This is a genomic window from Polaromonas sp. P1_E3, from assembly GCF_056405935.1.
Genome location: NZ_JBFUBD010000005.1, coordinates 1 through 56,662, shown reverse-complemented (window position 1 = coordinate 56,662; position 56,662 = coordinate 1). Strand labels below are relative to the sequence as shown.

The 56,662-nt window shown below is 63.3% G+C and carries 48 protein-coding genes (1 of these 48 cut by a window edge); 16 read left to right on the top strand and 32 right to left on the bottom strand.

Annotated elements, in window-relative coordinates:
• Positions 1-1,116: the 3' portion of an AAA family ATPase gene (locus tag AC1D0Z_RS02285; RefSeq protein ID WP_477656622.1), read on the top strand. It extends 27 nt beyond the left edge of the window; 1,116 of the gene's 1,143 nt are visible here — the last part of the coding sequence; its start codon lies off the left edge, out of view; the stop codon is at positions 1,114-1,116.
• A 32-nt stretch (positions 1,117-1,148) separates the two neighbouring features.
• On the opposite strand, the gene AC1D0Z_RS02280 is transcribed toward AC1D0Z_RS02285, so the two are convergent.
• Both AC1D0Z_RS02280 and AC1D0Z_RS02275 read right to left on the bottom strand, forming a co-directional pair.
• Positions 1,149-2,573 carry a hypothetical protein gene (locus AC1D0Z_RS02280; RefSeq protein WP_477656621.1) on the bottom strand — a complete coding sequence of 475 codons (1,425 nt, stop codon included), beginning with the start codon at positions 2,571-2,573 and terminating at the stop codon, positions 1,149-1,151.
• Positions 2,573-3,856: an SPFH domain-containing protein gene (locus tag AC1D0Z_RS02275; protein WP_477656620.1), complete on the bottom strand. Its 1,284-nt coding sequence runs from the start codon at positions 3,854-3,856 to the stop codon at positions 2,573-2,575. Before AC1D0Z_RS02275 ends, AC1D0Z_RS02280 begins: the two co-directional genes overlap by 1 nt.
• A 208-nt stretch (positions 3,857-4,064) precedes the next feature.
• Between AC1D0Z_RS02275 and AC1D0Z_RS02270 the strand changes: the two genes are divergently transcribed.
• From AC1D0Z_RS02270 to AC1D0Z_RS02255, 4 genes are all read left to right on the top strand, one after another.
• The gene (locus AC1D0Z_RS02270; RefSeq protein ID WP_477656619.1) at positions 4,065-4,790 is read left to right on the top strand and encodes a response regulator transcription factor; all 726 of its coding nucleotides are present in this window, start codon (positions 4,065-4,067) and stop codon (positions 4,788-4,790) included.
• Complete coding sequence (locus AC1D0Z_RS02265; protein WP_477656618.1) at positions 4,787-6,916, top strand: sensor histidine kinase; 2,130 nt, start codon at positions 4,787-4,789, stop codon at positions 6,914-6,916. Before AC1D0Z_RS02270 ends, AC1D0Z_RS02265 begins: the two co-directional genes overlap by 4 nt.
• A 188-nt stretch (positions 6,917-7,104) precedes the next feature.
• The gene (locus AC1D0Z_RS02260; RefSeq protein WP_477656617.1) at positions 7,105-7,563 is read left to right on the top strand and encodes an Lrp/AsnC family transcriptional regulator; all 459 of its coding nucleotides are present in this window, start codon (positions 7,105-7,107) and stop codon (positions 7,561-7,563) included.
• 129 nt (positions 7,564-7,692) lie between these two features.
• On the top strand, positions 7,693-9,033 hold the full coding sequence (locus tag AC1D0Z_RS02255) for a PQQ-dependent sugar dehydrogenase (RefSeq protein ID WP_477656616.1): 1,341 nt from the start codon (positions 7,693-7,695) through the stop codon (positions 9,031-9,033).
• A 109-nt stretch (positions 9,034-9,142) separates the two neighbouring features.
• Here AC1D0Z_RS02255 and AC1D0Z_RS02250 read toward each other — a convergent pair whose 3' ends face one another.
• The gene (locus AC1D0Z_RS02250) at positions 9,143-10,288 is read right to left on the bottom strand and encodes a hypothetical protein (RefSeq protein WP_477656615.1); all 1,146 of its coding nucleotides are present in this window, start codon (positions 10,286-10,288) and stop codon (positions 9,143-9,145) included.
• A 76-nt stretch (positions 10,289-10,364) separates the two neighbouring features.
• Positions 10,365-11,033: a histidine phosphatase family protein gene (locus AC1D0Z_RS02245; protein WP_477656614.1), complete on the bottom strand. Its 669-nt coding sequence runs from the start codon at positions 11,031-11,033 to the stop codon at positions 10,365-10,367.
• Positions 11,034-11,169: 136 nt separating this feature from the next.
• Here AC1D0Z_RS02245 and AC1D0Z_RS02240 point away from each other — a divergent pair, with 136 nt between their 5' ends.
• On the top strand, positions 11,170-11,994 hold the full coding sequence (locus AC1D0Z_RS02240; protein ID WP_477656613.1) for a cupin-like domain-containing protein: 825 nt from the start codon (positions 11,170-11,172) through the stop codon (positions 11,992-11,994).
• Positions 11,995-12,816, top strand: a complete 822-nt coding sequence (locus AC1D0Z_RS02235) for a hypothetical protein (protein ID WP_477656612.1) — start codon at positions 11,995-11,997, stop codon at positions 12,814-12,816.
• 69 nt (positions 12,817-12,885) lie between these two features.
• Here AC1D0Z_RS02235 and AC1D0Z_RS02230 read toward each other — a convergent pair whose 3' ends face one another.
• From AC1D0Z_RS02230 to AC1D0Z_RS02165, 14 genes are all read right to left on the bottom strand, one after another.
• Positions 12,886-13,893 (bottom strand): threonine dehydratase, encoded by a 1,008-nt coding sequence (locus AC1D0Z_RS02230; RefSeq protein WP_477656611.1) that lies wholly within the window; start codon positions 13,891-13,893, stop codon positions 12,886-12,888.
• A gap of 115 nt (positions 13,894-14,008) precedes the next feature.
• The gene (locus AC1D0Z_RS02225; protein ID WP_477656610.1) at positions 14,009-14,647 is read right to left on the bottom strand and encodes a LysE family translocator; all 639 of its coding nucleotides are present in this window, start codon (positions 14,645-14,647) and stop codon (positions 14,009-14,011) included.
• A 267-nt stretch (positions 14,648-14,914) separates the two neighbouring features.
• Positions 14,915-15,628: a VOC family protein gene (locus AC1D0Z_RS02220; protein WP_477656609.1), complete on the bottom strand. Its 714-nt coding sequence runs from the start codon at positions 15,626-15,628 to the stop codon at positions 14,915-14,917.
• Between the two features lie 9 nt (positions 15,629-15,637).
• Entirely contained in the window at positions 15,638-16,552 is a 915-nt protein-coding gene (locus AC1D0Z_RS02215; RefSeq protein WP_477656608.1) for a PhzF family phenazine biosynthesis protein, read from the bottom strand.
• Positions 16,553-16,585: 33 nt separating this feature from the next.
• On the bottom strand, positions 16,586-17,206 hold the full coding sequence (locus AC1D0Z_RS02210) for a glutathione S-transferase family protein (RefSeq protein ID WP_477656607.1): 621 nt from the start codon (positions 17,204-17,206) through the stop codon (positions 16,586-16,588).
• Positions 17,207-17,209: 3 nt separating this feature from the next.
• Positions 17,210-17,848: a LysE family translocator gene (locus AC1D0Z_RS02205; protein ID WP_477656606.1), complete on the bottom strand. Its 639-nt coding sequence runs from the start codon at positions 17,846-17,848 to the stop codon at positions 17,210-17,212.
• Positions 17,845-19,038, bottom strand: a complete 1,194-nt coding sequence (locus tag AC1D0Z_RS02200) for an aminotransferase-like domain-containing protein (RefSeq protein WP_477656605.1) — start codon at positions 19,036-19,038, stop codon at positions 17,845-17,847. The genes AC1D0Z_RS02205 and AC1D0Z_RS02200 overlap by 4 nt, the downstream gene beginning before the upstream one ends.
• A gap of 108 nt (positions 19,039-19,146) precedes the next feature.
• Entirely contained in the window at positions 19,147-19,608 is a 462-nt protein-coding gene (locus AC1D0Z_RS02195) for a DUF6196 family protein (protein WP_477656604.1), read from the bottom strand.
• Positions 19,609-19,627: 19 nt separating this feature from the next.
• Positions 19,628-20,275, bottom strand: a complete 648-nt coding sequence (locus AC1D0Z_RS02190; protein ID WP_477656603.1) for a DJ-1/PfpI family protein — start codon at positions 20,273-20,275, stop codon at positions 19,628-19,630.
• 99 nt (positions 20,276-20,374) lie between these two features.
• Positions 20,375-20,704: a DHCW motif cupin fold protein gene (locus AC1D0Z_RS02185; protein ID WP_477656602.1), complete on the bottom strand. Its 330-nt coding sequence runs from the start codon at positions 20,702-20,704 to the stop codon at positions 20,375-20,377.
• A gap of 4 nt (positions 20,705-20,708) precedes the next feature.
• Positions 20,709-21,170: a RidA family protein gene (locus AC1D0Z_RS02180; RefSeq protein WP_477656601.1), complete on the bottom strand. Its 462-nt coding sequence runs from the start codon at positions 21,168-21,170 to the stop codon at positions 20,709-20,711.
• A gap of 67 nt (positions 21,171-21,237) precedes the next feature.
• Positions 21,238-21,570 (bottom strand): antibiotic biosynthesis monooxygenase family protein, encoded by a 333-nt coding sequence (locus AC1D0Z_RS02175; RefSeq protein WP_477656600.1) that lies wholly within the window; start codon positions 21,568-21,570, stop codon positions 21,238-21,240.
• Positions 21,570-22,526 carry a DMT family transporter gene (locus AC1D0Z_RS02170; RefSeq protein ID WP_477656599.1) on the bottom strand — a complete coding sequence of 319 codons (957 nt, stop codon included), beginning with the start codon at positions 22,524-22,526 and terminating at the stop codon, positions 21,570-21,572. The genes AC1D0Z_RS02175 and AC1D0Z_RS02170 overlap by 1 nt, the downstream gene beginning before the upstream one ends.
• Positions 22,523-23,134 carry a LysE family translocator gene (locus AC1D0Z_RS02165; protein ID WP_477656598.1) on the bottom strand — a complete coding sequence of 204 codons (612 nt, stop codon included), beginning with the start codon at positions 23,132-23,134 and terminating at the stop codon, positions 22,523-22,525. The genes AC1D0Z_RS02170 and AC1D0Z_RS02165 overlap by 4 nt, the downstream gene beginning before the upstream one ends.
• Before the next feature lie 122 nt (positions 23,135-23,256).
• Between AC1D0Z_RS02165 and AC1D0Z_RS02160 the strand changes: the two genes are divergently transcribed.
• The 5 genes from AC1D0Z_RS02160 (at position 23,257) to AC1D0Z_RS02140 (ending at position 37,515) form a co-directional block, all read left to right on the top strand.
• Positions 23,257-24,747: an aminotransferase-like domain-containing protein gene (locus tag AC1D0Z_RS02160; RefSeq protein ID WP_477656597.1), complete on the top strand. Its 1,491-nt coding sequence runs from the start codon at positions 23,257-23,259 to the stop codon at positions 24,745-24,747.
• A 595-nt stretch (positions 24,748-25,342) separates the two neighbouring features.
• Positions 25,343-25,843 (top strand): hypothetical protein, encoded by a 501-nt coding sequence (locus tag AC1D0Z_RS02155; RefSeq protein WP_477656596.1) that lies wholly within the window; start codon positions 25,343-25,345, stop codon positions 25,841-25,843.
• A gap of 118 nt (positions 25,844-25,961) precedes the next feature.
• The gene (locus AC1D0Z_RS02150; RefSeq protein ID WP_477656595.1) at positions 25,962-28,604 is read left to right on the top strand and encodes a beta strand repeat-containing protein; all 2,643 of its coding nucleotides are present in this window, start codon (positions 25,962-25,964) and stop codon (positions 28,602-28,604) included.
• Between the two features lie 113 nt (positions 28,605-28,717).
• On the top strand, positions 28,718-34,759 hold the full coding sequence (locus tag AC1D0Z_RS02145; RefSeq protein ID WP_477656594.1) for an SdrD B-like domain-containing protein: 6,042 nt from the start codon (positions 28,718-28,720) through the stop codon (positions 34,757-34,759).
• A gap of 71 nt (positions 34,760-34,830) precedes the next feature.
• The gene (locus AC1D0Z_RS02140) at positions 34,831-37,515 is read left to right on the top strand and encodes an SdrD B-like domain-containing protein (protein WP_477656593.1); all 2,685 of its coding nucleotides are present in this window, start codon (positions 34,831-34,833) and stop codon (positions 37,513-37,515) included.
• 237 nt (positions 37,516-37,752) lie between these two features.
• Here the strand turns inward: AC1D0Z_RS02140 and fusA are convergent, their stop codons facing one another.
• From fusA to AC1D0Z_RS02125, 3 genes are all read right to left on the bottom strand, one after another.
• Positions 37,753-39,861 carry an elongation factor G gene (gene fusA / locus AC1D0Z_RS02135; protein WP_477656592.1) on the bottom strand — a complete coding sequence of 703 codons (2,109 nt, stop codon included), beginning with the start codon at positions 39,859-39,861 and terminating at the stop codon, positions 37,753-37,755.
• Between the two features lie 127 nt (positions 39,862-39,988).
• Positions 39,989-40,693 carry a glutathione S-transferase family protein gene (locus tag AC1D0Z_RS02130; protein WP_477656591.1) on the bottom strand — a complete coding sequence of 235 codons (705 nt, stop codon included), beginning with the start codon at positions 40,691-40,693 and terminating at the stop codon, positions 39,989-39,991.
• A 33-nt stretch (positions 40,694-40,726) separates the two neighbouring features.
• Positions 40,727-41,311 (bottom strand): methylated-DNA--[protein]-cysteine S-methyltransferase, encoded by a 585-nt coding sequence (locus AC1D0Z_RS02125; protein WP_477656590.1) that lies wholly within the window; start codon positions 41,309-41,311, stop codon positions 40,727-40,729.
• A 307-nt stretch (positions 41,312-41,618) separates the two neighbouring features.
• Between AC1D0Z_RS02125 and AC1D0Z_RS02120 the strand changes: the two genes are divergently transcribed.
• On the top strand, positions 41,619-42,182 hold the full coding sequence (locus AC1D0Z_RS02120) for a bactofilin family protein (RefSeq protein ID WP_477656589.1): 564 nt from the start codon (positions 41,619-41,621) through the stop codon (positions 42,180-42,182).
• 114 nt (positions 42,183-42,296) lie between these two features.
• On the opposite strand, the gene AC1D0Z_RS02115 is transcribed toward AC1D0Z_RS02120, so the two are convergent.
• The 7 genes from AC1D0Z_RS02115 to purU all read right to left on the bottom strand — a co-directional run bounded on the left by AC1D0Z_RS02115 (position 42,297) and on the right by purU (position 49,383).
• Entirely contained in the window at positions 42,297-43,022 is a 726-nt protein-coding gene (locus tag AC1D0Z_RS02115; protein WP_477656588.1) for an LrgB family protein, read from the bottom strand.
• Positions 43,015-43,386 carry a CidA/LrgA family protein gene (locus AC1D0Z_RS02110; protein ID WP_477656587.1) on the bottom strand — a complete coding sequence of 124 codons (372 nt, stop codon included), beginning with the start codon at positions 43,384-43,386 and terminating at the stop codon, positions 43,015-43,017. The genes AC1D0Z_RS02115 and AC1D0Z_RS02110 overlap by 8 nt, the downstream gene beginning before the upstream one ends.
• A 93-nt stretch (positions 43,387-43,479) precedes the next feature.
• Positions 43,480-44,760, bottom strand: coding sequence for a serine hydrolase domain-containing protein (locus tag AC1D0Z_RS02105; RefSeq protein ID WP_477656586.1), 1,281 nt, complete (start codon positions 44,758-44,760; stop codon positions 43,480-43,482).
• Between the two features lie 60 nt (positions 44,761-44,820).
• On the bottom strand, positions 44,821-46,323 hold the full coding sequence (locus AC1D0Z_RS02100) for an FAD-linked oxidase C-terminal domain-containing protein (protein WP_477656585.1): 1,503 nt from the start codon (positions 46,321-46,323) through the stop codon (positions 44,821-44,823).
• Between the two features lie 104 nt (positions 46,324-46,427).
• Complete coding sequence (locus AC1D0Z_RS02095; protein ID WP_477656584.1) at positions 46,428-47,213, bottom strand: carbonic anhydrase family protein; 786 nt, start codon at positions 47,211-47,213, stop codon at positions 46,428-46,430.
• A 279-nt stretch (positions 47,214-47,492) separates the two neighbouring features.
• Complete coding sequence (locus AC1D0Z_RS02090; RefSeq protein ID WP_477656583.1) at positions 47,493-48,392, bottom strand: LysR substrate-binding domain-containing protein; 900 nt, start codon at positions 48,390-48,392, stop codon at positions 47,493-47,495.
• A gap of 142 nt (positions 48,393-48,534) precedes the next feature.
• Positions 48,535-49,383 carry a formyltetrahydrofolate deformylase gene (gene purU, locus AC1D0Z_RS02085; protein WP_477656582.1) on the bottom strand — a complete coding sequence of 283 codons (849 nt, stop codon included), beginning with the start codon at positions 49,381-49,383 and terminating at the stop codon, positions 48,535-48,537.
• 139 nt (positions 49,384-49,522) lie between these two features.
• Between purU and aptA the strand changes: the two genes are divergently transcribed.
• Positions 49,523-50,863, top strand: coding sequence for an omega-aminotransferase AptA (gene aptA / locus AC1D0Z_RS02080; protein ID WP_477656581.1), 1,341 nt, complete (start codon positions 49,523-49,525; stop codon positions 50,861-50,863).
• Positions 50,864-51,097: 234 nt separating this feature from the next.
• Here the strand turns inward: aptA and AC1D0Z_RS02075 are convergent, their stop codons facing one another.
• Positions 51,098-51,961 (bottom strand): ChaN family lipoprotein, encoded by an 864-nt coding sequence (locus AC1D0Z_RS02075; RefSeq protein ID WP_477656580.1) that lies wholly within the window; start codon positions 51,959-51,961, stop codon positions 51,098-51,100.
• 67 nt (positions 51,962-52,028) lie between these two features.
• On the opposite strand from AC1D0Z_RS02075, the gene AC1D0Z_RS02070 reads away from it, so the two are divergent.
• Positions 52,029-53,126: an AbrB family transcriptional regulator gene (locus AC1D0Z_RS02070; RefSeq protein WP_477656645.1), complete on the top strand. Its 1,098-nt coding sequence runs from the start codon at positions 52,029-52,031 to the stop codon at positions 53,124-53,126.
• 162 nt (positions 53,127-53,288) lie between these two features.
• On the opposite strand, the gene AC1D0Z_RS02065 is transcribed toward AC1D0Z_RS02070, so the two are convergent.
• The 3 genes from AC1D0Z_RS02065 to AC1D0Z_RS02055 form a co-directional block, all read right to left on the bottom strand.
• A complete protein-coding gene (locus AC1D0Z_RS02065) occupies positions 53,289-53,570 on the bottom strand; it encodes a BTH_I0359 family protein (protein WP_477656579.1) in 282 nt (93 codons plus the stop codon).
• A 154-nt stretch (positions 53,571-53,724) separates the two neighbouring features.
• Positions 53,725-54,372, bottom strand: a complete 648-nt coding sequence (locus AC1D0Z_RS02060; RefSeq protein WP_477656578.1) for a DUF3108 domain-containing protein — start codon at positions 54,370-54,372, stop codon at positions 53,725-53,727.
• Between the two features lie 428 nt (positions 54,373-54,800).
• Positions 54,801-55,652 carry an IclR family transcriptional regulator gene (locus AC1D0Z_RS02055; RefSeq protein ID WP_477656577.1) on the bottom strand — a complete coding sequence of 284 codons (852 nt, stop codon included), beginning with the start codon at positions 55,650-55,652 and terminating at the stop codon, positions 54,801-54,803.
• 129 nt (positions 55,653-55,781) lie between these two features.
• Here AC1D0Z_RS02055 and AC1D0Z_RS02050 point away from each other — a divergent pair.
• Positions 55,782-56,662, top strand: an 881-nt coding sequence (locus AC1D0Z_RS02050) for a fumarylacetoacetate hydrolase family protein (protein ID WP_477656576.1), incomplete at its 3' end; no start/stop codon positions are given.

Sequence of the window (56,662 nt, the reverse complement as noted above, 5' to 3'; positions counted from 1 at the left end):
TGTCCGCAGGGCGACGGGAAGACCTACGACTGGGCTGAGTGCTGCGACGTATTCCCCCGGTTGCGCAGGCTGGAAACCACGCCGCAGAGCAGCCGTTACCACGCAGAAGGCAATGTGGGCATCCATACCCGCATGGTGCTGGACTGCCTGCTGGACTCCGCGCACTATCGCAGCGCTGATGCGGGCAGGCGTGAAGTGCTGTTTTTGTCGGCGCTGTTGCACGACCTGTGCAAGCCGGAGACCACGGTCACCGATCCAGTCACCGGCGATATCGGGCAACCTGGGCATTCCAGGCGGGGTGCCGTAGATGTGCGCGCCCTGCTGTGGGAGGCCGGGTTCCCCTTCGACGCTCGCGAAGCCGTTTGCCGCATCATCGCCGCCCACCAGGTGCCGTTTTACGCCTTTGATTCCCGGCGCGGGGAAGCTCCCGAGTTCATTGCGCGGAAATTGTCCTGGGGTGTTTGCCTGGCAGACCTGATCTGCGTGGCGCGTGCCGACATGCAGGGACGTATCTGCGTGGACCAGCAGGCCCGGCTCGACGACATCGATCTGTTCGAAGAACTTGCCCGTGAGGACGGATGCCTGGACCAGCCCCGGCAGGTGGCCTCAGCGCACACCAGGCTGCACTACGCGCGCGGTGCCCAGATCCACCTCGACAGCGCGCTTTTCCAGCCGGCAGGATCGTCCGTGACGGTGTTGAGCGGCTTGCCGGCATCCGGAAAAGACACCTGGGTCCGGGCCCATGCGCCCGGGCTCGACGTGGTGTCCTTTGACGACGCGAAGCAGGCATTGGGGTTGAAGCACGGCGAGAACGATGGCATGGCGGCGCATTGGGCGATAGACAAAGCCAAGGGTCTGCTGAGGCAGAAAAAGCCGTTTGTGTGGAACGCTACCCACCTGAGCGAGCAAATGCGCAGCAAGACACTGGACCTCCTCTATGCCTATGAAGCGGAGGTTCGGCTGGTTTACCTGGAAGCGCCCGTGCAGGCCGTCTTCTCGCGCAACCAGAAAAGGGACTCCACGCTGTCGAACACGGCCTTGTCGCGCATGCTGCACCGCTGGGAAATTCCCCTTCCTTGGGAGGCGCATACCGTGACTTATCAGGTGGAGTCTTGACCGAGCCCTGAGGGGCGCCTGGTCGGCCTGCTTCACCGCAAGCTGACCGTCTGTTTCTTCCAGCCCGCGTCCTGCCATTTGCCGAAGGCCGCCAGCAGCGACGGGTCACCGGCCTGTTTCTCGGCCGTCAGGCTGTCCATGCGCGCCACCTCGAAGCTGCGGCGCAGGCGCCCGGCAATGCGAGTCTCGCGGGCCAGCAGCATGTGAGGTGTGCCGCGCACCCAGCCGGCAAATTCCACATAGCCCAACTCGGGGCCATTGCTGGAGGGCGGCAGCACCTCAATCGTCCATTGCCCGGATTTCTTGCGAAACACCCACAGCTCGCGCCAGGCGTCCAGCGGCTGCACCGCGAGCGCCAGGGCTTGACCATCCGGATGGGCGCTGGCGGACGCGGTCCACACGATGCCGTAGGTGCAGCGCCTGGCCACGGCCTCCTTGCCGGGTTTGCCGTCGCCCTTGTTCTCATACAGCGCCACGCAGGTTTCGCCGGCCTGGCCTGTCTCCGTGGCTAGCGTCAGTTTGGCGAAGCGGGGAAGCGCGGTTTCAGCGCCCCATCGCGAGGCGCCCACGCGAATCGCCGCGTCGTTGTAGTCCTGCCTGTCGTTGTCTGTCAGCTCCAGCTTGTTCACCGCCGCGAGTTCTGCAAGCGCACGCTGGGCCGCCGCCGTGGGCGCTTCGGCCCGGCGCGCCTGCTCGAACGCCAGGCTGGCGTGGACGCCGGCACGGCGCAGGCGCAAACGGTTTTTGCTGACTTCAGGCAACTGGGCGAACTGAGCGGCGCTGACCTTGTCCAGCACTTCGGCGCGCCACTGGTCTTGCGTGAAGCGGTCCTGCGGGTGCAGGTCGGGGCTCATGCAGTCGGGGCGGGTCACGGCCAGCGCGGCGCGTGCGCGTTGCTCGGCGTCGGATGGCAGCGCCAGCACACGGCGAAAGGCCTCACCGTTGTAGCAAAGCTGCATGCTTCCGTTCTGCTCATAACCCTTGAAGTTCACGCCATAAAAGCTGGCCACTTCCATGTGTGCAGAGATCACGTCACTCGTGGCCTTGCCGTGCTTCATGGAGGCGCGGCGCGCCAGGCGTTCGGCCATGGTGCCCAACGCATCAAAGGCTTCCGCGCCGATGGCGTCTGCCGGCGCGGCCTTAAGGTAAGCGGCCGTGTAGGCAATGCCCAGGGCTTCAGCGCCCGGGCTTTCGCGCAGGAAGCGCACCACCGAGAGGAGCTGCGGCGCGTCCTCGGCCTGCAGCGAGACCGTGCGCACCTGGCTCACGTGGATGAAGCCCGCACGTTCGCGCCTGTGGTCGTAGACCTGCAGGTAGTCCATCCGCTGGCCGCGAATTTCCAGCGCATCACCCTGCCACAGGGCCGCCTGCTGCGCGGCCGAATCGCGCGGTGCGGCGCGCAGGGTGGCCTGGTCCTGCGTCACGATGGCGAGGGTCAGAAGTGCGGTGGTGATCATTATTCGGCCTCTTCTTTGTCGTTGTTGTCTTGCGTGCCGGCGCCGCGCGGCGCTTGCGCCACGGTGGGGCCGGCCTTGGGCGCACCGCCCAGCAGGCCCGCGCCCACAAAGCCGCCGCTGGTGGAGGGCGGGGCGATGATCACGGTGATCTTGTCGCTGAGCTTGTCGGCCATGGTTTTCTGGATCAGCAGCGGATGCCGCGTGATCAGCACCCCTTCGCGCGCCATCTGCTCGCTGTTGATCTTGCCCACGCGGTCCAGCCGGTAGGCTTCGGCATCCGCCAGTTTCTGGCGCGAGTCGGCTTCACCCGAGGCCTCGATGCGCCGCGCCTGGGCGCTGCCTTCGGCTGTGCGGATGCGCGACTGCTTGTCGGCCTCGGCTTCCAGCTGGCGCTGCTCGATCTGCTTTTGTTTGAAGGGCAGGACATGTTTCATGGCTTCTTCCTGGGCCTTGGCGGCAATCACCTGCTCACTGGCGGCAGCCTGCGCATTGGTTTCGCGGCGTACTTTTTCGGCCATCGCATCCAGCTCGGTTTCCTTCACGCGTTTTTCTTTCAGAGCCAACGTGTAGCGCATTTTTTCCGTGGCCAGTTCTTCGGCCAACAGCTTGTCCATGCCCTGGCGGTAGTCGGCCGGCAAGTCGACCTTGCCCATCTGCACCGTGCGCAGCAAGATGCCGTCGGCTGCGAGCTTGGGCTTCAGTTCAGCTTCGATGAGCTGCTGGATCTCGGCTCGCTTGCTTGAGAAGATCTCCCGCACGGTGTAGCGGGTGAAAGTTTTGTAGATCACGCCTTGCACGGCAGGCTGCACGATCTGGCCCGCGATGTCGTCTGGCAGGTTTTTCGACAGTGCGTTGACCCTGGCCGGGTCCAGCGCATAACGTACTGTGAGGTCCACGCCCAGGGACATGCCTTCGATCGACTGGAAGGGCGAGGGGCCATCGGCCCGGCTGCTGCCTTCGGGACGGTAGACCTGATCGCGCAGCGAGAAGGTACGGACTTCGTGCAGGCCGGGCAGGAGCAGCAGCGAGCCTTCGCGGAACTCGTCGACGCCGCCGGTCAGCTGGTTGGTGCGAATCGCCACGTCGCCGCGCGCCACCGACTCCATGGGGGGGTGCGCCCACAGCAGGTAGCCGGCTGCGCCCGCCGCGGCGGTGGCGATCATCAAGCCGCTGGCGCTGGCGGCGCGCTGGACGCCTGTGGCAGCAATACGGCGGGTGCCGCGCACTCCTCTGGAAAAGATGGCGCGGATGCGCAGGGCAATGCGGGTGAAACGTAAATTCATGATGGGCTCCTCCGTTGGGTTTGGCGAGAGGCGCGGGTTGCACTTTCTCTGGCCTCCATTGTTCGAGTCGGGCCCGGAGCATTCAATGCGCCTGCGCGGTGTCTTTGCGCGGTTTGGCAGCAGCAACCCTCCGCCAACGGAAGAAACACTCACACGGGCTGGCGCAGGCCACACCCATAATGGCGGCAACCCTTTCTGCCGAGGCCCCATGACCAAAATTGCCGTGATCGAAGACGACCTGCCCATGAGCAACCAGCTCAAGGGCTGGATTGAATCGGCCCGTCCGGGCATCCAGGTCGACCAGTGGTTCAACCGCGACGATGCCGAAGCGGCAGTTGCCCGCGAAGGCTACGACGCGGTGGTGCTGGACATCGAACTGGGACGTGAACGCCACGCCGGCGTGGCCATCATCAACGCCATCAACAAGCAGCGGCAGGGCACGCCGGTGCTGGTGGTCTCCGCCATGCCGGCCGCCATCTACCGCAGCATCATGAAAGCCCTGGACGCCTGGGACTACCTGCAGAAAACCACCTTCGAGGAAGCCGACTTCATCGAGACCTTCCTGGACATCCTGCGGACCGCCAACGCCAAACCCGCAGGCAAGGCGCCAGCCGTCGACAGCCAGGAACTGCAGCTGGATCCGCTGCGCCAGAACACCGCCATCTGGCGCGGCCAGCGCGTGAACCTGCCGCTGACGGCGCAGCGCATCCTGGCGGCGTTGCATGCCCGCCGCGGCGAGGTCGTGAGCTATGACGACCTCTACCAGGTGGTCAAAAGCGGGCGCAACCGCGACAACATTCGCAAGCACGTCAGCACGATCCGCGACGCGTTCAAGGAAATCGATGCGGCCTTTGACGGCATTGAAAACGTCCCGATGCGTGGCTTTCGCTGGGCCGAGGCACCGGAGCCCCCGCGCGGCAAAGGCAAGGTGTGAAGCTGCCCACCCGCCTGGATGTCGAGCGCCTGTTGCCGGCGCGCGTGCCCTTCGGCCTGCGCGCATTTTTTCGCGGCGCTTTTTTGCTGCTGGCATTGGCCACCGTCGCCCTGGCCATCGCTGTGTTGCAAGACGAAAAGGAGCGCAGCTACCGGAATTACCAGGACGGCTTTCGCAAGAACCAGGCGCAGATCGCCGCCAAACTGCGCCATCCGACGGGACAACTGGTGCTGCTCAACCCCACGGCCTACGAGCGTGAGGTGACGCCGCTGCGCCCGCTGGTGTTGCCTTTTTCGGCCCTTGATTTCGACGATCGCAACAAGGCCCAGCAGGCAGTCGAGATGGCCGGCTGCCTGGTGCAATATCCCGACGCGGCCTCGATGTGCGTGGCCGTCGGCAATAACCCCTTTGCTGGCGGTTTTCTCTATGCCGTCGGCAGCTTCAACAGCGGACCCTTGGTGTCCCACACTTCGGGCACGCTGGACTTGAGCCTGGCGCATCGCGCCCGCATCACGGTCGACATGCGCGGGCAGCGCTACCGCTGGATAGCGCCCTTCCAGGCCATGCAGGCCGTGGAAGAGGGCCGTAGCGCCATACCTTTTGCCAACACCCGAGGGCGGCTGGTGGGCTTTGTCGACGAGGGCCCGATCACGCCGGCCAGCCGGCCCGTGCGCGATTTTCGCGGCTGGCTGTGGCAGGACAGCCGCTGCGTGGATGGCACGCTGGGCACGGATCCGGAGTGCGCGCGGCGCGCCTTTGTCAGCGTGCGCCTGCCGGTAGAGCTGTTTCGCGAGGCGCTGTTCTCCAAAGGGCCGGCGGGCATCGTCTGGCCGCCGGCCGACCTGGATCAGATCAAGGTCCAGGTGGAAATGCTGGCCCCCGGCGATGGCAAGGCTTTATTTGACAGCAACAGCCAGGGCGCCACAGCACCTTTTTCGTGGTCCGAACTGACCCCTTTGCTGCTGCCCGGCGAGAAATTGCGCATCCGTAAGCTGGGCGCCGCGGGCGCCAGCACGGACGTCGTATCGCTGTCCGGCATGGAGACGACGGAGCGGTCGTCTCCCCTGATTGCCTGGCTGATCCGCCGCCTGCAAGTGGAAGGTTACGACGCACCTGTCACGAGCGCCGACATCATCAGCACACCGCTCGGGCGTTATGAACTCTCGCTGACCGGTGACATTCGCAGCGTCAACAAGGCCCTCACGGCCGTGGCCACCCGTGTGTCGTGGTTTGTAGGCGGCATGCTGCTGGCCATCTTTGTGACCTGGCTGGCCATTGAGCTGCGCATCATCCGCCGCATCACCGAACTCACCCGCCGCGCCGCCACCGTGTCCAAGGGCGTGCGCGCCAGCGACAGCCTGGCAACGGTTGACCTGGCCGACCTGCGCGGCGGCGACGAGCTGGGTGTGCTGGCTGGAGGCCTGCAGGACCTGCTGCAGCGCGTGAACGAAGACGTGCGCCGCGAACAGATCCGTGTGGCCCAGGAAAAAGACACCTGGCACGCCGTAGGCCATGAAATCATGTCGCCCCTGCAATCGCTGATGGTGCTGCACGGCAGCGCCGACGACCCGGCGCATCGTTACATCAGCCGCATGCAGCAAGCCGTGCGCGTGCTGTACGGTAGCGCGTCCCCCAGCGAAGCCTTTGAATCCACCGCGCTCAATGTGCAGACACTGGATGCCAATGAATTCCTGAGCCATGTGGCGCGCAACGCCGCGGCGGCCGGCATTCCCGATGTGGCCTTTGATCCGCTGGCCCATCCGGTCAGGGTGCGTGCCGACGAGTATTCATTGGAAGACGTGGTCTCGCATGTGCTGCGCAATGCTGATCGCTACCGTTTGCCCGGAAGCCTGATCCGCGTCACGCTGTCGCAGCATGCGCACGAAGGCACCGCGCCTGAGGCGCTCATCACTATCAGCAATCAGGGCCCGCAAATCGAGGCCGGCATCGTGGACAAAATTTTCGAATACGGCGTGTCTGACCAGCCCGACGCGGGCGCAACAGGCCAGCGCGGGCAGGGCCTGTTTGTCGCCAAAACCTATATGGCCAAGATGGGTGGCACCATCACCGCGCATAACCGGGACAGCGGCGTTTGCCTGGAGTTGCGGCTCCAGTGCGCGACCTGAAAAAATCAAAGCCCCCAGCAAGCGGTAACTCACTGGGGGCTTTGTCTTGCCAGGCGGACCGGTAAGTTCGCTGCCATGGAGGAAAGTATCTCCGGGATGGGGCCGAATAATTTCCCTGATTTGCCGCTGAATCTGAGAAAAACAGATAAAAAATCTCTAAAACTCAAGTTTTCAGATAAATTATCTGGATGGACATTTTAGACCGGAAAATCCTTCAGGTTTTGCAGGCCGATGCGCGCACCAGCCTGCAAGACATCGGGCAGGCCGTAGGCCTGAGCCCTTCGCCCTGCTGGGGCCGCATCAAGAAGATGGAGGAGGCCGGCGTGATCGAGGGCTACACGGTGCGGCTCAATGCGCAGGCGCTGGGCCTGGGCGACACGGTGATGGTGCAGGTCACACTCGACAGCCACTCTGACAACACGCTGGAGAAATTCGGCGAAACGCTGGCGGCGATTCCCGAGGTGGTCGAGGCTTATCTGGTGTCCGGCGAGTACGACTACCTTTTGCGCATTGCGGTGCACGACACCAAGGACTACGAGCGCCTGTTGCGCGAGCGGCTCTACAAGATCAAGGGCATACGCCACAGCAAATCCAGCTTTGTGCTGCGCACCCTCAAAAAGGCTGACCTGCCCCTGCTGCCGGGCTGAACAGGAAGGCCGGCGCTGACAACGGCCGGCGCGGCCGACTGACAGCTGCGCCGGCCTCGCTCCCCCACACTGACGAAGGCCCGCGCTTTGCGGGCGCCGGCACTGCCGGCATTTTTTTCAGGGGGTTCCATGCGATCAACAACCTGCCAACGTACCTTGCGTGTTTCAGCGTTGTGCGCGGTGCTGGCCTGCACACTGGCCGCGTGCGGCGACACGGCCCTGTTGCCGCCGGAGGCCGGTATGGGAGCCAATCCAACCCTGCCCAAACCCAACAAGACCTTGTTCCCGACGGTGAACATCGCGCCGGCCAAAGGCTGGCCCGAAGGTGTCATGCCCACGCCGGCCGCCGGACTGGGCGTCACGCCATTGGCCAGCGGGCTGGAGCATCCGCGCTGGGTGCATGTACTGCCCAACGGCGACGTGCTGGTCGCCGAAAGCAATGCGCCGCCCAAGCCCGAAGACGGCAAGGGCATCAAGGGCTGGGCCATGAAACTCGTGATGGGGCGTGCCGGCGCCGGCGTGCCGAGCGCCAACCGCATCACCTTGCTGCGCGATGCGGACGGCGACGGCAGGGCTGAAGTCCGCACGGTATTTCTGGACAAGCTGAACTCGCCCTTTGGCATGGCACTGGTAGGCAATGATTTTTACGTGGCCAATACCGATGCCGTGGTGCGCTTTCCCTACCAGCCGGGGCAGACCCGCATCACAGCCGAACCCGTCAAGGTGGTGGACCTGCCCGCCGGCCCCATCAACCACCACTGGACCAAAAACATCATTGCCAGCCCGGATGGCAGCAAGCTGTATGTCACTGTCGGCTCCAACAGCAATGTCGGGGAGCGCGGCATGGAAGCCGAAACCGGCCGAGCCGCCATCTGGGAAGTCGACCCAAAAACCGGCAGCCACCGGGTATTTGCCTCAGGCTTGCGCAACCCCAACGGTATGGGCTGGGCGCCTGGCAGCGGCGCGCTCTGGACGGTGGTGAACGAGCGCGACGAGATCGGCAGTGACCTGGTACCCGATTACCTGACATCGGTGCGCGATGGCGCGTTTTACGGCTGGCCCTACAGCTATTACGGCCAGAACGTGGACGAGCGCATGAAGCCACCGCGTCCGGACCTGGTGGCGCAGGCTGCTTCGCCAGACTACGCGCTGGGCTCCCATGTCGCGCCGCTGGGCATGGTGTTTTCTGAAGGCAACGCACTGCCGGCGTCACTGGCCACGGGGGCCTTCATCGGTGAGCACGGTTCCTGGAACCGCATCCCGCACAGCGGGTACAAGGTGGTGTTTGTGCCGTTTCGCCAGGGCTTGCCGGCCGGGTTGCCGGTGGATGTCCTGACGGGTTTCCTGAGCGCTGAAGGGCATGCGTACGGCCGGCCGGTGGGTGTTGCCATGGACAGGCGCGGCGCGCTGCTGGTGGCTGACGATGTGGGCAACGCGGTCTGGCGCGTCAGCAGCAGCCAGCCGCAATAAAGGCTCCTGATTCCCGACGCGATGGATTGAGGAGAAAAGTGGCTGTAGCCCTTGTGGAGTGGGCGCAAGCAGCTATTGATTTTGTAGCGGTGACGCTATTAATATCGCGTCAATCAGCCGGCAGCACCATGTCGGCGGTGCCCGGGCAGACCCAGCGGGGATGTTCCCGCGAGGTGTCTATGCAACCCCCCGATGCATACACGCCCTTGGGCTCGCGCATGCGCAGCATCAGGTCCAGGATCCGCGCAGTCTCGGCCGGGTCGGCGCTGGAGGCCTTGACCCCGGCCTCCACGATGCTTTCGTTGATGCGCAACTCGCCCGCCTCGTCGGTGTAGGTGGCATGCCGCCAGTGGAACAGTTCCAGGCATTTGGCCGTCAGCGTGTAGGGTTGCTCGCGTTTCCAGAAGTTGGTGAACAAGCCGTTGCCGATGTAGAACACCCACGAACCCTCATAACCCGAAACATCCGAGGAATGTTCATCGGGGTTGCGAAACCACAGGCGGTCGCCGGGCACGTAGTACTTCGGCGGCAGCGGCTGGTCCATCGTGCCGTACTCGCGCAGGAACACGTCGTGGAATTTGCCCGACATGATGGCGCGGCGCTCCCAGCGCTGCTGCAGCGCGGCCAGCAAGGCCGGGTTGCAGTTTTCGAGTTCCTGGGCGATGGCCAGCAGGATCACGTATTCGGTCGCGCGGTAGCAGGAAAAGGAATACAGCTTGCCCGAGGCCTCGGGCTGGGTGGCTTTTTCCAGGGCGGGGATCAGCGCGTGGCCGGGTCTGACGGTAAAACCCGCGTCTTCCGAGTAGGTCCAGCAGTCCTCCGGCCGGTTGACTTCGGTCGTGTGGAATTCCAGGGCCGTCTTGCGCGCGGCCAGCACGATATTGCGGCGTATGCGCACGGCCGATACCAGCTCCGCATGGCTGGGAAACTCAAAAGCGACCGGGCTGAGCAGCATGGCCAGAAGAATCTCGCGCTCAAGGTCGTCGCTGCTGTTCAGCGTGTCCAGCTGTAGCCGCTGCGCCAGACCCAGGGTGTCCAGGCCGGGCGCCCATTGCGCGGCAAGGCCGTCCGGCAGGCAAAAGCTTCTTGCGGCGGCACCGCCGGGGGAAATTTCTTTGGTTTCGACCGCGTCCTGCAGCCCGAGCCTCTCCAGCTGCACCAGGAAGCTGTAGGTGGCTGCTGCCAGTGCGCCCGCAGTTTCACCGTGAAAATGAATTCCGACAGGACGAAGGCTGGGCATCAGGGCGGCGGTCATGCTGCCGCAAAGTATCTTTGCTTGTGCCCAATCCGGCAATGGCGGAAAAACCACGAAGCCGGCTGCAGGGCGCCCGTCAGGCGTAAGTGACCCAGCTTGCGTGTTCGGGCGCATCCAGGTGCGGCAGGGTGTTGTAGGTCACCAGCATGTGCCGCTTGGGGGTAAAGGCGAATTCGGTGAGTGAGCAGTTGCGTATGCGCAAGTTGAGCTCTATCGTGGTTTCAGGGCTGGTGCCCAGTACATGGCCCACGGCGGTCGAGATGGGCCCGCCGCTGGAAACCAGCAACACATTGCCGGTATAGCTGCCGCGAATGTGGTCCAGTACAGAGGTGACGCCCCCCACGAACTCGGTGTAGCCCGGCATGCCCTTGGGGCTTACCACGCCGGCCATCCACTGCGCCAGGCCGTCGCGCAGCAGGCGGAAGTGACTGCGGTATTCCTCCGGTGTCGCCGGCTTTTCGAGCTTGTGCGGGTAAATGGCGCCAATCACGGCATGGCTGTCGTATTCGTTCAGGCCGGGCCGCTGCTCGGCCTGCATGGGAGCGCCCATACCCTCGCAAATCCCCGCAAAGGTATTCACCTGGCGCTGCAGCGTTCCGGTGAAGGCTGCGTCGAATGTGATGCCCTTGTACTTGAAGTATTCCCCCAGGCGCACGCTTTGCTGGCGCCCCATGGGGCTGAGCACGTCGTAGTCGTCTTCGCCAAACGAGGCCTGGCCGTGGCGCACGAGGTAGAGGGTTCCCATGGGCAAATTGTGACGAATCGCAGACTGCGTGCCAGTCGCACGCGCGACCGGCGAAACAATAACCCACCTGGAAACGGCTTGTCACGCAATTGCAATGTGCATGCCCCATGCTTGCATGGTCACGCCATGAATGCCAATGATTCCAGACATCGACAACCGCCTTCTCACGCCTGTTGATGAATGTCATGGCCCGCGCATCGTGACCCGGAATGCGCAGGCTCCCTGCGTGATGCGTGGCGCCGCCTCGCAGTGGCCCGCCACACATCGCTGGACATTCGACTTCCTCGCAAGACAGGGCGCAGACCGCCCCGTGAAACTTGTTGTCGGCAATCGGGAGCTGGATGAAACAGGATTCACCCAGTCGACCTTTAGCCAATACGTTGGAGGTCTGGCGTCGAGCGGGCCGATCCCGGAAAGCGGCGCCAAGGCCGCGTATCTGAAAGAGTTCGATCTTCTCAATGAATTTCCCGAACTTCGAAAAGATGTGGATACGCGCGCGTTGCTTCCGCCACACCAGTACCTCGCCAGCAGCGCATGGATTGGACCGCAAGGCGCCCACACTGGCCTGCACCATGACTTGCTGGACAACCTGGCTGTCCTGCTCCGCGGTGCCAAACGGTTTTATCTGGCGCGGCCCGGTATTGTTGAGTCACAAAGCGCCCTGTCTTCAAAGTACGACCGATGGGCGCGACTGGCGGATATCGGGATCCAGGATCTTGCCCGCGCCAGGTTGCCGGAAAAATCCCTTTTTGTGGCCGACCTTCACCCAGGTGACGCCATCCATGTTCCGAAGGGCTGGTGGCACGAAGTCGTCAATCTGAAAAGCAGCATCTTCCTCAGCGGGTTCTTTGGACCGGTGCCGCATGTCGTGGGCCTGTGGCTTCTGACAGGCGTGCGCCAGTGCATCCACGAGGCCATGCCCCGGGATGGCAGGCGATGCACTTGCCACCCGGCCGCCTGAATGAGCCTGCGCCGCGTCAACTCCATACAAAAGGAACCCGTTTTGACCAGAGCCTTGGCATACCCAAAACGCCGCTTCACGACCCGCTTCCTGCGAGTGGGCGACATCCCCGCATTGCTGGATCTCGAGCGCAGGCAATGGACGGCCGATCAGGCGGCCAATAGTGCGGACTTCCGCTTGAGAATCGAGGCGCATCCCGACCTTTGCGGTGGCGCATTCTGCACCCGGACCGGCGAACTGCTTGCCTCCGTCTTTACCAAGCCCACGCACGATGCGGAGTGGACCGCGCCAGGCAGCTGGGCGCAAAGTGCGAACCTGGACAGCCGGTTCGCGGGGGAATCTTCGCAACGGGGACGGACGCGATGCATGTTCGGCATCAGCCTCACCAGCGTGGAGCCCCGCGCCGCTGCGCAGCTTGTGGCGTTTTACTACCTTTATCTGCTCAAACGCGGGTACAGCGAGATATTCCTGGGTTCACCCATGCCCGGACTCAAACGTTACCTGCAGCGTCACCCGGATGTGCCTGTTGAAACCTACGCACGGACTACAAGGTCAGGGCTGCCCATTGATCCCCAGTTGCGTTATTACCATGGCAAGGGCATGAAGACGATCGTTGCCATCCGCGAGAACTACTTCCCGCACGAGGATTCCTGTGATTACGGCGCCATACTGAAAGCGCGTGTGCCGTTCCGCCGTCTTGCCCCGCTGTTCAGGCTGGTTCCGGTTCCCGTGTTGCGAACGGTGGCAGCGCTGGCGCCACGGTTCGCGCTGCCAGCGGACGAGGCGTGCGCCAAGCCAGATGCATCTTCCGGGACCGCCTGAAAAAGACCTGCGCTGAACGCTTGGCTCGGTGCCTGACCTCCCCGAGCGGGCAGGAAATTGACAGCCAGGTCAGGACTGAGATCCCGACAGGACATCGGCAAATACGGTCCGGTCCACATTGCCGCCGCACAGCGTGGTGCCGACCACCAGGCCCTTGAGTTGCCTGCGCTCCTGCATGGCCGCCGCAAAGCTGGCCGCACCGGCGCCTTCAGCTGCATTGTGGGTGTCGGTGTAGAGGTCGCGCATGGCCTGGGCGACTTCGTCGTCACTGACCTTCACGATCCGCTCCAGGTGCGGCAGCAGAACAGCCAGCGCTGCCGGGTCGGCGACGCGGCAGGCCATGCCATCGGCCAGTCGCGTGGTGACGGGCGCTTCCACCACCCGGCCGGCGGCCAGCGAGTCGGCATAGGTGGTGGCGTGGGTGCTGACCACGCCCACGATGCGCAGCTTGCGGCCCAGGGCAAGCTTGGCCGCAATGGCCGAGCAGGCGCCCGAGCCCTGGCCGATGGGTACATAGACGACATCAAGCTGCGGCACTGCCAGCATGAACTCCCACCAATAGGTGCTGACGCCGCGCAGCAGGTCCCTGTGAAAACTGGGCACCATGTGGGCATTGCGCTCGCCAGCCAGCCTGGTGGCGAATTCGCGGCTTTCCTGGAAGTCTTCCCCTTGTTCGATCAGCGTCACGCCGAGCGCGCGCATGGCGGCGTTTTTCTCCACCGAGTTGCCGTGTGGAACCACGATGGTGCAGGGCACGCCGTGCGCACGGGCAGCCCAGCCAATGCTCTGGCCGTGATTGCCGCGCGTGGCGCTGATGACTTCTTGCGGCATTTCGCCGCGCTGTTTCAGCCCGTCAAAGTAAGTGAGCCCGCCGCGCAACTTGAATGCGCCCACCGGTGTGTGGTTCTCGTGCTTGATCCAGCAGTCGGTGCCCAGCCGTTGGCTGGAGAGGCCCCAGCGGTATTGCGGCGTGGCCTGGAATTCGCGGTAGACGACGCGCGCGGCGTCTTCTATCTCCTGCAGCGATGGCAGCATGTTGTTCTCCAGACCAAGGGGGTGGTCGAGTACGGCGCTCATTGGCTGGCCTCCGCTCTGCGAGCTGCGGTATTCGCCTTGGGAACGGCCCGGCGGCTCATGGGGGTGACCTCCGCTCTGCGAGCTGCGGTATTCGCCTTGGGAACGGCCCGGCGGCTCATGCAGCCACCCGCTTTTCAGCCAGCAGGCGCAGCGCCAGGAGGCCCAGCACCGTTCCCATCACATAGCGCTGCACGCGCATCCAGCTGATGTTGCGGTTCAGGAAACCGGCAATCGCAGCGGCAAAGCAGATCAACACAGTGTTCACGCCGGTGCTGACGCTGATCTGCACCGCGCCCAGCGTCAGGCTTTGCAGCAGCAGGTCACCGCGCTCGGGGTGCAGGAACTGCGGGAAGAACGAGAGGTAAAACATCGCCACCTTGGGATTGAGCAGATTGGTCATGAAGCCCATGAGGAAGAGCGTGCGCGGCGGGTCGTGCGGGAGCTCGCGCGTTTCAAAAGGAGCGAGGCCGCCTGGCTTGACGGCCTGCCAGGCCATCCAGAGCAGGTAAGCCGCGCCGGCGATCTTGATCGCGTCAAATGCCAGCGGTACGGCCAGCAGCAGCGCCGTCAGACCGAAAGATGCAGCCAGCAGGTGCACCACAAAACCCAGCGCCACGCCGCCCAGCGACACCAGGCCGGCGCTGCGGCCCTGGCACAGCGTGCGTGAGATGCAGTAGATCATGTTGGGCCCGGGTGTGAGCACGAGCACCAATGCGGCGAGGGCAAACCAGGCGAGTTCGGTGGACGTCAACATATAGGTCCTATGAATACTATTTTTGCAAATGCGAATGGGGTGAAAACGGCGCCAATCAAGGCGCGCGACGACGCCCAGACCGGGTGTCTGGGCTAGGAGCGCAACGCCGAGTGGCGCCGTTTTCACCCCATTCCCTCCGGGTTGCGATCAAAAAGGCCTTGCGCGGCGTTGCAAAGCCTTGACGGGGTTCACCCCGCCTGCGTTTTGCGCCTTGCTCAAGGCCTTTTTGACTCGCAACGCATCTTGCAAAAATAGTATTCATAGGACCTATGCTCCTTTGGATTCCAGGGTGACGAGGCCGCGCGGCGTTTGCAGCGTGGCGATGAGATTGGGCGGGCCTTGCGAGAGGCCTACGCCGGCCAGCCCTATGGCCTCGTAGCCGCCGCGCAATGCGTCGGGGCGCGGGTGGCTGGCGTGCAGCGATTGCAGCGTGACGCCTGAGGGCTGCATGCCATCGGCCGGATGCACGTCGCCCCACTGGATCAGCGTGGGCAACGCACCGTAAAACAGCCTCTGGCCATCTTCACGCACGGTAATTTTCCAGCTGAGCTGGCCTTGCGGCGTCATGCGCGAGACGTCCAGCGCCTCACCGCGGTCCAGCCCCAGGCGGGAAAGCGCGCGCACCGCCGCGCTCACACGGGGCGTCGAGGCAACAAAGTGCGCGAGCTGCGGGCCGGTCTTGCTCAGCCGCAACTGCAACTCATGATCATCCAGGTCAAACCAGCGCCTGGCCGGTGCCGTACGCGGGGTTGGCTTGTCCGGGTTGATTGCAATGATTTCGAAATAGGCGCGTGGAAAGGCCGGCGAGGCCACTGTGAAGAGCCGGTTGTGCGTGCCCATCAGCGGATGCTCGCCGCCCGGCCCGGGCGTGATGCCCAGCACGCGTTCGCACCACAGCACGCCTTCGGCGAGGCTGGCCGCCACCACCACGAGGTGGTCGACCTGCGAGGCCAGCGGTATGGATGCGGCGGTGGTTTCCATGATGAGCCTTTAGAGCGTCACGCTTCCGTCTATGCAGGTTACCGATTCGCCGCCCACCCAGACCTGGCCGGCCGCATCGCGCTCGATATGCACCTGGCCGGCGCGATCAAGGCAAACACCTTGCGACGCGGTGTAGCGTTCGGGCGCATGGCCTTCGGCAATCAGCCACTGGGCCAGGCTGGCATTGAGGCTGCCCGTGACAGGGTCTTCATCGACGCCGATGGGGGCGGCGAATGCACGCACTTCGAAATCCGGGGCCGCTTCAGGCGCGGAAGCTGCAAAAGCTTTTGCCTCGCGGTTGGCGCGTGCGATCAGCGGCGCCGTGTCCTCATGCGGGTAGCGCGCCACCACGCCGACTTTGGTGCCCAGTTTCATGAGCGCCTTGTGGTCGGGCGTCAGTTGCAGCACGGTTTCGGGCGTGTCGAGCAGCAGGCCCAGCCACAGGGGGCCGTTGTCCAGGCATTGGGCGGCCAGGATACTCGTCGCTTTAATCCCCAGTGCGCCGGCAACCTGGGCCAGCAACGCGGGGCTGGGCGCGGAGCGCTTGAGGGCCGGCGCGGCAAAAGCGAGGCGCTTTGTGCCAGTCTCGCGGCGAATCTTCACCAGGCCTACTTTGCACTCCTGCACGATAAAGTCTTTGCTGCGCGGTTGCCCACCGTTCTCCAGCCAGCTGTGGCAACTGCCCAGCGTGGGGTGGCCGGCAAAAGGCAGTTCGCCGCCGGGCGTGAAGATGCGGACGCTGTAATCAGCCGTGGCGTCTGTGGGCGGCAGCAGGAAAGTCGTTTCGGAAAGGTTGGTCCATTTGGCAAAGCGCTGCATGGCGGCGTCGTCCAGGCCGCTGCCGTCGATGACCACGGCCAGGGGGTTGCCGAAGTAAGGGGTGGGTGTGAAGACGTCGACTTGCTTGAATGCGCGCTGCTTCATGGGGTTCTCGGTTTTTCAGGGTGGTTTGAAGATTTATGACAAGGGCAGGTCCAGCACGCCGCGCGTGGCGGGACGTGCCAGGATGGTCTGGTACCAGCGATCCAGGTGCGGCCGCACGGCACGGGGCTGTGGCAGGCCGAACCAGCGGTGCATTTCGCAGGCCAGCGGGATGTCTGCGATGCCGAAGCGTTCGCCCCCGATGAAAGCCCGGGTGGCCAGATGGGCATCCAGCAGGGACAGCAGTGGCTCTGTGGCGGCCACCGACTGCGCGATTAGCACCTCATCGCGTTGCGCCGCCGGGGTTCGGATCCACTGGATGAATGCGCTGCGCCCGGCCGGGTTGAAGGTGGTCTGCTGCCAGTCCATCCATTGCTCGGCGGCGAAACGTTCCGGCAGCCCGGCGGGATAAAAGTCCCCATGCGAATGCCTGGCACACAGGTAGCGCACGATGACGTTGGATTCCCATATCCTGGTATCGCCGTCTTCCAGCAGCGGCACCAGTGCGTTGGGGTTCTTTCGCCGGTACTCGGCCTCCCTGACGATGCCGAACTGGCCGCCGGCGTCGGTGCGCTGCAGGGTTAGACCCAGTTCTTGCGCGACCCACACCACCTTGCGAACATTGATGGAACTGATGCGTCCCCAGAGATGAAGCATGGATCAGATTCCTTTGGATGGCCGGTCGAGTAAAAGCAGCCGCAGTGCGAGCCCCGCCATGGCAAAGGCCAGCAAGCCGCGCTGGAATTTTGCCGCGCCGGGGTGTGCCTGCAACCGGCGCCCAATTTGCCCGCTGAAGGCGCCCAGCAGGGTGTTGAACACCAGCGCCATCGCAGACAAGATGACCCCCAGCAGCAGCAACTGCAGCGTGACATGGCCTTGCGCCGGGTCGACAAACTGCGGCAGAAACACCATGAAGAACAGCAGTGCTTTCGGATTCACAAGATTGTTCAGCAACGCCATGCGCACGATGCGCCCAAAGCCCGCAGAGGGGCTTTGCGCCTGGCTGGGTGCACCGGCCGGCCGCAAGGCCTGCCGTGCGAGCCACAGCAAATACAGCGCACCGGCATAGCGAAGCAGGTCGAAGGAGGGCGGCCAGGCCGCCACCAGTGCTGTCACGCCGGTGGCGGCGCACAGTGTATGGATCAGGTCTGCCGCCGAGATGCCCAGGGCCGCCGCAAAGCCGCCCCGCGTGCCATGCGCCACGCCATGCGACAGCACAAAGGCCATGTTGGGGCCCGGCGACATGAAAAGCGCCAGCACCGCCAACAGGAACAGCGACAACGTGCCGGTCTCCATCATGCGGCGCGCAGTTTTTCGGGAACGCCCGCGGGCAATTGCTCACGGATGGCCGCCGCCAGTGCGGCGATGCCGATATTGATCTGCTCCGCACTGGAGGTGACGAAGGACAGTCGCAGGGTGCGGGCGTCGGCATGGTCTGCATAAAAAGCCCAGCCTGGCACAAAGGCCACGTTGCGCTCAACCGCCTTGGGCAGCAGGTCGATGGCGTTCATGCCCTCAGGCAGGCGCACCCACAAAAACATGCCGCCGGCCGGCGTGTTCCAGCTCACGCCCTCGGGCATGTCGCGTTGCATCGCGGCCAGCATCGCGTCACGCTGCGATTTGTAGAGCGCGCGTATGGTCGGCACATGGCGGTCCAGGAAATTGTTTTTCATGGTCTCGACCACCATGCGCTGGTTGAAGCCGGGCGTGTGCAGGTCGGCTGCCTGCTTGGCCTGCAGCAGCTTGGGATAAAGCGATTTGGGCGCGACCATGAAGCCCAGCCGCAAGCCGGGTGCCAGGATTTTGGAAAAGGAACCCATGTAGACGCAGCCCTCCGGGTTGCGCGCCGTGAGCGGCAGCGGCGGCGGCGTGTCAAACCACAGGTCGCCATAAGGGTTGTCCTCAACAATGGGCAGGCCCAGGCGCGCGGCTTCGGCGCTCAGTGCGGCGCGGCGTGCCTCGGTCATGGTGCGGCCGGTCGGGTTCTGGAAATTGGGCAGCACGTAAAAGAAACGCGCACCGGCGGCTTTGCGGGTCAGGTCGGCGATGTCCACGCCTTCGTCATCGCTGGCGACCCCGATCACTTCGGGCTCCATCGGTGTGAAGGCCTGCAGCGCACCGAGGTAGGTAGGCGTTTCCACCAGCACGCGGCTGCCGGCGTCGATCAGGATTTTGGCGATCAGGTCCAGGCCCTGCTGCGAGCCGGTGGTGATCAGAACCTGCGCCGGGTCGACCTTCCAGGGCAGCATGGCGGCGACCATCTCGCGCAGCGGTGCGTAGCCTTCACTGGCTGCGTACTGCAGCGCCGCATGGCCGTCTTCGCGCAGCACCTTGTCGCAGGCTTCACGGAAGGCGGCAACCGGAAAGGTCTTGGGAGACGGCAGGCCGCCGGCAAAGCTGATGATGCCGGGCTTTTCGGTGACCTTGAGGATCTCGCGGATCACCGAGGGGTTCATTTTTTTGGCGCGCTGCGCTTGGGTCCATTCCATTTCACTCTCCTGATGGGCTGTCAAAGACAAGCCTGGTCACAAAAACTTCTGCAAGTCATTAGCTAAAGCGCTGCCGGTGGCGGCCGGCGGCAGGATAAATCAACGCGTTCATTCTGCACCCCTTCCCCGCGCCTGCATGGCGTGAATCAGGCTGACGGCCTGTGGCGCAATGCTTCCCGGAATTCCCCAGTAGTCAAAGACGCCGCCGTCGGCCGCGTGATGCCCGCAGACGACAAACACCCCCGTTCCCAGCTGCTGCTTGAACTCGCTGGCGAGCCAGCCTACAAAGCCGCTGTTGGGAATATCGGGCGCGAAATGCAGGCACACCACGGCATAGCGGTCTTCGGCTTGTGCTGACGCAGGTGCGGGCACCAGCGCGCTCCAGACTGCATGGTCACGTACCAAAGCGAGCGCTTCGATGGCGGGGTGTGCCAGCAGATGTGCAGGAAACTGCGCCAGGGGGAATTCGGCAAATGTGTAATCGCCCGGCAGCACATCCACGCGCGCGTGCGCCATCACGCGCAAAAGCCGTTTGCGTGTTTGTTCGGGGGTTTCCGGCGTCACGTCCATCAGTTTGGCTCCGCTATCGTCACGACGACGCGCTGGAGGCCTCCGGCATCATTTGCTGCTCTTGCAAATTCGCTTGCAGGTGCGCAAGCCCCCGTGAGACGTATTCTTCTTTTTCCCCGACCGGGGCAAAGTAGTGCAGCACCTCGCGGGCTTCGTCAATGCCTTTCAGCCGGGCAATCAGCCATGCGGAAATGTATTGGGCGGACATGCAGCCGCCCGCGGTTGCCAGGTTGCCCCTCGCGAAGAAGGCCTGGTTCAGGATGCTTACCCCGGCCGCCTGCACCCAGGGCTTGCTGGTCAGGTCCGTGCAAGCCGGCATCTGGCCGATGAGCCCCAGTTTGGCGAGCAAAAAGGTGCCGGAACACTGCGCCGCGATGAGCTGCCTTTGCGGATTGAGCTGCAGCTGGCTGAGGATGGATGTGTCGTTGGCAACTTCACGCGTCCTCATTCCGCTGCCTATCAGTACTGCGTCGGCCTGGTTGGCTTCTTTCAGGGTGATATGCGCATCGATGGTGAGACCGTTCATGGACGTCACCCGCTGGGTGGGGCTGGCAATGCTGACTTTCCAGCCGGCGTCGCCCCGCAGCGAAATGCGGCTCAGCATGCCGTAAGCAATGAGGGAGTCCAGCTCGTTGAAGCCGTCAAACGTGAGAATGGCGATATGCATGAAGTTGTCCTGAGGCGATTTGAAAGCGCTACTTCACTAAAAAAAAGACGTTGCGGTGAATCGCTTTGCCGGTATGGGGTAGAGACAGCCCGTGCCGGGTCAGTCCACGATAAACAGCTTGGCTCCCGAAGGCGAGGTCGAACGATGGGCTTCGGCGCCATCGGCCACCTGGTAGCTCATGCCAGGCAGCAACACGTGCACGCTGCCGTTGTCCAGCTCCGTATGCAGCTCGCCTTCCAGGCAAAGCAGGATGTGGCCTTTGCTGCACCAGTGGTCCGACACATAGCCGGGCGTGTACTCGACCATGCGCACGCGCACATCGCCAAATTTGCGGGTGCGCCAGAAGGCCTTGCCTTCCAGGGCGGAATGCTCGGTGCGGTCCACGTTCGACCAGTCGGTGGTACCAAAGGGGATTTCATTCATTTGCATGCCGTTACTCCGTGACCGATACGATGGCTTCGATTTCCACCGCAAAACCGCGTGGCAGGGAGCCCACACCGACTGCGGAGCGCGCATGGCGGCCAGCCTCGCCGAATACCTGCACCAGCAGGTCAGAGCAGCCGTTGATGACTTCGGTATGTCCCATGAAATCGGGTGTTGCGTTGACCATGCCCAGCAGCTTGACCACACGGCGCACGCGCGAGAGTTCGCCCAAGGCGGCTTTCATGGTTGCAATCAGGTTCAGTCCGACTTCGTGGGCATGGTTGCGGGCTTCCTGCGCGCTGATCTCGCGCCCGACCTTGGGCACAGCAGCCAGGTCCTGCCGCAGTGGCGAGCCCTTGCCCGACAGGTACAGCGTGGAGCCGTCGAGCACCCAGGCATCGAAGTTACCGCGCGGCACGCTCACCGGCGGAAGAATCAGGCCGAGTTGCTGCAGGCGTTGTTCAGGGCTCATCGATGCTTCCTTGTTATGGATGATTTGATGTTTTTTTGAAGAGCAGGAAAAAAGGCGGCGGCCGGCCTCAAGCCCGTTTTCGCTGGTTCGGCGTGATGTGCGCAATGGTGCCGTCGCCATAGGAACGCAACACCTGCGAGATAACGATATGAAAACCTTTGTACCACTGCGTGTACTGGCGTTTGGCTTCCAGGTGCTTGGGGTGTGCTGAAAAAACGCGCAGCGACTCTTCGGTTTCCCAAAAGTAAGTGGCATTGGTCAACACGCCATCCGGCGAACGCCAGGACTCCGCGCCCAGGTAGCCCGGCGTGGCGCGAGCGGCTTCTTCGATCAGCGCGTCCAGCGTGTGGAACCGCTCGTCGTAGGTGCCGGGTTCAAAGATAAAAGCAGCTGAATACATCACAACTTTCTGGTGTTGAGCAGAGGGCCCGCTTCGGCCGCTCGCACGCGGGCGCCTGACTGCACCGGCATTTTTTTTCCGATGAAAACAGTGGCAATCACAGCCAGCCCAAAGCCGACAGTGACCGCGTCCAGGTGTTCGCCAAGCAGCGGCACAGAAAACAGCATGGACAAAAACGGCTGCACCAACTGCACCTGGCTGACACGTACCGTGCCGCCCAGCGCCAGCCCGCGGTACCAGGCGAAAAATCCCAGCCAGGCCGAGAACACCGCCACATAGGCAAAGCCGGCCCAGGCGCTGGCTTTGAGGGGTGCCTCGGGCCAGGTGAGAAGAGACAGCGGCAAAGTCAAGGGCAGCGAGATTACCAAGGCCCAGCAGATCACGTGCTCGGCCCGCATGTGCTGGGACAGCCGCGCACCGTAGGCGTAACCGACGGCCGCGCACAAACAGGCGGCCAGCAACAAAAGGTCAGCAAAATGGATGGACAGCCCACCTGCGCTGTTTGAGCGCAGCATGGCAAACAGAACCACCAGCGCGCTGCCCAGCGCCGCACACAGCCAGAAGCCGGCCGACGGACGCTGGCGGTGCAGCAGCGCGCCCACCGCCGCGGTGGCCAGGGGCAGCACGCCGAGAATGACGCTTGCGTGCACGGCTTCCACGTAGCGCATGGCTATCGAGGTGAAGAGCGGAAACCCAAACACCACGCCGCCCGCGGTGATGGCCAAGGGCAGCCAGTCCGCCCGCTGCGGCAGCGGCGCACGGCTGAGCAGCAGGAATGCGGCCGACAACGCGGCCGCCACCGTGGCCCGCCCAAGGGCGATGAAAACGCCCGACATCTGGGGTGCATCCGGCGTGCCCACGGCCAGGCGTGTCATGGGCAGCGTGACCGCAAAAATCACGATGCCCAGCAAGCCGAGCCATAGCCCTTTGTTTATGTCTGCGGATGCGGGTGTCATATAAAAAGCATCCAGATGGCAGTGGCCACGAGTACCAGTGCCATGGCTCGGTTGAACCACCGGAGCCGTTGCCCGCTGCCGGCCGGGCCGGTCAGCCACTCGCGCAGCAATGACCCGGCGAGCGCGTAAGTGAGGTTGCTGACAAACGCGTAGACCAGCATCACCGGCAATACGATGGCAAGGCGCGTGCCCGGAGCCTCTCGGCCCGCAATCCAGCCGCTCACGATGGCGAGCGCCAGCATCCACGCCTTGATGTTGACAAACTGCAATGCGGCGCCTTGCCAGAAAGTGACGTTCAGGCGCGCCGCGTCCGCTTCGCTCATTTGGCGCGACTGGGAAATCTTCCAGGCCAGCCACAGCAGGTATGCCACACCGATGATCTTCACGGCCCAGCTCAGCAAGGGCACGGCGAGAACCAGTGCGCCCAGGCCCAGGGCACACACCAGGAGCAATACGCCCCAGCCGACCGGCACCGCGCAGACAAAAGGCAGTGCGCGTTTCAACCCGTGGTTGGCGCCCAGCGCGGTTGATAGCGTCGTGTTGGGCCCCGGCGAAAAGCTCATTGCTGTTGCCAGCACCAGTAAGGCGGTAAATTCTTGCCAGTTCATGTTTTCAACTTTATAGTTGAAAGCAATACACCACCAGTACAGTTGTTGGTACAAATCTCCAAACTGTATTGGTTAAATTGTCAGCACACATGCCGCCTGCAGGGCGTGCCAAGGCCACCCCCATGTTGATGAAAACCGCTTCACAGTCCCTCACCGAACAGTTGTCGGCGCGGTTTGCCGAACGCATCCGCAGCCGCTTGCTGGCGCCCGGGGCGCGCCTGCCTTCCGTGCGGCTTTGCGCAGAGCAGCAGGGCGTCAGTGCCTCCACCGTGGTGGCGGCCTACGACCAGTTGCTGGCTCAAGGCCTGGTGGTGGCTCGCAAGAATCGCGGTTTTTTTGTCCGTGATGCGTCGCTCAATGCCGCGCTGGCGCAAGTTCCAAAAGCGCCGGCAGCTATAAAAAATATAGCAACTGCAAAAACGGGAATGGCCGCGGATCTCGCGCCCCTAGGCACCTGGAGCACTGCGACCTGGATGGCCACGCGTCAGGCACCGGTCGATGCGACGGCGCTGATCCGCGGCATGTTCCACAAGGTCAGCAACAAGCCGCAGCCCGGCATGGGTGTGTTTCCCCCGGAATGGCTCGAAACCACCTTCATGCCGGCCGCCGTCCGCAAGGTCACCAGTGTCAGCGCGCTGCGGGACTTTTCGCTGCAATACGGTGAACCCATGGGCGATAGCGGCCTGCGCCGCGCGCTCTCGCAGAAGCTCAGCGCACTCAATGTGCACGCCGCGCCAGAGCAGATCATCACCACCGTCGGCGCCACCCATGCGCTGGATATCGTCAGCCGCACGCTCTTGCGTGCCGGGGACTGCGTGATGGTGGAGGAGCCCGGCTGGGCCGTGGAGTTTGCCCGGCTGGATGCGCTGGGCATGCGAATATTGCCGGTGCCGCGCCGTGCCGACGGCCCTGACCTGGAGGTGATGGCGCAATACTGCGAAATCCACCAGCCCAAGCTGTTTGTCAGTGTCAGCGTCTTCCATAACCCGACGGGCTACTGCCTTACGCCCGGCAGCGCCCATCGCGTGCTGCAACTGGCGATGCAGCACAACTTTCACATCGTTGAAGACGACACCTACAGCCACCTGGCGCCGGAGCATGCCACGCGGCTATGCGCGCTCGATGGGCTGCAGCGCACGATCTACGTCAGCGGCTTCGCCAAGATCCTGGCGCCTGGCTGGCGGGTCGGCTTTATGGCCGCACCCCCGGACCTTGTCGAGCGCCTGCTCGACACCAAGCTGCTGGCCACCCTGACCACACCAGCCCTGCTCGAGAAGGCGCTGGCATGGTGCATAGACCAGGGGCAGTTGCGCCGCCACGCTGAGCGTATTCGCACCCGGCTAGACGGTGCGCGCGCGCGCAGCGTCAAGCTGGCGCTGGCGCATGGCTGCACCTTTGCGGCGGAGCCCGCCGGTCTGTTCGGCTGGGTGGATACGGGCGTCGACACCGATGCGCTGTCCCAGCGCATGCTGGACGAGGGCTACCTGATCGCGCCTGGCGGCCTGTTTCATGCGGCACGCACCCCCAGCACATTGATGCGCATCAACTTTGCGACCACGCAGGAAGCTGCGTTCTGGAAGGTGTTTGCACGCTTGCGTGACACCGTGAGGTGACTCGCGCTTTCTGCTTCGGCTTGCCCTGCAAGTAAAACACCGGCGGCAGGCGGCCCGTCTCCTGATGACGCGGCCGGCCTGGAACAACCACACCTGAATCCAAACCCGGCCCGTCCACGGGTCGTTTGCCGACGCTGCAGGCATTTGCCCTGCACTCGGTTCCCTCTGTTGATCTGGACCTGCCTTCCGGGATGTGCCGCCCGCTCTACCCTGTCTGCCCGCGGCTGTGATTCGTCGCCGCGCTTGTTACATATTTAACACTGCCGGCCAGCACTCCGTCAAAAAATAAGTACTTCATATTAATTTATGGAAATTTTCCATAAATTTCCCTCGTGTTAATATGTAACTTGATGTTACTATCTGGTTGGGTCTAGCTCAAGATTCAACTCCATTGGTACATTTCTGCGATTTTTCTCACAGAAATATCGTTTTTATTCACATCTATTGCCGCGGTGTGACGTAATCGAGCCCCAAAAAACTGATAAGTAACATAAAGTTACGACTTAGTACATATCTATGCGCATCTGTTCGCTGGCGCCACCCGTATAGCCTTCGCGCCAGCCATTTGCCGAGAGTCACGAAAGGACGTTATTCCATGAAATCTGCCCTGAAATTTTGCATTTTTGCCGCCGGGCTGGTATTTGGCCATGCTGTATGGGCGCAAGCCTCACCCGTGTCCTCCCAACTCCTGGCACAACGCGTGGAGATGGTGGGAGGCAAGCCCGTGCTCAAACCTGCCGGCGACGGCAAGCCCGGTGACCTTCTTCAGTACAGCGCCACATATCGCAATACCGGTACTGCCACGGCAGGCAAGCTCCTGGCCACCATACCGGTGCCTCCGGGCACCACCTTCATCGCAGCAAGCGCCGAACCGGCACAGGCCCTGGCCTCTACCGACGGAAGCGCCTTTGCACCCATGCCGCTGACACGCATGGTTAAACAAGCCGACGGCAGCGTGCGTAAAGAGCCTGTTCCCCTGGCGGATTACCGCGCCCTGCGCTGGGAAATCGGCACCCTGGCAGCGGGCGCCAGCACCGTAGTCAGCCTTCGGGTGCGTATTGATTCACCTGCAGCCGCACCGGCTGCCAAACCGTGATGACGGCCGGCTTCCGCTGCCGTTGCGCCTTCCGCCCTGCGGACGGCGCATTTCGCCTTTCTGTTTCCCGTTAATTGTTTGTTGATTCACCGTTGTTAAGTAGCCAGGAGAAAAAGCCATGTATGCCAATCCTTCGAGTCCGCAGCCTTTAGGGCTGCAGCACTTCTTCACCCACTGGATTGTGGGATTGTTTGTCGCGCTTGCGCTGGCTCTGGCCGGCCTGGCGGCGCATGCGGCACCGCCGCCCGCGGGCACGTCAATCAGCAACCAGGCCTCGGCTACGTACTCGGATGCATCCGGCATTACGCGCACGGTGACGTCGAACGTGGTGCAGACCACGGTGCAGCAGATTGCAAGCTTGACCCTTGCGGCGAACGGCGCGCAAAACGCAACACCCGGCAGCGTGGTGTATTACCCGCACACCCTGACCAACACAGGTAACGGCACCGACAGCTTCAACCTGACTAGCAGCAATACCGGCGCGTTCTCGATGGCGAGCGTGCAGATCTTTGCCGACAACGGCAGCGGCTCGCCCACGGGTTCCGCCATCACCTCGACCGGCGCGTTGGCCGCAGGCGGCCTGTTCAAGTTCATCGTGGTTGCCACGCTGCCCGGCACGGCCACGGCGGCGCAGACCAACACCATCACGGTGACCGGCACCAGCGTTTTCGACAACACGAAGACCCAGTCCAACACCGACGTGACCACAGCCACGACGAATGCGGTGATTGCGCTGACCAAGGGCGGCAGCGTCCCCAGCGGCCCCGCCGGCACATCCATTACCTACACGCTGACCTATACGAACAACGGTAACAGCACGGCTACCGCCGTGGCGATCACCGACGTCCTGCCGGCAGGCCTGACTTACACCGCGGGTTCCGCACGCTGGAGTGTCACCGGCGCCACGGCGCTGAGCGACAGCGGCGGCTCCAGCGGCTCCGCCCCCAATACCCTGACTTCGAGCTACACGGTGGGCACCAAGACCCTGCTGGTCACGCTGAACCAGGTGACGGCCGGCCAGTCGGGCACCATCGTTTTCAGCGCGACCGTGGCTCCAGGTACTGCGCCCGGCCTGCTGAACAACACCGCGACGACGTCATACAACAACGGCGCCACCACGGTGGCAGGCACCTCCAACACCTTTGGCTTCACGGTATTGCAAGCCGGGGCCGTGACGCTGAGCGGCGCCACGGTGGCCGGCCCAGCCGCACCCGGCTCGACGGTGAGTTTCACCAACACGGTGACCAACACCGGCAACGGCTCCGACACTTTCAACATGACGCTGAGCTCGGGTAACTTTCCGGCCGGTACGACCTTCCAGCTCTTCAAGAGTGATGGTGTCACGCCGCTGGTCGATACCAACAGCGATGGAACCGTCGACACCGGCCCGTTGGCCGCAGGCGCCACCTACAACGTGATCCTCAAAGCCACGCTGCCACCGAACGCGACCAATGCCGGTGCGCCTTTCATCATCGCCAAGACGGCAACGTCCGTGTTTGACCCGACCAAGACGGCCAGCGCCAACGACCAGCTGACGGCAGTGGCCAGCGCAGCAGTTGACGCCACCAACAACCTGCCGACCGCGGGGGGTGTTCCTGGCGCGGGCGTGTTCGCCAACGGTGAAGGTGCAGCGCAGGTCACCAACACGCTGAACCCCGGCGCCTCGACGGTCTTCACCATTGTGGCCAACAACACCGGTCCATCGCCGGACAGCTACAACCTGGGCGCCAGCACGGTCAGCACCTTTGCCAGTGTGACGCTGCCCGCCGGCTGGACAGTCAGCTTCCGTGCCGACGGCGGCGTGGGTAATTGCTCGACCCTCGGCGCGACCATCACCAACACCGGCTCCGTGGCTGCCGGCGGCAACGTCGTCGTCTGCGCGGTGGTCGGTGTGCCGGCCGGCTTTGCGGCAGGCACCACGCAGCTGTATTTCCGCACGCTGTCGCCCACATCGAACGCCTCGGACACGCTGCATGACGCCGTGACCGTGAACGCTGTTCGCCTGGTTACGCTGACGCCCAATGGCGCCGGCCAGACCTACCCAGGTGGCTCTTACGTTTACAGCCACACCCTGACCAACTCCGGCAACGTGCTGGAAGGCAACGGTACGGTCAGTACTGTGACGCTTGCGAGCAGCAACAACCAGGCCGGCTGGACTTCCGCGCTGTACTACGATGCCAACGCCAACGGTGTGCTCGACGCGACCGACCCCCAGATCAGCAGTACCTTGCATGCTGCGGGTGTCTTGCCTGCGGGCCTGGCTCCTGGTGCATCGATCACGGTGTTCAACAAGGTGATCGCTCCCAGCGGCGCAACGCCCGGTGCCGTGGACGCCACGACCATCACGGTTACGACCAGCAACGGCAGCTATGTGACGACTGTTCCGGCCGTATCCACCGCTATTGACAGCACCACCGTGATCGCCGGCAACCTGACGCTGACCAAGGCACAGTCCCTGGACACGGCATGCGCCGGTGCTACCGGTGGCACGGTTTACGCGGCAGCCACCCTGAGCGCCCGTCCCAACCAGTGCGTGCTGTACCAGATCACAGTGACCAACGTGGGATCCGCGAATGCGACCGCCGTCGTCGTGTCCGACGCGACGCCGAGCTACACCACGTTGAGCAGCGCGGCTGCCACCACGGTGGGCACTATCACCGGGCCTACCGCAGGCACTACCGGCACCGTCACCGCAACGATCGGCACCCTGACTCCCGGTCAGTCGGCGATCGTGACCTTCGGTGTGCGTATCAACCCTTAACCGGGACTGACCTCTAGCGCGGGAAGCGAAAGCTTCCCCGCTTTTCCAAGGGCACGACCGCGTGCCCTTTGGAAAGCGACGCCCTGTCGAAACCGAACAACAAACCGTCAACCATGCTCCCTCGCCCGCTGCGCAAGCTGCTGATTTCCTGCATGTTGCTGCTCTTCTGGGCAGCAGCACAGGCGGCGCCGACCCCGGCGGGGACGGTGATCAGCAACACGGCGGCCGCGACCTTTGTGGACACGGCAACCGGCCTGACGGTTCACCTCAACTCCAACACCGTGAATACCACGGTGACAACGCTCGAAGCACTCACGCTGGCGTCCAGCCAGAACCTGCTGATCGGCGTGGGCTCGTCATTCACGATCAACCACAACCTCACCAATACCGGCAACGCCACAACGAATTACCTGGTCACGGCCAGCGTGGCCGGGGGCAGCGCCTTCACACCGCTCAATCTCCAGGTGGTGCTGGACGTCAATGGCAACGGCCTGTCGGACGCCGGTGAGCCCGTGATTCCCGCCGGTGGTCCTGTGATGGTTGCCGTTGGCGCCAATGCCGGATTGCTGATCACGGGCCAGATCCCGCCCGGCGCGACGCCTGGCCAGACGGCGCAGATTACCCTGAGCGCGGTGAGCCAGATCCAGGGGGCCAGCGCGACCAACACCGATACGATCAATCTCACCAATGGTGCAGCAATCCAGGTCAGCTATTCAGCCTCGTCGGCCACCGCCACCCAGGGTGGTGCGCTCAGTTTTACGGCAAGGGCCATCAACAACGGGAACATGGCGGCCAGTCCGGCCAACGTGCTTGTCAATAGCGCACCCGCGGCGCTGTTCATCCTGCGTGCCCCGATTCCGGTAAATACTGCCTTTGTTTCAGCGCTGGCGTCCACAAGCCCCGGTGCCCAGACGCTCTACCATTTGCTCGGGAACGCGGCCAATAGTTACGTCACTGCAGTACCGGGCGGCGCCACAGTCGATGCCGTTGCCTGGGGCATTGCCGCGTTGCCCCAAGGCGGATTGTTCCAGGGAACATTTAATGTCAGCGTGAACACCAACGCGTCCGGCAATGTGTCGGGTACGGCCTATGCGGACTGGACCGATGCCGCTGCACCGTTGACCACCACCAGCAACACGGTGGTGTTGCCACTGCCGGCCTACGCGGCAGACATCCTTTTCTACAGCAGCGCTTCCTATGCCAACCGGACCACCCTCGGCACGCCCGGCCGTCCGTTGTTTGTGCAGGCCAATGCCGCGGTGTGCAATGCCGACTCCACGACCGTAGGCACGGTGCCGATAACGCTTGTGAGCCGGCTTACCGGAGATACGGAAACCTTTACCGCTGTAGAAACCGGCCCCAATACCGGCATTTTCCGCATCTTTCCCCAGGTACCCACAGCCAACGCGGCGACGCATATCGTGGCTTCCGGCGACGGCATACTGGAAGTGCTGCGAAACGACACCGTGACCGCCACGATTTCGTCCTGCGGAGGCATCACTGTCTCGGCGACGACCACGCTGCTGGTGGACCCTTCGGGCATCGTGTTCAATTCGTCCACCAACCAGCCTGTTGCCGGCGCCACGGTAGCGCTGGTCGACGTCACCGGTGCCGGCAATGGCGGCGTTCCCGGCGGACCGGCGGTTGTGTTCCAGGTCGATGGCGTAACGCCGGCACCCAGCGTTGTCGTAACGGCTGCTGACGGGTTTTATGAGTTCCCGCTCGTGGCCAACAGCACGTACCGGCTGGTCATTACCCAGCCGGCGGGCTTTACCTATCCCTCCTTGCTTCCTGCCGGCTTGCAGCCTGCTGGGCGCCTGATTGACACGCCGGGTTCTTACGGCGGCAATTTTGTGGTGGCGGGCGTGGCTGTGCATTTCGATGTGCCACTGGATCCCGGTGCCGGCGCCGGTGGCCTGTTCATCCAGAAGACCGCCAACAAAAAGACGGCTGAGATAGGGGACTTTGTCGACTATTCGATCAAGTTCAATAACGTCAGCGCGGCGACGCTCCCCGGCGTGGTGGTCAGCGACAGCCTGCCTGCCGGCTTTGCCTATGTGCGCGGCACGGCGCGGCTCAACGGCGCGCCTCTCGCCGACCCTGCAGGCGGTGCGGGTCCAAGCCTTCAATTTGCGGTGGGCGCGATTGCTTCGGGCGCGCAGCCGACGCTGACGTATCGCGTGCGCGTGGGCGTGGGCAGCCAGGGCGGCGATGGCATCAACACCGCACAGGCCGCTAGCGGCGCGGTGCGATCCAACCGCTCCAGCGTTCGTATTCAGGTCGTTGGCGGTGTGTTTTCCAATAAGGCCTATGTGATCGGCAAGGTGTTCGCCGATTGCAGCCGCAATGGCGTGCAGGACGCAGGCGAGCCGGGTATCCCGGGTGTTCGCATTTACCTGGAAGACGGTAATTACGCGGTGACCGATGAAGAGGGCAAATACAGCTTCTACGGCTTGGAGCCGCGCACCCACGTCGCCAAGGTTGACAGCACCACATTGCCTGTGGGCGCCTCGCTTCAGGTGCTCAACAACCGAAATGCGTTCGATGCTGCCAGCCGTTTTGTGGATTTGACCAATGGCGAGCTCCACAAGGCCGACTTTGCCGTCGCCGAATGCACGCCAGCCATTCAGGAGCAGATCGCGCTGCGCCGAAAGGCCTTGGGCAATCCTTCAGAGATCGCCCAGGCTGCGGGCCAGTTGTTGCAGTCCAGCCGTGCAGCCCCGGTGGACAGCCGGACGCTTCCCTCCAGCGGCGCGATCGGTCTGCCTGGCGCACAGAAAAACAATACCCCCGCCGCAGGTCCGGCGACACCGCTGCCGGGTACCCTGGGCGCCGTGGGTGATCCGGGCGGACCTTATGCGCCCGGCGCCCAGGGGCTGCCCAAACCTGTTTACACGCCTTTGCAGATCGCGCCGGAGCCCGCACAATCTTCCGCGGTTTCAGTTGCCGAAACCGCGCAGGCAGTTGTTCCACTGGAAGAGCTCCTGCCGGAACTGAATGGCGAAACGGGGTTTGTCGGCCTGATCAACGACCAGGTATTGCCCTCCGCCCAGACCCGTGTCCGGGTGAAGGGCCCGCTGGGAGCCACGTTTGAAGTCACCCTCAACGGACAACTGGTACCCGCCACACAGGTCGGCAAGAAGAGCAGCCTGGAGAAAAACCGGGTCGTCGCCTGGGAGTACATCGGTGTTGACCTCAGGCCAGGCCGCAACACACTCAATGTGCGCGCGCTTGACGGCTTTGGCAATGCACGTGGAACGGCACAAGTCACCATCCTGGCCCCCGGCGCCCTGGCAAAAATCGACGTTGGTGCGCCTGCACAGCTGATTGCTGACGGCGCGACTGCCGTACCGGTCACCATTTCGCTGCGTGATGCGCAAGGCCTGCCGGTGGCCGCGCGAACACAAGTGACGCTGCAGGCAAGCCTTGGCCAGTGGCAGACTCCCGACCTCGATGCGCGCCAGCCCGGCACGCAGGTGTTTGTTGAAGGTGGCGAAGGCCGGTTTCTGTTGCTGCCGCCCGCCCAGCCAGGCAAGGCCGAGCTGGGTATTGCCAGCGGCACTGTCAAGTCCGCGGTTGCCATTGAATTCATGCCCAACTTGCGGCCCATGATTGCGGCGGGCATTGTGGAGGGAACACTCAATCTGCGCAGCCTCAATCCTTCCGCACTGCAGCCCGCACAAAGCGGCGATGTGTTCGAGCGGCAGATCCGGAGCACGTCGCGCAGTTTTTCCGGCGGCAAGGGTGATGCGGCTGCCCGCACCGCGTTGTTCCTCAAGGGAAAGGTTCTCGGTTCTTCACTGCTGACGCTGGCATACGACTCCGACAAGCCCTCGGATACGGCGCTGTTCCGTGACATCCAGCCCAACCAGTTTTACCCCGTGTATGGCGACTCGTCGGCTCGGGGCTTCGATGCGCAGTCCACCGGCAAGCTCTACGTGATGCTGCAAAACGGCACCAACTACGCACTGCTCGGTGATTATTCAACCCAGAGCGACAACGCTGCACGCCAGCTGACGCAATACTCGCGCGCACTGAACGGCGTCAAGGGCCGCTACCAGGAAGGCGCCGTGACCGTGGAGGGCTTTGCAAGCCGCACGGCAACGACGCAGCTGGTCCAGGAATTTCGCGCCAACGGCACGTCGGGGCCGTTCCGCCTGAATATCAACGGTGTGGTTAACAGCCAGCAGGTCGACATCCTGACGCGAAGCCGCAGCCAGGCGTCGGTGATCATCAATGACACGCCGCTGACGCAGTTCACCGACTACGAAATTGAGCCCTTCAGCGGCCAGCTGCTGCTCAAGGCCCCGGTCCCGAGCGTCGATGCCGACCTGAACCCGGTCTTCGTGCGGGTCAGCTATTCGGTGGAAACGGGCGGGCCCAAGCATACGGTCGCCGGTGCCGAAGCGCGTCTGGAAGTCCTTCCCGGCATCTCGCTCGGCGCGTCTGCAATGCAGGACACCGATCCCGCCAATCGCCAGAACCTCAACGGACTGAACGTAACTGCGAAGCTGGGTGAAAAGACCGTGGCCACCGGGGAAATTGCCCGCAGCAGCACAGACCTGCAAGGCAACGGCTCGGGCCAGCGCGTGGAAGTCCGCCATGATGACCAGGCGCTGCAGGCGCGTGTCTGGGGCGCTCGCACCAGTGCGGGTTTTTACAATCCCAACAGTGTGCAGTCGGCCGGGCAGTCCGAATACGGTGCCAAGATCGGTTATGCCGTTGATGAAAAAAACCGGCTGGTTGCCGAGGCACTGCGCACAGCCAACAGCGTCACAGGTGCAGCACAAACCGGTGCAGACCTGAAGCTGGAGCACAGCTTGCCGGGCAACGTAAAGGTGGAAGTCGGCGTGCGCTACAGCAGCGCCAATACCGCCGCAGCGCTTTCCGGCCCTGCGCTGCCTGGCAGTACGGTTCCCGTGGTGCCTTCCGCCACGGCACTCGCATCAGGGTCTTCCGAAGAAGTCGGCTACACCACGGCCCGGGTCAAGGTGACGGTGCCGGTTCCGGATGTGCCGCAAGCCGACGTCTATGGCCTGGCCGAATATGCGATCGACGGCAGCGGCGGCCGGGAGGTAGGCGTCGGCGGCAACTATGCCATTAATTCCACGACGCGCCTGTACGCACGCCATGACTTCGTCAACAGCCTGAAAAGCATTTACACCCTCAATGCATCGACGTCGCAGTACACGACCGTTGCCGGGATCAACACGGAACTGCCGGACAGCACGCAGCTGTTCAATGAGTACCGCATGGGTGACAGCATCAACGGCCGCAGCAGTGAAGCCGCCGTAGGCCTGCGCAGGCTCTGGCGCCTGGACAATGGCGTGGGCCTGACCGCCAGCCTGCAGCGCATCAAGCCGTTGTCCGGCGTGACCATCGACGATTCCAGCGCCGTGACGGTCGGAGCCGACTACACGGCCGCGGCCACCTGGAAAGCATCCGGCCAGGTGCAGTGGCAGACGTCATCCACCTCCAGCAGCTGGCTGCTGAGCGGCGCGCTGGCCAACAAGCTGGACGACAGCTGGACCCTGCTCAACCGGGGTCTTTACAGTGAGCAGACCAATCTGGGCGTTACGGGAGGCAAACGTGAACTGATCACAGCCCAGTCAGGCGTCGCCTATCGCCCGGTGAGCACTGATGTATGGAATGCACTGGGCCGTATCGAATACAAAAAAGATTCAGACAGCACCCTGGGTACCGGCCTGAGCCGTGACGAGTCGGGACTGATTCTTTCCACGCACCTCAATATCCAGCCAAGCCGCAGCTGGGTGACGAGCGCGCGTTATGCCGCCAAATGGGGCCGCGACAAGTCCAACGGCATCAGCAGCCGCTCTTTCACGCAGTTGATCGGCGGCCGTTCCACCTGGGATCTCACCGAGCGCTGGGACGTCAGCCTGCAGGCTTACCGCATGTGGGGTAACGGTGCCGCGGAAACAGCCGTGGGCGTGGAAGTCGGCTACCTGGCCTGGAAAAACATGTGGGTGTCATTGGGCTACAACATCAAGGGTTTCCGCGCTGCCGACCTGGCGGGCGAGGCCTATACCCAGCGCGGCGTTTACCTGCGTGTACGCTTCAAGTTTGACGAAAATGTGTTCGAGTCTACCGGCGCGGCCACTGCCACACCTTCCACCACGGCGGGCCCCAAATCATGATGTTCTTTCAACGTCCAGGCCTCTCCTCTTTTGCCCATGGCTTGCGACCGCAGCCGTGCACGGCGGGCCGCATGGCATGGGCCGCCGTCATCATGCTGGTGGCTGCGCCGTGCGCGATGGCGCAGACGACCTTTAACTACACAGGCGCATTGCAAACCTATACCGTGCCGGCGGGCGCGGGCGGTGTGATCATCCAGGCCAACGGCGCGGGCGGTGGCAGCGGCGGCAATGACTTGAACGGCGACGGCGGCGCCGGCGCCGCGGGTGCACGGGCCACCGGCACTTACTACATCGCCCCCGGCACCGTGCTCAATGTGGCTGTCGGGCAAGGTGGCCGGCCCGGCAACACGTCACAGGGGGCTTTTACCTGTGCCAACGCGGCGGGCGCGGGCGGTCTTGCGGGCGGTGCTCCCGGCTGGGCCGGCGGCTCCGGCGGCCAGGCCGGCTGCAGCGGCTGGTCCGGCGGCGGTGCCGGCGGCGGTGCCGCCAGTGTGGTGGCCACGGCCGCCAATGCCAGGCTGATCATCGCCGGTGGCGGTGGCGGCGGGCAGGGCGGCGCGCTCGACGTGCCAGGCCGCGCCGGCCTGCCGGCAGCGATAACGATCGGCACTTTGCAAGGCGGCGCCGGCACCGCCGGCACGACGCGTGTCGGCGACGGCTCGGGCGGCGGCGGCGGTGGCGGCGGTTGCGCAGCCGGTGTGGGGGGCGCGGAACTGGTGGACAGCAGCGGTGCCAACGCCACCCGCCAGGCCACGGGAGGCGGCTCTTGCCGCGACACAGTGCTGATTTCAGCGTTCACCGCGAGCGCCTCGGCTGGCGGTGCGGGTGGCGCCACCGTCGCCGGCACAGCGCCGGGCACTGGCAACCCCGGTGGCAACGGCTCGGTAACCATCACACCCATCTATCCCACGCTGACCGTCACCAAGTCCCAGCCCAGCCCGGCGCTACAAGTCGGCATCAACAGTGTCTACACCCTCACCGTGGCAACCACCACCACGACGCCGGCCTTTGTGGCACGCGTGGTCGACCAGCTTCCCGTCAATATGGCGTATGTCAGCAGCAGCGGCACCGGCTGGACCTGCTCGACCGCGGCCAATGCCGGCGGCACGCTGGTGACCTGCGACTTCGTTGGCACCATCGCCGCGAGCGGCGGCACCTCGACACTGCAGATCACGGCGCGGCCCACCAGCAATATCACGGTCACCAACTACACCGCCGTGGACCCGGCCGGTGGCACCAGCCCGCCGACACCCACCACCTGCACGGCCGCCAACACGCCGAGCGCCGGCTGCGCTGCGCCCGTGGTCAGTACGGTGGCCCTGGGTTTCGGCGGCAACGTGTATAGCGACCCCAACCACAACGGCAGCCTGGATGCGGGTGAGGCCGGCATTGGCGGAGCCACCGCACTGTGGGTCAAGCTTACGCCGCGCACGAGCGGCACCTGCACGGGCCCGGCCACGGTGGCGGCATCAGTCAATCTGACCACAGGCGCCTACAGTTTCACCAACATACAGCAGGGCAACTATTGCCTGATCGTGGACGGCAACAACACCCTGACCGATATCACGGCGGCTTATCCGGCCGGCTTTATTGGCACGCAAAACCCCACCGGCATCATCCAGTTCAGCATTGTGGGCGCACCGCCGCCGCCGCAGAATTTTGGTCTTTACAGCGGCAGCACCCTGAGCGGCAACGTGTTCGCCGACAACGGTGCAGGCGGAGGCACCGCCAACAACGGCGTGAGGGCCGGGACGGAGCCAGGCCTGGCGGGCATCACCGTCAATGCCGTGCAGGGCGCGACCACGCTGGACAGCGAGCCGACCGCCGGTGACGGCAGCTTCATTCTCTGGATTCCCGGGGCCACCAGCGGCACCGTGGTCCTCACGCCCGTGCTGCCCTCGGGCTACACCGCCACCGGCGGCTCGGCCGGCACCACGGGCGGCAGCTACACCCGGCCCAGCGTCAGCTACACCGCCGGTTCAGGGCTGGCCCGCACCGGCATCAGCTTTGGCATGGTGGCACCCAACAGCCTGAGTCCCAACGGCGCGCAGACCGCCCAGCCAGGCACCGTCGTGTTCTACGCCCACACCTACACCGCCGGCACCGGCGCGCAGGTCACCTTCTCGATGGCCAGCGCCGCCAGCCCGGCCAGCCCAGCCTGGAGCCAGGTGCTGTACCAGGACAGCAATTGCAACGCGGCGCTGGAGGCCAGCGAAACACAGGTCACCACAGCCCTCACCGTTACCGCCGGTCAGGCCGTCTGCCTCATCGTCAAGCAATTCGTGCCCGCCGGCGCCGGGCAGGGCGCACAGAATAGTGTGACGCTGAGCGCCGCCTTCAGCTACACCAATGCCGCACCGGCGCTGGCCGTCAGCACCCTGGTCGCCATCGACATCACCACCGTCGGCCAGGCTGGTGACCTCCAGCTGGCCAAGCTGGTGAGCAATGTCACCCAGGCCATCGCAGCGGCCACCAGCGTGAATGCCAGCCCCGGCGACACGCTGCAGTACACGTTGACAGCCACCAACAACGGCACGCAGGCGCTGTCCACGCTGTTCGTGAGCGACGCGACACCGGCGTTCACCGGGTTCGTCTCGACCGCCTGCCCGGGCGTGCTGCCCACGGGCATCACAGGCTGCGCCGTGACGACACAGCCGGCCGTGAACGCGCAAGGGGCGCTGAAGTGGACCTTCACCGGTTCGCTGGCCTCCGGCGCCCAGATCATCGTCACCTATCGCGTCAAGGTCGACCAGTAGGCTTGTTGATGAGGAAGCAGGCTGCTGCCCTGGGACAATCGGGTGATGGTCTTCGCCTTCCGAGCAATAAGGACGGGCGCAAGCAGCTATCAGTTTGATAGCTGCTTGCGCTTGCTCCCATTGGCCCCGAAGCCGGAATCTTCATCAATATTCCCGTCGATCGAGCACAGCAGACAGCTCGTCTGCTGTCTCCGGGCACGCTTGTCGGCCAGTGTGAGGCTGTAGCCGGCGATCCGCTCAGGCACTCTTGCCGCGCATGATGGCAGCCGATACGTCCGGGGTCGTCTCGGCGTAACGCCTGAACTCCATGGTGTAGGTCGCTCGGCCCTGGGTGAGCGAGCGCAAGGTGGTCGAGTAGCCGAACATCTCCGACAGCGGGACTTCCGCGCGCACCAGCTTGCCGCCTCCGCCTGCGATGTCTTCCATGCCTTGCACCATGCCGCGCCGCGATGAGAGATCGCCCATCACGTTGCCCATGAAGTCCTCAGGCGTCTCGACCTCTACAGCCATTACGGGCTCCAGCAGTACCGGTTTGGCGCGGCGCATGGCTTCCTTGAACGCCAGCGAGCCGGCCATACGGAAGGCGTTCTCGTTGGAGTCCACGTCATGGTAGGAGCCGAACACCAGTGTGGCCTTCACATCCACCACCGGGTAGCCCGCCAGCACGCCGGCCTTGAGTGTTTCCACAATGCCCTTGTTGACGGCGGGAATGTATTCGCGTGGTATCACACCGCCCTTGATGGCGTCGACGAACTCATAGCCCTTGCCCGAAGGCTGCGGCTCCAGGTTGATCACCGCGTGGCCGTATTGACCCCGCCCGCCCGACTGCTTGATGAACTTGCCTTCGACGTCGTTCACCGCCTGCCGTATGGTTTCGCGGTAGGCCACCTGCGGTTTGCCCACATTGGCCTCCACGCTGAACTCGCGCTTCATGCGGTCGACCAATATCTCCAGGTGCAGCTCGCCCATGCCCGAGATGATGGTCTGGCCCGATTCTTCGTCAGTGTGCACACGAAACGAGGGGTCCTCCTGCGCCAGGCGGTTCAGTGCAATGCCCATCTTTTCCTGGTCGGCCTGGGTCTTGGGCTCCACGGCTTGTGAAATCACCGGCTCGGGGAATACCATTTTCTCCAGGATGATCACGTGGGCCGGGTCACACAGCGTGTCGCCGGTGGTGGATTCTTTCAGGCCCACGGCGGCGGCGATATCACCGGCGCGCACCTCCTTGACCTCGTTGCGCTCATTGGCATGCATCTGCAGGATGCGGCCCAGGCGCTCTCGCTTGCCCTTGACGGGGTTGTAGACCGTGTCGCCCGCCTTGACCACGCCCGAGTACACCCGAAAGAAAATCAGCTGCCCGACATAGGGGTCGGTCATGATCTTGAAGGCCAGCGCCGAGAAGGGCTCGTCGTCATTTGGATGCCGCTCGGCCTCACCCACGTCGTCTTCGGTGTGGCCCAGGATGGCGGGCACATCCACCGGCGAAGGCAGGTAGTCGATCACTGCGTCCAGCATCGCCTGTACGCCTTTGTTCTTGAACGCGCTGCCGCACAGCATGGGCACGATCTCGTTGGCCACTGTGCGCTGGCGCAAGCCCTGCTTGATCTCGTCTTCGCTCAGCGCTTCGCCCGACAGGTATTTGTTGAGCAACTCGTCATTGGCTTCCGCGGCTGCCTCGACCATTTTGGTGCGCCACTCGTTGGCGGTGTCCACCAGGTCCGCCGGAATGTCGCCGTACTCGAACTTTACACCCTGGCTGGTGTCGTCCCAGATGATGGCTTTCATCTTGACGAGGTCGACCACGCCCTGGAAGTGGTCTTCCGCGCCCACCGGAATCTGCACCGGTACAGCCACGCCTTTGAGGCGTTCGCTGATCTGCCGCTGCACGCGGAAAAAATCGGCGCCCACCCGGTCCATCTTGTTGACAAAAGCCAGGCGCGGCACTTTGTACTTGTTGGCCTGGCGCCAGACGGTTTCCGACTGTGGCTGCACGCCGCCCACGGCGTCATAGACCATCACCGCACCGTCGAGCACGCGCATGGAGCGTTCCACTTCGATGGTGAAGTCCACGTGGCCCGGGGTATCGATGATGTTGATGCGGTGCTCGGGGTAGTTGCCGGCCATGCCTTTCCAGAAAGCCGTTGTCGCAGCCGAAGTGATGGTGATCCCGCGCTCCTGCTCCTGCTCCATCCAGTCCATGGTGGCCGTGCCTTCATGAACTTCGCCGATCTTGTAGTTCACACCCGTGTAGAACAGGATGCGTTCGGTTGTGGTGGTCTTTCCGGCGTCGATGTGCGCGCTGATGCCGATGTTGCGGTAGCGCTCAATGGGGGTATGGCGGGGCATGGCGAACTCCTTTATCTCCGGCCCGCGCCTGTTGGATTTGTTTGCGCGGCCGGCTCGCCAGTTTGCGCCATGGCGCCGGTTTTTGCTCGGCTTTTCCGAGCACCCACGTCGGGTGTGGGCCCTGGCGTCAGGCCGCTTGCAGCATTTCGGCCATGAAGGCAGGCAAGGGCCTGCCGTCTGACAACAGGTATTTCGCCATGGGAATCACGGCGCTCTGTACCGAAGGCCGCGCACTCATCCTGCCCCGCCAGGCCAGCAGCAACGGTGTGGCCGGTGTGAGGGGTGCGCCCAGGCGTTCGCCAAACAGCATCGCCATGTACAGCGCGATATCGGCAAACGAGAAGATCTCCATCACAAACTCCCGCCCTTGCAGGAGGTTTTCAAGCCGCGCGTAAAAGGCCCGCGCGCCGGCAATCGCGGCGACCGCTTGCGGATCGTCCAGGCTGTGCTGCAGGCCCATGAGCCGGATGATGTGAGGAAAGTAAACCTCGTCCGACATGTGCTCCATCTGGCGGGCGCGCGCGCGGGCCGCGATGCCCGCCGGCCACAGCGCCGGCCGGGGCTGCAGGTCTTCAAGGTATTCCAGAATCTGCGTTGAATCGAACAGCTCCAGGTCGCCGTTGATCAGTACGGGCACCTGTTTTTTCGGGTTGATTCGCACGACCTCCGGATGCTTGGGTGAGTAGCCCTCGGTCTGCGTGAAGGGCACCATGACGATATCGAGCGGGATGCCTTTTTCAAATGCGGCGATCTGCACCTTGGCGCCGAACATGCTGAGGCGGGCTGAATAGAGCCGAATTGCGGGCGGTTTTTCTGTCGGGGTGTGTGGCATGGGTGGCTGAGTTTTGTGGTGATGAGAGTTTGTCTAATGACTATGACTGGAAGACGGCGGTTCACGGTCAAACAGTCCGGGTGCGCCGCCAATCTCGGCGCCTTCAATCAGCAGCATGCGCAGCTTGGTCGAGACGCCGCCCGGTGCGGAAAAGCCGCCCGACTGCGCGCCGGCCGCCAGAACGCGGTGGCAGGGCACGATGACTGGAAACGGGTTGTGCCCCAGCGCCTGGCCCACGGCACGCGCCGAGCCGGGTTCACCAAGCTCGGTGGCGATATCGCCGTATGTGCGGGTCTTGCCTGGAAGAATCTCCTGCGCAATCGCGTACACCCGGCGGCTGAAAGAGGGGATGTGGCGCAGGTCCAGTGTGCAAAAGCGCAAGTCACGGGGCTCACCCGCCAGCAGGGCTGTCATGGCATCTATGGCCAGCTGCATGTCATGAGGCGGCGCGCCGGGAGCCAACTGCGAAAACTCTTTATGCAAACGGGACAGCATGCGGCTTTCTGATGCCTCCGGTAACCGCACCGCTGCAATCCCCTGTGCGTTCCATACCAGCGCACACTGCCCGATGGCAGTCCCGAAAAGGGCGAAGGCGTGAAATTCACTGTCGAGGGGCATGGTGTCCAGCATGCTACACGCGACCGGCAGGTGGTGGACGGGCGCACCAACGAAGCCAGATCTCGCGGATAAACAGCAGTCACTGCGCTTGAAGTCGTTGCTTGGACACGTGCGGATAAGCGAACGGAGCCGTCACGCCAAATGGCGAGCCGTTCTCCATGGCCGCCGGTCGAGCCAACCGAGCCTGATCATTTGCATCTCGGACAAACAGTGAATGTAAGAATTAATTTCGTTACCTATCTTGCATACCGCCGAAGCTTTTAATTTTTTGCAGACGTACCATGCGTTCTTTTTGAAGGAACTCACAATGGCAACACCATTCTTTGGCAAGCGAGAAAACGAGACACCGACGGGCTTGCGTCACGGCCCGGGAAATGGTTATGGGACTACGGGCACCAGTGCTTCCGGTACGCTGCAGTCGGGTCCGTCGTCTTCAAGTGTGAGCCAGCAAAACACCAAGGCAGTCAATGAGGCCGCAGCCCCTGCCGGTGCGGCAAAAGAAGGCGGCAGCAAGTTGACGGTTGGCCCCAACATCAAGCTCAAGGGTGTGGAGATCACGGATTGCGATACCTTGGTGGTCGAAGGCCTCGTGGAAGCGACCATGGATTCGCGTGTGATCCAGATATCCGAGCAGGGGGCATTCAAGGGCTCTGCAGAAATCGACGTGGCGGAAATCCGCGGCGAATTCAACGGCAACCTTACAGTGCGGCAGAAACTGGTGATTTACTCCACGGGAAAAGTGACGGGCATCATCCGCTACGGCAAGCTGGTGATTGAAGAAGGTGGCCAGCTCTCCGGCGAGATTCTGTTCGGTGCGTTGGCCGCGGCCAAACCGGCTGGCGCAGTCAAACCAGGTTTGCAGGCGGTGTAGGAGACTTAAAGCAACAACAGGGCGCGTTTCAAACGCGCCAGTGAAACCTCCACATCACTTCCCTGTTGCTCGCGGCAGGAAGGTGATGCGGAGTTTTCGTGTTTGCCGTTCGGGCTATAGCCACCGGAATACCAACGGTATCAGCGCGGACGCCAGAACCACCTGCAGGCCCAACGCCAACCCGGCGTAGGCGCCTGCATCGGCATTAACCTGCAATGCCCGCGCGGCGCCCAGCCCATGAGATGCCGTGCCCAGTGCAAAACCACGTGCGGCCCATCCCGCAGCGTCAACGGGAATTCGTAAGGCGTGAAAAAGATATTTGCCGCTGAGCGCACCCACGAGCCCGGTGACCACGGCAAACACAGCCGCCAGCGCAGGGATTCCGCCGATCTTCTCCGCAATACCCATGGCGACCGGTGCGGTGACAGATTTGGGCGCGAGCGACAGGGTAACTTCGGCAGGCAAGCCTACTGCCCATCCCAGCAACAATGCCGATCCGCTGGCCGCAGCACCACCGGCCACGGCCGCAAGCAGCAGCCGGGCCCAGCGCCTGCGCAGTTCTTCGCGCCGCAACCACAGTGGCCATGCCAGTGCCACCACAGCAGGGCCGAGCAGGAAATGGATGAACTGGGCGCCCGCAAAATAGGTGGGGTAAGGCACGCCGGTGACCAGCAGGGTGCCGGCCAGGCAGACAACCGTCCACAACACGGGATTGGCCCAGGGCGCTTGCCCGAGACGAGCGTAAACGGTTTGCGCGAGCACATACACCACCAGCGTCGCGGTCAAGCCAAACAGGGGTGTGGCCGACAGGTAGACCCATAACTCCACAAATTTAGGCATGTGGAGGGTCCTGGGAAGGGGTGTCGCTGCGGTCCCGCAGCAGGTGCAGCATCAGCACGGTCACGAGCAAACCCGCCAAAGTAGACGCCACCACGACCAGCAGCATGCGTGCGCCGTACTGGCTGACCAGTGAAAGATGGGTCATGACCCCGACGCCAACAGGCACAAAGAGTAACGAAAGGTGCGAGAGCAGGAAGTCTGCGCACACTGCCACAGGGGTGCGCACCGTGTATGACTGGAGGCCCAGCAGGAGCAAAACCATGCCAATCACGGGGCCCGGAAACGGCAGGGAAAAACCGCGAGAAAGAAGTTCCCCCGCGGACTGAAAGACGAGTAACCAGGCCAAACCCCGCAACGCTGTCATGGCATGGTTTCCACGGCAGGTGAGTGCACTCCCGATGCGAGGGCATCGCCCGGAATTGCCGGAATGGTCATGGCAATATCTATTCTGGAAAGTTTAAGGACTGGCAAAAAGATCCCCTTGCGGCCACTCCCGCACCGCATTCGCCGCGCCCCACAGTGCCTGGTCGATGTCTTTGAAGAAGGCGCGGCGCCCGGATGGGTCTGGCCTGGAATTGAAGGCCACCACCCATGCATAGCCTTGCCGGGTCCGAAGTGCCAGGGTCTGCAGGCCCGGCTGGCTGCCTGTGTGCCACCAGTTGTCACCTTTGTCACTCCTGACGACGTGGATGCCTGCCGCATAAAAGCTGCCCGGATTGCCGTCTTTTTCCAGCATCGGCTCGCTGCGCATGGTTTGCAGTGACTCCTCATTCAGAAGGGATTTTCCCCGTGCGCCGTCGATCGTCAGGAAAAACTTCAGCACATCTGTTGGCGTTGCAATCCAGGCGCCCAGTGCGTCCATGTTTTCGACGGAGTAGGAGCCGTAAGGACTGGGTACATTCGCGTTCGTAATACCCGGTGCGCCCCGCTGCAGCGGCTCTCCGGGATACGCGTAGTATTTCGTCTCCCCCTGACGGCTCTCGGTGCTGCTTGCGGCCTGAAAGCCTTTGCCGGTGGACGGCATCAGAAACTGCCGGCTGCTGAAGGCGCGGTAGGATTCGCCGGTGACGATTTCCACAACCCTTCCGAGCATGCAGTAGCCGGTATTGGAATAGGCGAAGCGCTCGCCGGGCGTGAAGTCCAGCTTGTCCTGCAGGGAATCCCGGATGATCGCATCACAGGTGACGGGCGCAACGCCTTGCCGGCGGGCAACGTCCCTGAGCCGGGGCTGAAAAAACGGATCACCAGAGCGCTCCCGATCGAACCCGCCTGAATGCTGAAGCAGGTGCCGGATGCGGATGTCCTTGGCGCGCGGGTCAGCCGGGGAGCCGGGCGCTATCCCGGCTTTCTCGAAGAAGGGCAGCACCGGGTCATCAAGTTTCAGCTTTCCATCCTCTGCCAGCTTGAGCACCATGACCGCCGTCAAGGTCTTGTTGATGCTTCCCATGCGGAACAAGGTTAGCGGTGTCATGGCGTCCTGCTTGTCCCTGTCGGCATAACCGTAGCCTTTGGCAAGGAGCAGCTTGCCGTCTTTGGCCACGGCCAGGCTGGCGCCCGGGACATCGTGTTTTTTCATGATCTCCAGCATGGCCCTGTCGAAGGGCTCGAGGTGGGGCAATGACTGCCCTGCCTCGATGCACCAGCCCCACTGCGGGACGAACACCAGCAAGGCGACTGACAGGACGTGAGAGACCTGGCGGCGCATGGTGGAAAAACCGCTGGGCGGTGTTGCGTGCATTTTTTTGGCCCTGGATTGTCCGCGCAGTCTACGAGGTTCCTATGCGGCTGCGTCTTTCGCCTAAAAGCGCGGTAAGTCGGGGTGCTTGATCTGCCCGCCGCGTACCAGCATTTTTCCGTATTCGGCGCAGCGGCTCAGTGTCGGGATCACCTTGCCTGGGTTGAGCAGGCTTTTGCCGTCGAACGCGCGTTTGACACCGAACATCTGCTCGTTTTCTTCAGCGGAGAACTGCACGCACATGGAGTTGAGCTTTTCCACGCCCACGCCGTGCTCGCCCGTCACGGTGCCGCCCATCGCGACACTGGTTTCCAGAATGTCTGCGCCGAAGAGTTCGCAGCGGCGCAATTGATCGGGGTCGTTGGCATCAAACAGGATCAAGGGGTGCAGGTTGCCGTCGCCCGCGTGGAACACATTGGCACAGCGCAGCTGGTATTTCTTTTCCATCTCTGCAATGGCCAAAAGGATGTCGGCCAGGCGCTTGCGTGGAATGGTGGAGTCCATGCACATGTAGTCGGGGCTGATGCGTCCCGAAGCCGGGAAGGCATTTTTGCGGCCGCTCCAGAAGCGCAGGCGTTCGGCCTCGTCCTGGCTGACGGCAATGGCCGTGGCACCACAACGGCGCAGTACATCCGTCATGCGGGTAATTTCTTCTTCGACTTCTTCGGGCGTGCCGTCGCTTTCGCACAGCAGGATGGCTTCGGCGCTGAGGTCGTAACCGGCATGTACGAAGTCTTCTACCGCGGCCGTCATGGGCCTGTCCATCATCTCGAGGCCGGCCGGGATGATGCCGGCGGCAATCACGGCGGCCACGGCGTCGCCGGCCTTGCGCAGGTCGTCAAAGCTGGCCATGATGCAACGCGCCAGTTGGGGCCTGGGTATCAGTTTCACCGTCACCTCGGTGGTGACAGCCAGCATGCCTTCGCTGCCAATGATGATGCTGAGCAGGTCGTAGCCTGCGGCATCAAGCGCGTCACTGCCGAACTCGACTTCTTCGCCTTCGATGGTGAAGCCCTTGACCTTGAGCACGTTATGCACCGTCAGGCCGTACTTGAGGCAGTGCACGCCCCCCGAGTTTTCGGCGACATTGCCCCCTATGGTGCAGGCAATCTGGCTGGAGGGGTCGGGCGCGTAGTAAAGGCCCAGCGGTGCGGCGGCCTCGGAGATCGCGAGGTTGCGCACGCCGCCCTGCACGACTGCCGTGCGGCTGGCCGCATCGAGCTTGAGAATCTTGTTGAACTTGGCCAGCGACAGCGTGACGCCCAGTTTGTGTGGCATGGCGCCGCCGGAAAGCCCGGTGCCCGCGCCGCGTGCCACTACCGGCACATCCATGGCATGGCAGGTCTTGAGCACAGCTTGCACTTGGGCATAGGTTTCGGGCAACGCCACCACCAGTGGCCGCTGGCGGTAGGCCGTCAGCCCATCGCACTCGTACGGCGTGGTGTCCTCGGTGTTCCACAGCAGCGCGTGTGCAGGCAGCACGGCTTGCAGGGCACGCACCACCTGTGATTGCCGCTCTGATCGCTCAAGCTGGCTGTGTTGTTCGGGGGAGGCGGGGGCGTTCATGTCTGGCTCCGGAGGGTGAGATCAGACTGTAGGGCAAGCGGTCCCCGCCGGGTTGAAGAAATTTACAGCGGCATGTGAAATGCCGCTGACCCGTTCACAGGTTTTCAGGACTTGGTGCCAGGGACTTTGCTAGCGCCGGGTATGTCGTAAAACTTGACCTTGCCGGTTTTCACGTCGTACATGGCGCCCACGATCATGATTTCGCCCTTTTGCTCCATCTCGCGCAGGATGGGGCTTTTCTCGCGGATCGTCTCCACCGTGAGACGCACATTGCTCTCGGCCACCATCTCGACAAAGGCATAGTTCTTGGACGTGCGGTCCTTGATGTCGGCGGACACCAGGTTCGCGGCCGGCTTGATTTTTCCGATGAGTCCCGTCAGGTTGCCGAGCTGGGCGTCGTCACACGCGCCCTTGATGGCGCCGCAGCTGGTGTGGCCCATCACTACCAGCAGTTTGGCCCCCACGACCTTGTGCGCGAATTCCAGGCTGCCCAGGATGTCTTCGTTGACGATGTTGCCGGCTACGCGCGCATTGAAGAGGTCGCCGATGCCCTGGTCGAACACGATCTCGGCTGGTGCGCGCGAGTCGATGCAGGACACCACGCTGGCGAGCGGGAACTGGCCTTCCGCCGTGGCCTTCATTTCCTTCAGGTAGTTCTGGTGGCGCGGTTTGCCGGAGACAAAGCGCGTGTTGCCGGCCTTGAAACGCGACAGGATTTGCGCGGGCGTCACGGCGTCCTGGCAGGCCTTGGCGTCCTGGATGGTGCAGAAGGTGCCGGGTTTGACGGCCTTGGCCGTAGCCGCCTTGCCTTCGGCGTGAACCGCAGGCGACAAGACGAGCATGGAGAGCAGTACGCTGGCCACGCCGGCGGCTAATTGATTTTTCCTCATGAGAATCTCCCTCATTAAACAAGTTGGTTTTTGACTATGTGCCGCTGGCCGGACCCTCAGCCGGTGTCACGGCTAGCCCATCATAGGTACGAGCCGGCATGGGCGCCTAACCATTTGTCGGACGCCTGGGGCTTGCTAATGCTATTGGCGTACGCAAAATGCGCTACAAATCAAAAGGCCTTGAGCAAGGTGCACAACCCAGGCAGGGTGAATCCACGTTAAGGCGTTTGCAACGCCGGGTAGCCGGTAAGGAGCTCTCATTCAAACGCCCTTGGGTCCCTAGCCCAGACTTTTTCGCAGCCAGTCCGCAAACGCCGCGCATTCCCAGCGGTCCATGGTGCCGGTACGCCAGCACAGGTAGTGTGCGTGCGGGCTGGGGACGTTGCCGGCGAACACCGCGTTGCTGCCCAGGCGTACCAGCGAGCCGTTTTCCAGCCAGGGCGCGCCCAGCTTGAGGCGTATCAACGCAATGCCCATGCCGGCGGCTGCGGCGTCGCACATCAGGCCGATATCGTTGAACTGGGAACCGTCGGGGGGATCCGGCCAGTCGAGTTTGTGGGCGGAAAACCAGGTGCGCCAGGGCTCCAGCGGCGAGCGCAACAGGCTCTCGCCTTCGAGGTCCTCGGCCGCTTCGAAGGGGCCGTGCTCACGCACAAAGGCCGGCGAGGCCAGCGGCGCGACCTCGTCCCTGCTCAGGCAGACGTGCTCCATGTCTGCATAGCGGCCGGTGCCGAATCGCACGATCAGGTCGGCATCTTCAGCCACCACATCGAGCAGCGGGATCGACACCTGCAGCGTCAGGTCGATCTCCGGGTAGGCATCGGTGAACTGGCGCAGGCGTGGGATCAGGATGGAACGCGCGAAGGTCGGGGTGACCGCCAGGCGCAGCTTGCGCTTGCCGGGTGTAGTGCTCTGCCCGGCCGCGCCCGGAAACTTCTGCAGCGTAGCCAGGCCTTCGCGCACGTGGGCCAGGTACTCGCTGCCTTCGGTGGTCAGCGAGAAATCGGCGCGCCCGAACAGCTTGGTGCCGATGATCTGCTCAAGCTGCTTGACGCGGTGGCTGACGGCGCTGGGGGTGACGCAGAGTTCCTCTGCCGCCTGCGTCACGCTGCGCAACCGCGCCAGCGCCTCGAAGGTCAGCAGGCATTGAATCGGTGGGATTCGCACGGGAGTAGCCATGTCTGTTAAAGAACGTAGGGCGCAGCGCGAGACGTTTCTTCGCAAGCGGGGGCCGCGGGACCGGCTTTGCCGGACCGCAGGCGCAGCGGCCCCTTCGGGAAGCAGAGAGCTACACGCAGTGAGCGACCGTGGGGGCTCATAGCTACTTGAAGATCACGGTCTTGTGGCCGTTAAGGAGGACGCGGTGCTCGCTGTGCCATTTCACAGCCCTCGCAAGGACCCGGCTCTCGGTGTCCTTGCCGCGTGCTGTGAGGTGCTCCACGGTGTCCTTGTGGTCGACGCGCGTCACATCCTGTTCAATGATGGGTCCTTCATCAAGGTCGGCCGTAACGTAGTGTGCCGTTGCACCGATGACTTTGACACCGCGTTCGTGCGCCTGGTAATACGGCCTGGCGCCCTTGAAACTCGGCAGCATGCTGTGGTGGATGTTGATGGCACGCCCCGAGAGTGAGGCGCACATGTCGTTGCTGAGCACCTGCATGTAGCGCGCCAGGACGACCAGTTCGGCACCCTCCGTTTCGATGATTTCAAGCTGCCTGGCTTCGGCCTGGGTTTTGGTGGCTGCCGTCACCGGGATGTGGTGGAACGGGACGTTGTAGCTGGCCGCCAACTGGTAAAAATCACGGTGGTTGCTGATGATGGCGCGCACGTCCAGCGGCACCATGCCGGACTTCCAGCGGAACAACAGATCGTTGAGGCAATGGCCATCGCGGCTGACCATGATCACCGTGCGCATCGCCGCTTCTGTGGAGTGAAGCTTCCATTTCATGCTGAAGGGTGCGGAGAATGCTTCAAGCCGGGTCTTCAATGCTTCCTGGGTGAGTTGCGCGCAGGCAAACTGAACCCGCATGAAGAAGAGCCCGGTGTCATGGTCGTTGTACTGTGCGGCTTCTTCAATGTTGCCGCCGTTCTGCAGCAGAAAACCGGATACGGCATGAACAATGCCCATACGGTCCGGGCAGGACAGGGTCAGGATATAAGCGTGATTCATAGGGGATGAATTGTCGCAGGTGGGCCAGGCGCCTGCTGCCGGGGTTGGCAATTGCCGGTGCGCGGACCGGGAAGAGTGCCAGAATGCGAGATCAACCGCTGTTATCCCGGCTTCACCCTCTTCGATGCAGGAAACCATCATGGCCTACCAGAATTTCAACATGGAGCACCACTGGCTCCCGTTCACGCCCAATCGCAGCTTCAAAAAAGACCCGCGCGTGTTTGTGGCCGCCGATGGCATGCATTTCACGACGCACGACGGCCGGCAGGTGATCGACGGAATTTCCAGCCTGTGGTGCGTAGGTGCCGGCCACAACCGCAAGCCCATCAACGAAGCCATCAAGAAACAGCTCGACACGCTGGATTACGCAACCGCCTTCCAGGCCAGCAACGACCAGGCCTTCAAGGCCGCCGAGCTCATCGCGGGCATGGCGCCCGGCGACCTGAACAAGGTGCTGTTCTGTAATTCAGGTTCAGAGGCTGCGGACACCTCGCTGAAGGTCGCGCTGGCCTACCACCGTGCGCGCGGCGAAGGCCACCGCAACATCTTCATAGGACGGGAGAAGGGTTACCACGGCGTCGGCTTTGGCGGCATGAGCGTGGGTGGCATTCCGGCCAACCGCAAGGTCTACGGTGCCGCGCTGCTGCCACGCGTGGACCACATGCGTTTCATCCACGACCCGGTCAACCACGCCTACATCAACGGCGCTGAGCCGGTGTGGCAAGAGGACCTGTTGCTGGAGCTGGAAAACCGCATCCTGCCATTGCACGACCCGAGCAATGTGGCTGCCGTCATCGTCGAGCCGGTCGCCGGTAGCGCCGGCTGGTACCTGCCGCCCAAGGGCTACCTCAAGCGCCTGCGCGAGATCTGCGACAAGCACGGCATCCTGCTGATTTTTGATGAAGTCATCACCGGTTTCGGCCGCTTGGGCACGGGTTTCGGCGCCGACTATTACGGCGTGGTACCCGACATGCTGAACTTCGCCAAATGCGTCACCAACGGCGTGATTCCGCTGGGTGGCGTGATCTGCTCGGACCGGATCTACGACGGCATGATGAATGCCAACAGCAGCGCGCCGGAGCACGCCATCGAGTTTTTCCACGGCTACACCTATTCAGGCCATCCGGTAGCCTGCGCGGCGGCGATCGCGACCCTGAACCTGCTCAAGGAAGAGAAGCTGTACGAGCGCGCCGGGCAGATGGGCAAGGTGCTGGGTGATGCGATGCACAGCGGCCTCAAGGGCCTGCCCAATGTGATCGGCATACGCGCCCTGGGACTGGCCGGGGCGGTGGAACTGTCACCTGTGGCCGGCGCTCCCGGCAAGCGTGCTTACGACATCTTCATGGACTGTTTCCACCACGGCGTGCTGGTGCGACCGGCGGCGGACAACATCGTGGTCTGTCCGCCCTACATCGTCGAGAAAGAGCACATAGACCGCATCATCAACGTGGTTGCGGACGCGATCCGCAAACACGCCTGAAGCGGTTAGCGGCGCTCCCATAAGGCGGTGGTTGAGGGCGGGCTCCTCTCAGCCCAGCTTGAGCCGCGGAACCGGCTTTGCCGGGCCGCAGGCGGGCGGCCCCTAGGGGGCAGGAAGCTACACGAAGTGAGCGACCGTGGGGCGCACATCCTTCCGCGGAACCGGCTTTGCCGGGCCGCAGGCGGGCGGCCCCCCGGGGGGCAGCGCATTACACGAAGTGAAAAGCGTGGGGGCCTATTTTTTGGTCCCGAGTTTTTGGCCCAGGCCTTCGCAGTAGTCTTTTTCGGGCAGCGCGGGCGTTTCCCATACGGCATCGAAGGCGTCGGCTTTGTCGCTTTGCGCGGCGCTGCCAGCGCGCAGGCGGACGGCCTTGGCCTTCACATCGGCCGGCAGGTGCTGCGGCACGCCCAGCTGGCGGTCGGCATGGCCGCTACCGGCCAGCAGCACCACGGTTTTCCCGGGTAATGCGGCCTGAGCCAGCGTGTTGGCCATGGTGATGTCCTTGGCGATCTGGATGCGCGTCATGGGCGTGACCTGGCTCTCGGGCAACAGGTTGCAGTGGCCGGCGCGGATCAACTGCTGCTGTGCCTTGAGGGCCGGCCCAGGTAGCTGCAGATCGAGCTGATGGTCCGCCATGCGGGCCTGCATCTGGGCACGCGGCAGGTTGGCGCCCAGCACCGGCACGCCGGCGCGCACCGCGGTCATCACGGCAGGGCCGTAGGCAGCCCACGGCCAGCCTTTGTCGTTCCAGTTCAATGCATCGCGCACCTGCTGCTCCGTGGCGCTGGGTTTGAGCGCGGAGGTGCTGGCGCCGGTATCTGCCATTTCCAGCGCCAGCGCGGCCAGTGCGCCGCGTGCAGCCAGCACGGCGACGACCTGCTGCTGTATGCGCTGGTGTTCCGCCGCATCATGCTGCTCACCCAGGATGAGAATCTCCGCCGGAAGGATGCTTTCCAGGCGGGTGGATGTCTGCGTCGTGTCGCTCCCGGGTGCCTGCAGGATGGGCGCCTCGGGCCGGCCCGCGCAGCCGGCGGCCAGGGCCATAGTGGCGGCGCACAGCAGCCATGCCGAGGGACGAAGGGTAGGGAAGTGGCGCATCGATGGATACTAATGCTTCCGGCCCTTCTTTTGTTGGCCGCAGCTCAAAGCCATGTCTTCCCCATCCATGCCCGCCCGCGCCTTTTTCATGCGTGTCATTCTGACGCTGCTGTTTGCCTGGGCCGCGGCCTTGCTGTGCCTCTGGCTGCGCACGCCCTTGCCCTGGATGATAGGCCCGCTGCTGGCGACCGCCGTGGTCTCCATGCTGGGGGGCCCGACGGCCAGCTGGACGCCGCTGCGCAACAGCGGGCAATGGGTGATCGGCTGCGCGCTGGGGCTTTATTTCACGCCCCAGGTGGTCGCCCTGCTGGCGGGACTGTGGTGGGCGATCGCGTTGAACATCGTCTGGGCGCTGGCGCTGGGATTGGCTTTCGGGGCCTGGCTCTTCCGGGTGCACCATGGGCGTGGGCCCTTCCAGGTCAAAGGCCTGTCGCGCATCACGACTTATTTTGCGGCACCTATCGGTGCGGCATCGGAGATGACGCTGATGGCCGAGCGCTACGGGGCGCAGACCGACCTGGTGGCTTCCGCGCACAGCCTGCGCGTACTGCTGGTCACGCTCGTCATTCCCTTTGGCTTTCAATGGGCAGGGTTGCACGGGCTGGACGCCACCTTGCCCGGCGCGCGCGTGGTCCAGCTACCAGGGCTGGCTTTGCTAGCCGTGCTGACCGGCACAGGCTGCTGGGTCATGCTCAAGCTGAAGCGAACCAACCCGTGGTTTATAGGTGCCTTGTTGGTATCCCTGTTGCTGACGGCCTTTGGCTTCGCGCTGTCGGCCCTGCCGCAATGGATGACGAACGCCGCGCAACTGGTCATAGGCATCAGCCTGGGCGTGCGGTTTACCCGCGGATTTGTGCAGATGGCGCCTCGGTGGCTGGGTTCGGTTGCAATCGCGACGGTGGGAATGATGGTGCTGTGCGCCGGATTTGCATGGTTGTTGGCGCAATTCATCAGCCTGCACTGGGCCACGCTGCTCCTTGGAACATCACCCGGCGGTATTGCCGAGATGTCGATCACGGCCAAGATTCTGCAGCTGGGGGTGCCCGTAGTGACGGCGTTCCACGTCACAAGGCTGGCAGCCGTGCTTGTACTGGCCGAGCCCATGTACCGCTGGTTCTACCAGGCAGACGTGCGCAAGGAGACCGAAGGCCTATCTGCCGATTGACAAAAACGAAAGAGGAGAAAAAGGGGGGCCGAGCGGCCGCAGATGCTCTTAAGTCAGACCAGGCGAAGGGACTGGCTTTGACAAACCGCGTGCGAAGCAGCCCGTTACAAGCGGGACTGCACGAAGCGAGCGATTTTGGGGCAAATCCAGTCGGGGCTCAACTTAATGAAGCGATATCGGCGTGTTGGCAAGGCCGCTATAGCCTTCAAGGGTATCTTCGATTTCCTCTTGCGTGGGCGTGTTTTGCGCCCAGGCGCTTAGCCGTTGCTGGAACATTTCGGCCCAGGAGCCGTCCAGGTAAACCTCTTTGCCCGAGCGCTTGTCGACAATTTCGAAGCCATGCCGGGCCAATTCGGGAACAGCCGGAACAGGCGCTGATTCTTCGGGCGCGTTGGCGTGAATCTGCATGACAGCAAAAGATTCCGAGTCGTAAAGCATTTGCATGGTGTAGTCCTTTGGCTTCAGATAGCAACGATGGTCCCAAGTTCAAGAGCTGTGGGCTTTAAGTGCGCACGCGCGACGTAAAGACCCGTTGCCTGCGTAAAACCACACATAAAACGCGCCTGGCTGTGCGTCATAACAACGCCGGCCAGCGGCCTCAGGTCTTGACGACCGCGTTGAGCTGCTGGTCAATGAAGTCCCCGTTGTGCTGGGTAATCCTGCTGCGGACAGGAAGATAACCCAGCGACGGGGCATACCAGATTTCTACTTTCTGGTCGAACTCGCGCCGGGGCTGGCGGGTGAGCTTGAGCGTCTCCAGCTCGCCATAAGGCAGAGTCATTTTCTCCTCGCCTTCAACGCGAAAAGTCCAGGTGTCAGCATCCCGCGGCCCTACGGTGTAAATCGACAGGGTGGTGCCAGCTGGAAAGCCGGCCGGGTTGCCCGCCAGCATGGCACCGAGCTGGATGAAGACGCTGACCCGGTCCTGCGCACCCTTTATCCAGGGAACCGTTGGGGTGTTGGCGCTGAAGACAATCTGCCCCTTGTCCGGCTCAAAATGCGCGGCCACCTCGCTTCTTGATTTGTCGGTAAAGCGCGTCGGCGCCAGGCCCTCCGGACCGACCTGCCCGACGCTTTCCATGCTTCGTGACCCCAGGAACAATGCGCTGACGTTCAGGAAGGTGTTGTAGTTGTTGCCGGAACGGTACCAACCTAGCTGGGCGTTCGCATGATAAGTCAGGCCTTTGGCACTGCCGGTCATTTTGTATTCCAGCCGCGCGCTTTCAGGCACCACGACAGCGACCACCGCTGACTGATCGGACTCGGCCGTCGCAGGCGCGCTGGCGGCGGCAGCTGCGGGCGTCGCCTGTTCGGGCGTGCTCTCGGGGCTTTCTGCCGGAAGGGGGCTGGAAGCTACTGGGTCGGACGGCGGAGTAGCTATCGAATCAATAGCTGGTTGCGCCGGCCGTTCTTGGGCTGCGGCAGGTTTCCTTTTCGAAACCCGAGGCTTGGGGGATGGTGGGGAGTCTACCTGCGCAACTGCGGCAGGCGCTGGAGGCGGCGCGATGTGGCGTGTTGCGAAAGCCTGGCTGCGCCGGGACGCGGCAGTTTGCTCGAGGCCAAATCGTCCCGGGGACGATGTCAGCATAAGCGTGTGGACAGCCAGCACCGCTGCGGCCAAAATTGCCAATACACGCCAGCGGGGCGCCGGATGAGAGGAGGCTGTGGATGTGCTCATGCCCGTGGGAAGCCCAGCTCGCCCGAAAGCTGACGTGCGGCATCGGCCAGTGGCCGTGCCACGGCGCCGTCCCAGCCCGGGTCGAACGTTGCAAGCGAGCCCAAGGCGATGATGCCAAGCGCGAGGTGGCCGTCCGCATCGAACACAGGCGCGCAAAAGCCGGCCACACCTGGCAGCAGGGTATTTACCGCGCGCGCGATACCGCGGCTGCGGATTTCATCAAGCAAAGCGTTCAGCTCGGTCATCGTGGCTGGAACATCTTTTCGCGCCAGCTTCTGGTTGCGCGCCAGCTCATCCTTGATCAGCAGCGCCAACCGCCCTTGCGGTTTGGCTGTGGGCCGGCTTGAAGACAGAAATGCGGCAAAACACAGGCCCGTGGCTGACGATAGCAGCGGCATGACATCGCCCAGTCGCAGGTTGACCGTGACGGACTGGGGGGATTCTTCCCAGTGAACAAGGGTTGGGCCCTGGTTACCCCAGACCGCTATCGCCAGGGTCTGGCCGGTCTCTACCATCAGGCGCGGCATGCATTGCCGGGCCAGCTTTACGCTGTCCAGCCTCGAAAGTGAAGCGAGCCCTAACTTTAGTGCGGCTGGGCCGAGGTCATACCGCGTGGTGGCCTCATCCTGGACCACCAGTTTCAACCGCTGGAAACTGACGAGATAACGGTGCGCCTTTGCTGCGCTCATGCCTGCGGCGCCAGCCAGGTCGCGCAGCATCAATGGACCGGGAGTGGCGCAGAGCGCCTCCAGCAAGCCGAAGCCGACTTCGACCGACTGGATGCCCGCACGTTGCGGCGGCAGGCCGCTGCTGCGCGCTGTGGCGGGTGTGGCTGGGCTGGCTTTCATTGGGGGTGACTAAAATTTCGGGTGACCCATTGGGGGATGCATGAATCGTAACGCGAGGCCGGAAGCGGCCATCAGCCACGGCACAATCAGGCCTGCGGCCAAAGCCGACAGCTACCAATCAGGATATTGATGAAACTTGCCACCTATAAAGACTCTTCACGCGACGGCCAGCTGGTTGTGGTGTCGCGCGATCTTTCAACCGCCCATTATGCGACGGGCATTGCGGGCAAACTGCAGCAGGTGCTGGACGACTGGAACTTCATGTCGCCCCAGTTGCAGGATTTGTACGAGACCCTGAATCAGGGCAAGGCACGGCATGCTTTCCCGTTTGAGCCGTCGCGCTGCATGGCGCCATTACCGCGTGCCTGCCAGTGGGCCGACGGTTCGGCCTATATCAACCATGTAGAACTGGTGCGCAAGGCGCGTAATGCCGAGGTGCCTGAGAGTTTTTACACCAATCCGCTGATGTACCAGGGGGGCAGCGACGACTTCATCGGTCCTTGCGACGACGTGGTAGTGGCGAGCGAGGAGTTCGGCATTGACTTCGAGGCAGAAATCGCCGTGATCACCGGCGACGTGCCCATGCGCGCCACGCCTGAGCAGGCGCTGGAGGGCGTGCGCCTGCTGATGCTGGCCAACGACGTTTCCTTGCGCAACCTGATTCCCGATGAGCTGGCCAAAGGTTTTGGCTTCCTTCAGAGCAAACCGGCCACGGCTTTCAGCCCGGTGGCCGTGACGCTGGATGAAGTCGGCGACGCCTGGGAAAAGGGCCGTCTGCACATGACCCTGCAAAGTACCTGGAACGGCCGAAAGGTCGGCATGTGCGAAGCCGGCCCGGAGATGACCTTCAGCTTTGGCCAGCTGATCGCCCACATCTGCAAGACCCGCAACGTCCGCGCCGGCAGCATCATCGGATCGGGCACCGTCAGTAACAAGGACTGGAGCCACGGCTATAGCTGCATCGCCGAAAAACGCGCGATCGAAACCATTGAAGACGGCAAGCCCAAGAC

What these genes read in the sequence shown, in the direction of transcription:
- AC1D0Z_RS02280 (WP_477656621.1), bottom strand. Translation starts at nt 2,573, where the DNA reads ATGATCACCACCGCACTTCTGACCCTCGCCATCGTGACGCAGGACCAG.
- AC1D0Z_RS02275 (WP_477656620.1), bottom strand. Translation starts at nt 3,856, where the DNA reads ATGAATTTACGTTTCACCCGCATTGCCCTGCGCATCCGCGCCATCTTT.
- AC1D0Z_RS02270 (WP_477656619.1), top strand. Translation starts at nt 4,065, where the DNA reads ATGACCAAAATTGCCGTGATCGAAGACGACCTGCCCATGAGCAACCAG.
- AC1D0Z_RS02260 (WP_477656617.1), top strand. Translation starts at nt 7,105, where the DNA reads ATGGACATTTTAGACCGGAAAATCCTTCAGGTTTTGCAGGCCGATGCG.
- AC1D0Z_RS02255 (WP_477656616.1), top strand. Translation starts at nt 7,693, where the DNA reads ATGCGATCAACAACCTGCCAACGTACCTTGCGTGTTTCAGCGTTGTGC.
- AC1D0Z_RS02250 (WP_477656615.1), bottom strand. Translation starts at nt 10,288, where the DNA reads ATGACCGCCGCCCTGATGCCCAGCCTTCGTCCTGTCGGAATTCATTTT.
- AC1D0Z_RS02245 (WP_477656614.1), bottom strand. Translation starts at nt 11,033, where the DNA reads ATGGGAACCCTCTACCTCGTGCGCCACGGCCAGGCCTCGTTTGGCGAA.
- AC1D0Z_RS02240 (WP_477656613.1), top strand. Translation starts at nt 11,170, where the DNA reads ATGATTCCAGACATCGACAACCGCCTTCTCACGCCTGTTGATGAATGT.
- AC1D0Z_RS02235 (WP_477656612.1), top strand. Translation starts at nt 11,995, where the DNA reads ATGAGCCTGCGCCGCGTCAACTCCATACAAAAGGAACCCGTTTTGACC.
- AC1D0Z_RS02230 (WP_477656611.1), bottom strand. Translation starts at nt 13,893, where the DNA reads ATGAGCGCCGTACTCGACCACCCCCTTGGTCTGGAGAACAACATGCTG.
- AC1D0Z_RS02225 (WP_477656610.1), bottom strand. Translation starts at nt 14,647, where the DNA reads ATGTTGACGTCCACCGAACTCGCCTGGTTTGCCCTCGCCGCATTGGTG.
- AC1D0Z_RS02220 (WP_477656609.1), bottom strand. Translation starts at nt 15,628, where the DNA reads ATGGAAACCACCGCCGCATCCATACCGCTGGCCTCGCAGGTCGACCAC.
- AC1D0Z_RS02215 (WP_477656608.1), bottom strand. Translation starts at nt 16,552, where the DNA reads ATGAAGCAGCGCGCATTCAAGCAAGTCGACGTCTTCACACCCACCCCT.
- AC1D0Z_RS02210 (WP_477656607.1), bottom strand. Translation starts at nt 17,206, where the DNA reads ATGCTTCATCTCTGGGGACGCATCAGTTCCATCAATGTTCGCAAGGTG.
- AC1D0Z_RS02205 (WP_477656606.1), bottom strand. Translation starts at nt 17,848, where the DNA reads ATGATGGAGACCGGCACGTTGTCGCTGTTCCTGTTGGCGGTGCTGGCG.
- AC1D0Z_RS02200 (WP_477656605.1), bottom strand. Translation starts at nt 19,038, where the DNA reads ATGGAATGGACCCAAGCGCAGCGCGCCAAAAAAATGAACCCCTCGGTG.
- AC1D0Z_RS02195 (WP_477656604.1), bottom strand. Translation starts at nt 19,608, where the DNA reads ATGGACGTGACGCCGGAAACCCCCGAACAAACACGCAAACGGCTTTTG.
- AC1D0Z_RS02190 (WP_477656603.1), bottom strand. Translation starts at nt 20,275, where the DNA reads ATGCATATCGCCATTCTCACGTTTGACGGCTTCAACGAGCTGGACTCC.
- AC1D0Z_RS02185 (WP_477656602.1), bottom strand. Translation starts at nt 20,704, where the DNA reads ATGCAAATGAATGAAATCCCCTTTGGTACCACCGACTGGTCGAACGTG.
- AC1D0Z_RS02180 (WP_477656601.1), bottom strand. Translation starts at nt 21,170, where the DNA reads ATGAGCCCTGAACAACGCCTGCAGCAACTCGGCCTGATTCTTCCGCCG.
- AC1D0Z_RS02175 (WP_477656600.1), bottom strand. Translation starts at nt 21,570, where the DNA reads ATGTATTCAGCTGCTTTTATCTTTGAACCCGGCACCTACGACGAGCGG.
- AC1D0Z_RS02170 (WP_477656599.1), bottom strand. Translation starts at nt 22,526, where the DNA reads ATGACACCCGCATCCGCAGACATAAACAAAGGGCTATGGCTCGGCTTG.
- AC1D0Z_RS02165 (WP_477656598.1), bottom strand. Translation starts at nt 23,134, where the DNA reads ATGAACTGGCAAGAATTTACCGCCTTACTGGTGCTGGCAACAGCAATG.
- AC1D0Z_RS02160 (WP_477656597.1), top strand. Translation starts at nt 23,257, where the DNA reads ATGTTGATGAAAACCGCTTCACAGTCCCTCACCGAACAGTTGTCGGCG.
- AC1D0Z_RS02155 (WP_477656596.1), top strand. Translation starts at nt 25,343, where the DNA reads ATGAAATCTGCCCTGAAATTTTGCATTTTTGCCGCCGGGCTGGTATTT.
- AC1D0Z_RS02150 (WP_477656595.1), top strand. Translation starts at nt 25,962, where the DNA reads ATGTATGCCAATCCTTCGAGTCCGCAGCCTTTAGGGCTGCAGCACTTC.
- AC1D0Z_RS02145 (WP_477656594.1), top strand. Translation starts at nt 28,718, where the DNA reads ATGCTCCCTCGCCCGCTGCGCAAGCTGCTGATTTCCTGCATGTTGCTG.
- AC1D0Z_RS02140 (WP_477656593.1), top strand. Translation starts at nt 34,831, where the DNA reads ATGGCATGGGCCGCCGTCATCATGCTGGTGGCTGCGCCGTGCGCGATG.
- fusA (WP_477656592.1), bottom strand. Translation starts at nt 39,861, where the DNA reads ATGCCCCGCCATACCCCCATTGAGCGCTACCGCAACATCGGCATCAGC.
- AC1D0Z_RS02130 (WP_477656591.1), bottom strand. Translation starts at nt 40,693, where the DNA reads ATGCCACACACCCCGACAGAAAAACCGCCCGCAATTCGGCTCTATTCA.
- AC1D0Z_RS02125 (WP_477656590.1), bottom strand. Translation starts at nt 41,311, where the DNA reads ATGCCCCTCGACAGTGAATTTCACGCCTTCGCCCTTTTCGGGACTGCC.
- AC1D0Z_RS02120 (WP_477656589.1), top strand. Translation starts at nt 41,619, where the DNA reads ATGGCAACACCATTCTTTGGCAAGCGAGAAAACGAGACACCGACGGGC.
- AC1D0Z_RS02115 (WP_477656588.1), bottom strand. Translation starts at nt 43,022, where the DNA reads ATGCCTAAATTTGTGGAGTTATGGGTCTACCTGTCGGCCACACCCCTG.
- AC1D0Z_RS02110 (WP_477656587.1), bottom strand. Translation starts at nt 43,386, where the DNA reads ATGACAGCGTTGCGGGGTTTGGCCTGGTTACTCGTCTTTCAGTCCGCG.
- AC1D0Z_RS02105 (WP_477656586.1), bottom strand. Translation starts at nt 44,760, where the DNA reads ATGCACGCAACACCGCCCAGCGGTTTTTCCACCATGCGCCGCCAGGTC.
- AC1D0Z_RS02100 (WP_477656585.1), bottom strand. Translation starts at nt 46,323, where the DNA reads ATGAACGCCCCCGCCTCCCCCGAACAACACAGCCAGCTTGAGCGATCA.
- AC1D0Z_RS02095 (WP_477656584.1), bottom strand. Translation starts at nt 47,213, where the DNA reads ATGAGGAAAAATCAATTAGCCGCCGGCGTGGCCAGCGTACTGCTCTCC.
- AC1D0Z_RS02090 (WP_477656583.1), bottom strand. Translation starts at nt 48,392, where the DNA reads ATGGCTACTCCCGTGCGAATCCCACCGATTCAATGCCTGCTGACCTTC.
- purU (WP_477656582.1), bottom strand. Translation starts at nt 49,383, where the DNA reads ATGAATCACGCTTATATCCTGACCCTGTCCTGCCCGGACCGTATGGGC.
- aptA (WP_477656581.1), top strand. Translation starts at nt 49,523, where the DNA reads ATGGCCTACCAGAATTTCAACATGGAGCACCACTGGCTCCCGTTCACG.
- AC1D0Z_RS02075 (WP_477656580.1), bottom strand. Translation starts at nt 51,961, where the DNA reads ATGCGCCACTTCCCTACCCTTCGTCCCTCGGCATGGCTGCTGTGCGCC.
- AC1D0Z_RS02070 (WP_477656645.1), top strand. Translation starts at nt 52,029, where the DNA reads ATGCCCGCCCGCGCCTTTTTCATGCGTGTCATTCTGACGCTGCTGTTT.
- AC1D0Z_RS02065 (WP_477656579.1), bottom strand. Translation starts at nt 53,570, where the DNA reads ATGCAAATGCTTTACGACTCGGAATCTTTTGCTGTCATGCAGATTCAC.
- AC1D0Z_RS02055 (WP_477656577.1), bottom strand. Translation starts at nt 55,652, where the DNA reads ATGAAAGCCAGCCCAGCCACACCCGCCACAGCGCGCAGCAGCGGCCTG.